The organism is Pseudomonas sp. MF6394, assembly GCF_002018845.1.
GTDB lineage: Bacteria > Pseudomonadota > Gammaproteobacteria > Pseudomonadales > Pseudomonadaceae > Aquipseudomonas > Aquipseudomonas lactis.
In genome coordinates, this window is record NZ_MVOJ01000039.1 from 1 (window position 1) to 57,671 (window position 57,671).

The 57,671-nt window shown below is 54.9% G+C and carries 47 protein-coding genes and 2 pseudogenes (1 of these 49 running past the window's edge); 24 read left to right on the forward strand and 25 right to left on the reverse strand.

All coding sequences use genetic code 11. The features are described from left to right. Window positions 1-167 precede the first annotated feature (167 nt). From MF6394_RS28570 to phnC, 5 genes are read right to left on the reverse strand one after another with little or no spacing between them, the layout of a single operon-like run. Window positions 168-1,037 carry a LysR family transcriptional regulator gene (locus tag MF6394_RS28570; RefSeq protein WP_010466239.1) on the reverse strand — a complete coding sequence of 290 codons (870 nt, stop codon included), beginning with the start codon at window positions 1,035-1,037 and terminating at the stop codon, window positions 168-170. Further along, complete coding sequence (gene ptxD, locus MF6394_RS28575) at window positions 1,031-2,041, reverse strand: phosphonate dehydrogenase PtxD (RefSeq protein ID WP_003118429.1); 1,011 nt, start codon at window positions 2,039-2,041, stop codon at window positions 1,031-1,033. The genes MF6394_RS28570 and ptxD overlap by 7 nt, the downstream gene beginning before the upstream one ends. A gap of 8 nt (window positions 2,042-2,049) precedes the next feature. Next, entirely contained in the window at window positions 2,050-2,877 is an 828-nt protein-coding gene (gene phnE, locus MF6394_RS28580) for a phosphonate ABC transporter, permease protein PhnE (protein WP_010466252.1), read from the reverse strand. Between the two features lie 8 nt (window positions 2,878-2,885). Continuing rightward, the gene (phnD, locus tag MF6394_RS28585) at window positions 2,886-3,749 is read right to left on the reverse strand and encodes a phosphate/phosphite/phosphonate ABC transporter substrate-binding protein (protein WP_010466255.1); all 864 of its coding nucleotides are present in this window, start codon (window positions 3,747-3,749) and stop codon (window positions 2,886-2,888) included. Then, window positions 3,746-4,573 carry a phosphonate ABC transporter ATP-binding protein gene (gene phnC, locus MF6394_RS28590; protein WP_003118432.1) on the reverse strand — a complete coding sequence of 276 codons (828 nt, stop codon included), beginning with the start codon at window positions 4,571-4,573 and terminating at the stop codon, window positions 3,746-3,748. The genes phnD and phnC overlap by 4 nt, the downstream gene beginning before the upstream one ends. A gap of 461 nt (window positions 4,574-5,034) precedes the next feature. Here phnC and MF6394_RS28595 point away from each other — a divergent pair. The 3 genes and pseudogenes from MF6394_RS28595 to MF6394_RS28610 form a co-directional block, all read left to right on the forward strand. Beyond that, a pseudogene (locus MF6394_RS28595) lies at window positions 5,035-5,547 on the forward strand (IS5-like element ISPre1 family transposase); the annotation flags it as partial. Between the two features lie 519 nt (window positions 5,548-6,066). Further along, window positions 6,067-7,335: a group II intron reverse transcriptase/maturase gene (ltrA, locus tag MF6394_RS28605; protein ID WP_010466266.1), complete on the forward strand. Its 1,269-nt coding sequence runs from the start codon at window positions 6,067-6,069 to the stop codon at window positions 7,333-7,335. A gap of 59 nt (window positions 7,336-7,394) precedes the next feature. Further along, window positions 7,395-7,865 (forward strand): annotated as a pseudogene (locus MF6394_RS28610) (IS5 family transposase); the annotation flags it as partial. Between the two features lie 130 nt (window positions 7,866-7,995). On the opposite strand, the gene MF6394_RS28615 reads toward MF6394_RS28610, so the two are convergent. From MF6394_RS28615 to MF6394_RS28635, 5 genes are read right to left on the reverse strand one after another with little or no spacing between them, the layout of a single operon-like run. After that, entirely contained in the window at window positions 7,996-9,060 is a 1,065-nt protein-coding gene (locus MF6394_RS28615) for an N-acetylmuramoyl-L-alanine amidase (RefSeq protein WP_041161326.1), read from the reverse strand. A 39-nt stretch (window positions 9,061-9,099) separates the two neighbouring features. Then, the gene (locus tag MF6394_RS28620; RefSeq protein WP_024078238.1) at window positions 9,100-9,843 is read right to left on the reverse strand and encodes a TraX family protein; all 744 of its coding nucleotides are present in this window, start codon (window positions 9,841-9,843) and stop codon (window positions 9,100-9,102) included. Next, window positions 9,840-10,277 carry a YqaA family protein gene (locus tag MF6394_RS28625; protein WP_024078237.1) on the reverse strand — a complete coding sequence of 146 codons (438 nt, stop codon included), beginning with the start codon at window positions 10,275-10,277 and terminating at the stop codon, window positions 9,840-9,842. Before MF6394_RS28625 ends, MF6394_RS28620 begins: the two co-directional genes overlap by 4 nt. Then, complete coding sequence (locus MF6394_RS28630) at window positions 10,278-11,426, reverse strand: nickel/cobalt efflux protein RcnA (protein ID WP_024078236.1); 1,149 nt, start codon at window positions 11,424-11,426, stop codon at window positions 10,278-10,280. Window positions 11,427-11,433: 7 nt separating this feature from the next. After that, window positions 11,434-11,727, reverse strand: coding sequence for a metal-sensing transcriptional repressor (locus MF6394_RS28635; RefSeq protein ID WP_024078235.1), 294 nt, complete (start codon window positions 11,725-11,727; stop codon window positions 11,434-11,436). A 513-nt stretch (window positions 11,728-12,240) separates the two neighbouring features. Here MF6394_RS28635 and MF6394_RS28645 point away from each other — a divergent pair. From MF6394_RS28645 to MF6394_RS28660, 4 genes are all read left to right on the forward strand, one after another. Next, window positions 12,241-12,978: a HupE/UreJ family protein gene (locus MF6394_RS28645; RefSeq protein ID WP_024078233.1), complete on the forward strand. Its 738-nt coding sequence runs from the start codon at window positions 12,241-12,243 to the stop codon at window positions 12,976-12,978. A 12-nt stretch (window positions 12,979-12,990) separates the two neighbouring features. Further along, the gene (locus MF6394_RS28650) at window positions 12,991-13,644 is read left to right on the forward strand and encodes a hypothetical protein (protein WP_024078232.1); all 654 of its coding nucleotides are present in this window, start codon (window positions 12,991-12,993) and stop codon (window positions 13,642-13,644) included. Window positions 13,645-14,778: 1,134 nt separating this feature from the next. Then, window positions 14,779-15,144 carry a histone-like nucleoid-structuring protein, MvaT/MvaU family gene (locus tag MF6394_RS28655; RefSeq protein WP_024078231.1) on the forward strand — a complete coding sequence of 122 codons (366 nt, stop codon included), beginning with the start codon at window positions 14,779-14,781 and terminating at the stop codon, window positions 15,142-15,144. 64 nt (window positions 15,145-15,208) lie between these two features. Further along, complete coding sequence (locus MF6394_RS28660; RefSeq protein WP_161952183.1) at window positions 15,209-16,690, forward strand: DUF2971 domain-containing protein; 1,482 nt, start codon at window positions 15,209-15,211, stop codon at window positions 16,688-16,690. A gap of 311 nt (window positions 16,691-17,001) precedes the next feature. On the opposite strand, the gene MF6394_RS28665 is transcribed toward MF6394_RS28660, so the two are convergent. From MF6394_RS28665 to MF6394_RS28680, 4 genes are all read right to left on the reverse strand, one after another. Continuing rightward, entirely contained in the window at window positions 17,002-19,338 is a 2,337-nt protein-coding gene (locus MF6394_RS28665; RefSeq protein WP_078468037.1) for a heavy metal translocating P-type ATPase, read from the reverse strand. A gap of 2 nt (window positions 19,339-19,340) precedes the next feature. After that, on the reverse strand, window positions 19,341-19,592 hold the full coding sequence (locus MF6394_RS28670; protein ID WP_019821297.1) for a DUF2933 domain-containing protein: 252 nt from the start codon (window positions 19,590-19,592) through the stop codon (window positions 19,341-19,343). A 93-nt stretch (window positions 19,593-19,685) separates the two neighbouring features. After that, window positions 19,686-20,222 carry a cupredoxin domain-containing protein gene (locus MF6394_RS28675; RefSeq protein WP_024078228.1) on the reverse strand — a complete coding sequence of 179 codons (537 nt, stop codon included), beginning with the start codon at window positions 20,220-20,222 and terminating at the stop codon, window positions 19,686-19,688. 164 nt (window positions 20,223-20,386) lie between these two features. Then, window positions 20,387-20,740 carry a co-regulatory protein PtrA N-terminal domain-containing protein gene (locus tag MF6394_RS28680; protein WP_024078227.1) on the reverse strand — a complete coding sequence of 118 codons (354 nt, stop codon included), beginning with the start codon at window positions 20,738-20,740 and terminating at the stop codon, window positions 20,387-20,389. A 205-nt stretch (window positions 20,741-20,945) separates the two neighbouring features. Between MF6394_RS28680 and MF6394_RS28685 the strand changes: the two genes are divergently transcribed. From MF6394_RS28685 to MF6394_RS28740, 12 genes are all read left to right on the forward strand, one after another. Beyond that, window positions 20,946-21,635: a heavy metal response regulator transcription factor gene (locus MF6394_RS28685; RefSeq protein ID WP_024078225.1), complete on the forward strand. Its 690-nt coding sequence runs from the start codon at window positions 20,946-20,948 to the stop codon at window positions 21,633-21,635. Beyond that, window positions 21,632-23,020 carry a heavy metal sensor histidine kinase gene (locus MF6394_RS28690; RefSeq protein WP_024078224.1) on the forward strand — a complete coding sequence of 463 codons (1,389 nt, stop codon included), beginning with the start codon at window positions 21,632-21,634 and terminating at the stop codon, window positions 23,018-23,020. The genes MF6394_RS28685 and MF6394_RS28690 overlap by 4 nt, the downstream gene beginning before the upstream one ends. Window positions 23,021-23,388: 368 nt before the next feature. Further along, the gene (gene copC / locus MF6394_RS28695) at window positions 23,389-23,772 is read left to right on the forward strand and encodes a copper homeostasis periplasmic binding protein CopC (protein ID WP_019821291.1); all 384 of its coding nucleotides are present in this window, start codon (window positions 23,389-23,391) and stop codon (window positions 23,770-23,772) included. A 3-nt stretch (window positions 23,773-23,775) separates the two neighbouring features. After that, window positions 23,776-24,714 carry a copper homeostasis membrane protein CopD gene (gene copD / locus MF6394_RS28700; protein ID WP_019821289.1) on the forward strand — a complete coding sequence of 313 codons (939 nt, stop codon included), beginning with the start codon at window positions 23,776-23,778 and terminating at the stop codon, window positions 24,712-24,714. A 74-nt stretch (window positions 24,715-24,788) separates the two neighbouring features. Then, complete coding sequence (locus MF6394_RS34800) at window positions 24,789-25,130, forward strand: hypothetical protein (RefSeq protein ID WP_019821287.1); 342 nt, start codon at window positions 24,789-24,791, stop codon at window positions 25,128-25,130. Window positions 25,131-25,229: 99 nt separating this feature from the next. After that, on the forward strand, window positions 25,230-26,486 hold the full coding sequence (locus MF6394_RS28710; RefSeq protein WP_019821285.1) for a TolC family protein: 1,257 nt from the start codon (window positions 25,230-25,232) through the stop codon (window positions 26,484-26,486). Beyond that, entirely contained in the window at window positions 26,483-27,967 is a 1,485-nt protein-coding gene (locus tag MF6394_RS28715) for an efflux RND transporter periplasmic adaptor subunit (protein ID WP_019821283.1), read from the forward strand. Before MF6394_RS28710 ends, MF6394_RS28715 begins: the two co-directional genes overlap by 4 nt. Beyond that, on the forward strand, window positions 27,964-31,107 hold the full coding sequence (locus MF6394_RS28720) for an efflux RND transporter permease subunit (RefSeq protein ID WP_019821281.1): 3,144 nt from the start codon (window positions 27,964-27,966) through the stop codon (window positions 31,105-31,107). The genes MF6394_RS28715 and MF6394_RS28720 overlap by 4 nt, the downstream gene beginning before the upstream one ends. A 355-nt stretch (window positions 31,108-31,462) precedes the next feature. Continuing rightward, the gene (locus MF6394_RS28725) at window positions 31,463-32,629 is read left to right on the forward strand and encodes an SAVED domain-containing protein (protein WP_019821280.1); all 1,167 of its coding nucleotides are present in this window, start codon (window positions 31,463-31,465) and stop codon (window positions 32,627-32,629) included. Beyond that, a complete protein-coding gene (locus MF6394_RS28730; RefSeq protein WP_019821279.1) occupies window positions 32,629-33,879 on the forward strand; it encodes a nucleotidyltransferase domain-containing protein in 1,251 nt (416 codons plus the stop codon). The genes MF6394_RS28725 and MF6394_RS28730 overlap by 1 nt, the downstream gene beginning before the upstream one ends. Then, window positions 33,863-35,647: a HesA/MoeB/ThiF family protein gene (locus MF6394_RS28735; RefSeq protein ID WP_031319187.1), complete on the forward strand. Its 1,785-nt coding sequence runs from the start codon at window positions 33,863-33,865 to the stop codon at window positions 35,645-35,647. The genes MF6394_RS28730 and MF6394_RS28735 overlap by 17 nt, the downstream gene beginning before the upstream one ends. Further along, a complete protein-coding gene (locus MF6394_RS28740; RefSeq protein ID WP_017341627.1) occupies window positions 35,644-36,126 on the forward strand; it encodes a Mov34/MPN/PAD-1 family protein in 483 nt (160 codons plus the stop codon). Before MF6394_RS28735 ends, MF6394_RS28740 begins: the two co-directional genes overlap by 4 nt. 28 nt (window positions 36,127-36,154) lie before the next feature. Here the strand turns inward: MF6394_RS28740 and MF6394_RS28745 are convergent, their stop codons facing one another. Beyond that, window positions 36,155-36,703 carry a 3'-5' exonuclease gene (locus MF6394_RS28745; RefSeq protein WP_078468038.1) on the reverse strand — a complete coding sequence of 183 codons (549 nt, stop codon included), beginning with the start codon at window positions 36,701-36,703 and terminating at the stop codon, window positions 36,155-36,157. Between the two features lie 227 nt (window positions 36,704-36,930). Between MF6394_RS28745 and MF6394_RS28750 the strand changes: the two genes are divergently transcribed. The 3 genes from MF6394_RS28750 to MF6394_RS28760 all read left to right on the forward strand — a co-directional run bounded on the left by MF6394_RS28750 (window position 36,931) and on the right by MF6394_RS28760 (window position 39,625). Then, window positions 36,931-37,569 carry an antitoxin Xre/MbcA/ParS toxin-binding domain-containing protein gene (locus MF6394_RS28750; protein ID WP_228758830.1) on the forward strand — a complete coding sequence of 213 codons (639 nt, stop codon included), beginning with the start codon at window positions 36,931-36,933 and terminating at the stop codon, window positions 37,567-37,569. 362 nt (window positions 37,570-37,931) lie between these two features. Continuing rightward, window positions 37,932-38,324 (forward strand): DUF6957 family protein, encoded by a 393-nt coding sequence (locus MF6394_RS34010; protein ID WP_074059250.1) that lies wholly within the window; start codon window positions 37,932-37,934, stop codon window positions 38,322-38,324. 1,028 nt (window positions 38,325-39,352) lie between these two features. Continuing rightward, window positions 39,353-39,625, forward strand: coding sequence for a hypothetical protein (locus MF6394_RS28760; RefSeq protein ID WP_153046043.1), 273 nt, complete (start codon window positions 39,353-39,355; stop codon window positions 39,623-39,625). 113 nt (window positions 39,626-39,738) lie between these two features. On the opposite strand, the gene MF6394_RS28765 is transcribed toward MF6394_RS28760, so the two are convergent. Further along, entirely contained in the window at window positions 39,739-40,746 is a 1,008-nt protein-coding gene (locus MF6394_RS28765; RefSeq protein WP_078468041.1) for a Y-family DNA polymerase, read from the reverse strand. Window positions 40,747-41,097: 351 nt separating this feature from the next. On the opposite strand from MF6394_RS28765, the gene MF6394_RS28770 reads away from it, so the two are divergent. Next, window positions 41,098-41,688: a hypothetical protein gene (locus MF6394_RS28770; RefSeq protein WP_096143128.1), complete on the forward strand. Its 591-nt coding sequence runs from the start codon at window positions 41,098-41,100 to the stop codon at window positions 41,686-41,688. A gap of 231 nt (window positions 41,689-41,919) precedes the next feature. On the opposite strand, the gene MF6394_RS28775 is transcribed toward MF6394_RS28770, so the two are convergent. Next, the gene (locus tag MF6394_RS28775; protein ID WP_060765374.1) at window positions 41,920-43,851 is read right to left on the reverse strand and encodes a UvrD-helicase domain-containing protein; all 1,932 of its coding nucleotides are present in this window, start codon (window positions 43,849-43,851) and stop codon (window positions 41,920-41,922) included. After that, complete coding sequence (locus MF6394_RS28780) at window positions 43,848-46,250, reverse strand: AAA family ATPase (RefSeq protein ID WP_060765375.1); 2,403 nt, start codon at window positions 46,248-46,250, stop codon at window positions 43,848-43,850. The genes MF6394_RS28775 and MF6394_RS28780 overlap by 4 nt, the downstream gene beginning before the upstream one ends. A gap of 260 nt (window positions 46,251-46,510) precedes the next feature. On the opposite strand from MF6394_RS28780, the gene MF6394_RS28785 reads away from it, so the two are divergent. Beyond that, window positions 46,511-46,819 (forward strand): hypothetical protein, encoded by a 309-nt coding sequence (locus tag MF6394_RS28785; protein ID WP_060765376.1) that lies wholly within the window; start codon window positions 46,511-46,513, stop codon window positions 46,817-46,819. 503 nt (window positions 46,820-47,322) lie between these two features. On the opposite strand, the gene MF6394_RS28790 is transcribed toward MF6394_RS28785, so the two are convergent. The 7 genes from MF6394_RS28790 to MF6394_RS28820 all read right to left on the reverse strand — a co-directional run. After that, window positions 47,323-49,437 carry a family 16 glycosylhydrolase gene (locus tag MF6394_RS28790; protein ID WP_060765377.1) on the reverse strand — a complete coding sequence of 705 codons (2,115 nt, stop codon included), beginning with the start codon at window positions 49,435-49,437 and terminating at the stop codon, window positions 47,323-47,325. 24 nt (window positions 49,438-49,461) lie between these two features. Beyond that, window positions 49,462-50,295 carry a glycosyltransferase family 32 protein gene (locus MF6394_RS28795; protein WP_060765378.1) on the reverse strand — a complete coding sequence of 278 codons (834 nt, stop codon included), beginning with the start codon at window positions 50,293-50,295 and terminating at the stop codon, window positions 49,462-49,464. Between the two features lie 102 nt (window positions 50,296-50,397). Beyond that, window positions 50,398-51,957 carry a carbamoyltransferase C-terminal domain-containing protein gene (locus tag MF6394_RS28800; RefSeq protein ID WP_196492182.1) on the reverse strand — a complete coding sequence of 520 codons (1,560 nt, stop codon included), beginning with the start codon at window positions 51,955-51,957 and terminating at the stop codon, window positions 50,398-50,400. Window positions 51,958-52,217: 260 nt separating this feature from the next. Beyond that, window positions 52,218-52,664, reverse strand: a complete 447-nt coding sequence (locus MF6394_RS28805; RefSeq protein WP_060765380.1) for a hypothetical protein — start codon at window positions 52,662-52,664, stop codon at window positions 52,218-52,220. Continuing rightward, window positions 52,654-54,675 (reverse strand): hypothetical protein, encoded by a 2,022-nt coding sequence (locus MF6394_RS34815; RefSeq protein WP_230957525.1) that lies wholly within the window; start codon window positions 54,673-54,675, stop codon window positions 52,654-52,656. The genes MF6394_RS28805 and MF6394_RS34815 overlap by 11 nt, the downstream gene beginning before the upstream one ends. Then, on the reverse strand, window positions 54,672-56,408 hold the full coding sequence (locus tag MF6394_RS28815; protein ID WP_060766619.1) for a hypothetical protein: 1,737 nt from the start codon (window positions 56,406-56,408) through the stop codon (window positions 54,672-54,674). The genes MF6394_RS34815 and MF6394_RS28815 overlap by 4 nt, the downstream gene beginning before the upstream one ends. Next, window positions 56,401-57,671: the 3' portion of a site-specific integrase gene (locus tag MF6394_RS28820; protein WP_060766620.1), read on the reverse strand. The gene runs 43 nt beyond the window's last position; 1,271 of the gene's 1,314 nt are visible here — the last part of the coding sequence; its start codon lies beyond the right edge, outside the window; its stop codon occupies window positions 56,401-56,403. Before MF6394_RS28820 ends, MF6394_RS28815 begins: the two co-directional genes overlap by 8 nt.

Below are 57,671 nucleotides of genomic sequence, written 5' to 3' on the forward strand. Positions count from 1 at the left end.
CTTGCGGGTTTGCTTGCGCTTGCCAGCGTACTCGGCGTCGGCGAAGGTCATCTGCTTCATCGGGAAACTCGGTGGGTGGGGTCGCGGTATTTTGCCAAATCAGAAAGTCTTTTTCAGAGTTTCCCTAGGCTGACAAGCCAAGCGCTGGATCGCAACCATCCATCACCTTATCCAGCTAGATCTGCCTCCTCCAATAAGTGCCGCACAAATCCCGGCGGGTGCAGATTTCCGGGAGGTTTGCGCCAGATCAGTTGGAGACGCTTTTCAAGCCCCGGGATGGGAAGAGCTACCAGCGCGCCACTGCGAACTTCGTCTTGTACTGCGGAAGCCATCACCAACGACACGCCGAGTCCCGCCCTCACTGCTTGTTTGACTGCCTCGGTGCTGCCTAGCTGCATACCGCTGCGAGGCACGCCCAGTTCGCCAAAGTATTCGGTCAGAAGCCGTCCGGTACCGCTACCCGGTTCACCTCCCAGCATCGGCAGGTCCACCAGACGATCACGTTCTATGCACCCTGCTTCAGCCAGCGCATGGTCGGGGCTGACGATAAGCACCAGCGGCTCGACCCGCCAGAGGCGGTGTTCGAAGTCGGGGTGAGGTAGCCACCATTCCATGATCGCGGCGTCGAGCTGGCCCGCCAGTAGCTGGTCGGCCACATCCGGGTTGGCGGCGATGCGCAGATCCACCTCGCCCCTCTCATTTGCGGTCGTCAGATAGTTGCGCACGAATGGCTGGAGAAGGTAGGTGCCGATGTTGGAGCTGGCCCCGACGCGCTCACGATTGCCATGCAGGGCTTCTAGCGCCCGGGCGTGCATGTCGAGCAAGGCGGTCGCATGCGGCATGAAGGCCAGCGCCCGTGTGGTAGGCTGGCAGCCGCTACGACTGCGCTGCACCAGCGTTACGCCGACCTGCTCTTCAAGCTTCTGCAAGTGCTGCGACACCGTCGGCTGGGCCAGCCCCAACGCCCTCGCCGCGCTCTGAAAACTGCCTGTTTGAACGATCGCTACCAGGCTCTTCAGCCAGACCGGATTCAACATGCGGCAGGCTCGGCCTTGGGCAGACGGTTCGCAGCGTTGATTGGGCGCGCACCTGCCAATACCTGGATGATGTTCTGCGCTGCACAACGTTCAATCTCCAGGCGCACCGCGCGCACTGCCGACCCTATGTGCGGAGTGAACAGCGTATTCGGATGCGCGAGCAGCGCAGGATCGATCAGCCGCGGCCGGTCCGCGCGAGCCCAGTCTTCCATTTCGAATACATCCGCCGCATACCCGCCGAGCTGGCCTCGCTCAAGCGCCGCGAGCACGGCGGCTTCATCCACTACCGAACCACGACAGGGGTTTACAAGCAGAGCGCCCGGCCGTACGAGGGCAAGCAGCTCGGCGTTGACCAGATGCTGGGTATCGGCATTCAAGGGAAGCGCCAGCAGGATGAAGTCCGAGCTGGCGAAGAGTTCGCTGCACGCCACCTGGCGCAGGCCGAGCCGTTGCTCGGTTTGTGTATCCAGAGCCTTCGCCTCGTGGTACTGCAGGGTCGCGCCCCATCCCTGCAAGCGATCAGCCATGGCCAGTCCGATGGCGCCCATGCCAAGGATGCCGACCGTAGCGTTATCCAGCCCCGTGCCGTAGAACTGTGGTTGCCAGCCCTGGAACTCGCCAGAGCGGACGAACGCATCTGCTGCCCGCAGATGCCGCCCCAGCCCCACCGCCAGTCCGATCGCCAGCTCGGCAGTCGGGACCGTCAACAGATCAGGCACGAAGGTCAGCCAGACCCCGCGGGCAGTACAGGCGTCCACATCGAAATTGTCGAAGCCCTTGAGCGCGCAGCCGACTACACGCAGCTCAGGGCAGGCTTGAAGAAAGTCTGCATCGACCCGATCGGGCATGAACGCCATCATCGCCTGAGCATCGCGGCAGCGGCGCAGAATTTCCTCGCGCGTCAGCGTGCTGTCGGTCTGGTTGGTCATCAGCTCGCAATGTGGCGCCAGCAGTTGCAGGATCTCATCGTGTACTCGGTGAGTTATAACGAGTTTCGGCAGCATGGTTTGTCCTATTTGAAACGTTTGCGCAGCACGCCACTGAAGGCGTCTACTAGCGTGACCATGGCCAGGATGACCAGCAGGATTGCTGCAACCTCCTGGTACTGCATGATGCGCAGCGAGCCCATGAGTTCGAAGCCGATACCGCCGGCGCCAACCATGCCCATCACGGTGGAGGCGCGAAAGTTGTATTCCCAGCGGTAGATCGCCACGTCGGCGAACTGCGGCGTCACCTGTGGCAAAACCGCGTGCAGCAGCACTTGCATCGGCGTAGCCCCCGCCGCCCGAGCGGCTTCCACCGGCGCTTCGTCGACGTGCTCGATGGCCTCGGCGAAGAACTTGCCGACCATGCCGACCGAATGCAGACCCAGGGCAAGCACGCCCGGCAAGGCGCCGAACCCTACGGCTGCAACGAAGATGATGCCCATGATCAGCTCCGGCACCGACCGCAGGGCATTGAGCAGCACCCGGGCAACACCGAACACAAGGGGGTGCGGCGCCGTATTGCGCGCTGCAACGAAGGCCACCACCAGCGAGAACACCACTGCGATGGCCGTACCGGCGATGCTCATCGCCAAGGTGTCGATCAAGGGGCGAATCCAGCTTCGATAGCCCGAAAAGTCTGGCGGCATGGCCTCGCCTGCCAGGGTCGCGATGGAGGGCAGCCCGTTCAGCAGCGTGGTGGCATCGAGCAGCCCCACGTACCAGCAGGCCAACAGCACCACTCCGAATACAATCGCCACCTGCCCCAGCTGGCGCCACCAACCGAGGCCGAAGCCTCGAAGGATGTGCTCGCGTTGCTCTGCAGGCAGCGCCTGCACGTCGTAATGAGTAGACATATCGGTGCTCACATCGTGGCGAAGTCGAGGCCGAGCAGCGATCCCATGTTGCGGATCACATCGTAGTCGGCGTCGGTGATTGGCGCGAAGGCCTCGGCCTTGAAGTTGCGCAGCACTTCGGGATCGTCGATACCGACGAATACATCCCGCACCTTGGTTTTCAGCTCGGGGCTCAGGTTCGAGCGCATCGCCCAGGGGTACTGGGGGTATTCGCCGCTGTAACCAAGTACTTTCACCTTGCTCGGATCGATTAGGCCACGTTCGGCTACGTGATTGAAAATTACCTCCGACAGCCCACCCGCATCGGCGTTGCCGTTCGCCACGTTGACGGCAACGGCGTCATGCGTGCCCACAAAATGTTGTTCGTAGTCCTGCCCACCCGTCAAATCGGCCGTCTCAAGAAGCACGGTTTTGGGAATCAAATGGCTGGACGTCGATGCCCGGTCACCATAGGCCATCTTCTTGCCCTTAAGGTCGGCATACTCATTCACGCCTGACGCCACATTGGCGATAATCACCGAGCGATAGGTCGGCTTGCCGTCGATGACCATGGCAGCGAAGGGCTCGATGTCGCTTTTGCTTTTGGCCATGACGTAGGACAGCGGACCGAAATACGCCAGGTCGATACGGCCAAAGCGCATCGCCTCAATCATCGAGGAATAGTCGGTGGTTACGATCAGCTGCACCTTCTTGTCCAGATGCTCTTCCAGATAATCCTTCAGCGGCTGGTTACGCTTGATCAGCTCGGAGGCGTTTTCGTCCGGCAGCAGGGCAACCTTTAGCACATCCGGATCGGCATCGGCCGCTAGGGCGGACAAACTTGAAACAGCGGACAGCAAGCAAGTCAATAAGAGCGCGGATAAGCGTTTCATCGGGACATCTCCAGTGAAGGTTCGAGCATGACAGGTGGTTCAGCCGGAGCATTCGCTGGCTGAGTCGTAGAGCGGCCTGCATAGATGCGCTCAAGCTGCGCATCGGTGAGTTCCGAGGGCGCGGCATCGAAAACGATCTGAGAATCGGCCAGCCCGACGACGCGATCGGCGAAGCGGCGGGCATATTCGAGTTGATGCAGCGAAACGATGGCGGTGATGCCGTCTTCCTTGCAGATGTCGCGCAGCAATCCGAGAACACGGACCGAAGTGGCCGGGTCGAGACTGGCTACCGGCTCATCGGCCAGAATGATCGCCGGCTGTTGCGCTAGCGCACGCGCGATGCCTACCCGCTGCTGCTGGCCACCGGACAGTTTGTCCACCCGGCTTAGCGCCTTGTCTGCCAGACCGACCCGAGCGAGGCAACTGAGCGCAATCTCCTGATCGGCACGCGGCAGAGGAAACAGCGAGCGGAGCGTGTTGTGAAAGGCCAGCCGACCGGTAAGCACATTAGCCAGTGCGCTTTGACGTTCGATTAGCTGGTGGTGCTGAAAGATCATGGCGGTACGCCGACGATGCTGACGCAAGGCCGAGCCGCTGCCGAGTTCACCGAGTTCGCTGGTGACACTGCCGCCAGTGGGCGTGACGAGTCGATTGAGACTACGGAGCAAGGTCGACTTGCCTGCGCCCGAGAGACCAAGCAGCACGGTGAACTCACCACGCCGAAATGCAATCGAGGTATCGCGTAGGGCTGTCACGCCGCCTGGATAGACGACGCTCAACCGGTCGACCCGCAGCACGGCGTCCTGTATCGGATGGGGCGTCATTTGATCACCTTTCGCAATATTGCTGGCCGCACAATTGCGGTTCGCGATGCAAAGGGTAGAAATTCCTTGTTACCGCACTGCTTCTAAAGGATGACATTTCGATGAATACTTCGAATCTGCCGTAGCGGGGCGGCAAGCGAAGCCGTGGAAGAACGGGCGCAACGTAGCGTCTTTCTTCACGCGGGATACAGGAGGCTTTGATTGATACTGCTGCGGATTCGCTACAGTAACGTTGGGCCAGAACGTAATGCCATCCAAGCAAGAGAGCGCACACTAGCGGACTATAGGAGACATTCTATTCTTGCCCGTCGATTGACCTAGGCCGTTATGTGGCTGGTCGAAACCTTCAGGTGCCGCCCAACTAGACGTCTGTTGTCGCGCCCAGCTTAATGCTAGGGAAACTCTGAAGAAGACTTCCAGATTTTGGCAAAATACCCGGATTCCACCCACCGAGTTTCCCGATGAAGCAGATGACCTTCGCCGACGCCGAGTACGCCGGTAAGCGCAAACAAACCCGCAAAGAGTTGTTCCTGATCGAGATGGATCGGGTGGTGCCGTGGAAGGGTTTGATTGCCTTGATCGAGCCGCATTATCCCAAGGGTGAAGGCGGTCGTCCGGCCTATCCGCTGATGGCGATGCTGCGCGTGCACCTGATGCAAAACTGGTTCGGTTACAGCGATCCAGCGATGGAAGAGGCGCTGTACGAGACCACCATCCTGCGCCAGTTCGCGGGGCTGAGCTTGGAGCGTATCCCCGATGAAACCACCATCCTCAACTTCCGTCGTTTGCTGGAGAAGCACGAACTAGCCGCCGGCATCTTGGCTGTCATCAATGGCTATCTGGGCGACCGAGGGCTGTCGCTGCGCCAAGGCACGATCGTCGATGCCACGCTGATCAATGCGCCGAGTTCGACCAAGAACAAGGACGGTAAGCGCGACCCGGAAATGCATCAGACCAAGAAGGGTAACCAGTACTGTGTGTCACGAACACAGGTCAGATGACCTGTGCTGCTGTGCCGAAGATGGAAGTAGGCCTTCCGAAGTCGGCTTGCAGGAGCGGACTTCAAACCACCCGGTGCTGCTGCATCCAAAAGGTGTGGTGGTGAGCGACCGAGGAAAAGTCATCCCTGAGGATGGCAGGTGAGTATGGAGAAGATGAGCGAAAGCAAACCGTCCGATGACGCATCGTTATGCCCAAGGTGCTGCCGAAACTGAGGTGGAGTACTGGCTTCAGGACAAGTCGGGGCGTTACCTGCTTACGGACCCGATGGCAGCCGGTGTATAGGCGGCATGATCTTCATACAGGCTTTGGTACGGAACGTGAGAACCTTGTTCCAGATGCGAAGGAAAATGACAAATGGCCAACACCATGAGGAAGAATACCGATGCTGGAACGAGGGGCGGAGCCTCCCGTAGTAGCGATGAAGCCTCTGTAATGGAGGTGGAGCGAAGGGGCGGCGTTATCCGGCCGACGAGCGTTGCCAACCTCCGGGGATGAGTGGCGTGAGCTCGGCGAAACCTTATGACATAGCGAAACGCACGGTATGGGACGCCTACCAGCAGGTCAGGGCCAACCGCGGTGCTGCCGGCATCGACGATGAAACCATCGCCGATTTCGAGCGGGATCTGTCTAAGAATCTCTACAAGCTGTGGAATCGGATGTCGTCGGGGTCGTACTTCCCGCCTCCGGTCAAGCAAGTAGAAATTCCCAAGGCATCGGGAGGCACGCGCAAGCTGGGAGTGCCCACGGTTGGTGATCGTGTCGCGCAAACCGTGGTCAAGCTTCTCATCGAGCCGGAGCTGGACTCGATCTTCCACTCGGACTCCTATGGGTACCGGCCGGGACGATCAGCGAAGCAGGCGGTGGCGATCACGCGTGAGCGCTGCTGGCGATACGACTGGGTGGTGGAGTTTGATATCAAGGCAGCCTTCGATCAGATCAATCATGGGTTGCTGATGAAGGCGGTGCGCCTGCACATCAAGGAGGACTGGATACTTCTGTACATCGAGCGGTGGCTGGTTGCGCCGTTCGAAACGGATCACGGTATGCGCGTCCGACGCGAACGCGGCACCCCGCAAGGTGGAGTGATCAGTCCCCTCCTGATGAATCTGTTCATGCACTATGCCTTCGACACCTGGATGCAACGTACCAGCCCCAACTGCCCGTTTGCCCGCTACGCCGATGATGCGGTGGTGCACTGCCGCAGTCGAAAGCAAGCGGAGTACGTGATGCGCTCCATTGCTTCACGGCTGGCTGCCTGTGGCTTGACGATGCACCCCGAGAAATCGAAGGTCGTGTACTGCAAGGACAGTAACCGTCGCGCAGGTTATCCGCATGTGAGCTTTACCTTCCTCGGCTTCACCTTTAGGCCGAGGAAGGCGCTCAGCAAACAAGACCAGCTCTTCACGAGCTTCCTTCCGGGAGCGAGTGCGGATGCCTTAAAGCGGATGCGGCAAGCGGTACGCAGGTGGCGACTCAATCGCCAAACCCACGTGACGCTGGTCGACGTGGCTCGGCTCTACAATCCAGTGATACAGGGGTGGTCGCAATACTATGGCTCGTTCTATCGGACAGCCATGCTTGGCATCTTCCAGCACATTGACCGCGCGCTTGAACGCTGGGCCCGACGAAAATACAAGGCTCTTCATAGGCGCAAGCGGCGCATTAGCCAATGGCTGGACAAGATGCGGACTGTGGTACCCCGGCTGTTTCATCACTGGCGAGTGACCGGGCAGCAAGGTTGGATAACGGGAGCCGTATGACGCGAGAGTGTCACGTACGGTTCTGCGAGCGGCTGCGGGGGCAGTTCCCGCGGCCGACTCACCACTTCGGCATGAAGGCGCACATCGGTGTCGATGATGAGTCGGGCTTGGTGCACAGCGTGGTGGGCACGGCGGCCAACGTGGCCGATGTCACCCAGGTCGATAAGCTGCTGCACGGCGATGAGAACATGGTCGGTGCCGACGCGGGTTACACCGGCGTCGAGAAACGCCCTGAACATGAAGGCCGGGGGGTCATCTGGCAGATCGCCGCCCGCCGTAGTACTTACAAGAAGCTTGATAAGCGCAGTGCTTTGTACAAAGCCAAGCGCAAGATTGAGAAGGCCAAGGCTCAGGTACGAGCCAAGGTCGAGCATCCGTTCCGGGTGATCAAGCGCCAGTTCGGTTATGTGAAGGTGCGCTTCCGTGGTCTGGCGAAGAACACGGCGCAACTGATGACGCTGTTCGCGCTGTCGAACCTGTGGATGGCGCGCCGACATTTACTGGCGAATGCAGGAGAGGTGCGCCTGTAATGTGGAAAATGGCTGCCGCGAGGTGCTCGCGGCGGCTAAAAACACAGAAATAAGCGGGTGATCTGAGCGTTTTTGATCGATTTGCCGCTTTTAAAATCGGCAGGGGCTGAAGTCAGCCAGAAATACACAACTACTTCAGACCATCCTTAGAGATGAATCCAGTTTCAACCAGGATTGACGGTACGTCTGGCGACTTAAGTACGGCAAAGCCCGCCTGCTCCACACGCTTCTGGTGCAAAGTGGTGATGCCCGCCAAACTTCTCAGTACGGAGTGGCCCAGTTCCAGGCTCGTTGCGACTGTAGCGCTCATCGACATGTCGAGAATCACTCCTGCCAGCATGGGGTCCTTATCTTTGAGTGCGAGGCTTTTGGTCGTACCGAGTAACTCGGCGCCGTTCTCCTTCTGCGCGAGCCAGCGCGCAGTAGTGGACGTGGCTCCACCTTCCGATAGCGCATAGATCGACGCTCCGGAGGCCGTGCGCCGAGGCGCGGCGTCCGCGTGTATGGAAATGAAGATATCGGCATTGTGTTGGCGAGCAATCTCCACCCGCTTGCGTAACGGTACGTAAACATCGCTGTCGCGTACGAGTCGCACGGTAAACCCCTTTTCCCGCTCGATCCGTTTGGCCAACTGCCGAGCAATTGACAGCACCACATCTTTTTCCCGCTCGCCATTGGCCCCGACTGCTCCAGGGTCTTTACCGCCATGCCCTGGGTCTACCACGACGATGATGTCGCGCTTTGGATGAGCCGAATCATTAAGCACAACCTGCGGTGCAGCCGGCTGTATTGCCGGGGATGCCGAGTTGGAAATATCCAGCACTAAGCGATGCCCCTGTGCCTGTTCAGGTGCCAGCATGAAGGTATTCAACTGCACGGGACCTATCAGGTCCAGGACAATCCGCGTTCCTGTACCTTGAGGCCCTGAACGTATAGCGCGGATTGGCATGTTACCCAGTTGCAGTTTGCTCAAATCAAAGGCAAGGCTGGTTCCCATCAGATCGAGAATCAACCGATCCGGCGCCGTCAGGGAGAAGGTCTTGTACTGTGCTGGACCACTTAGGTCTAGCACCAGCCGAAGCTTGTCGTCGGTGTTCCATAGCCGAACATTTAGGACTTGTGCGGCTTGTAAGCCCAAAGGTAAAGCAAAGGCAAAACCGGCCAAAAATAGATTGAGTAATGAACGTCTGTGCATCTCGTTTACCGTTTTTGGGGAGAGTCCTTTCTCTGCCATTCAGATTAAGAACCGTAGAGCTTGCAGAGCGGCAAGGTGTCCCGGATAAAACCAGTAGCCCCATTGCCGCACCGGCCAGACGTTGAAGGTGAACTTCTGATGCAGCAGCCAGAGTCCGATCAGCGGAGCGGCAAATGCAGTGCTCAAGGCCAGCAATGAGTGAATTTCAAGATCCATAGCCCTGGTCACGATGCTACTGCGGGTGTTGCTCAACAGGCATAGAACTGCTGGCAGCAACCAAAGAGCACCGGGCCTCTTGATCGCTAACAAGACAGCCGCAGGAACGAGCGCGCCGTATAGCCCGTACATCAACGGGTCATCCAGCACGTAGGCAATCGCGGCAGCCATCAAGGCCATAGCGCTGCTCAACAAGGTGCGATGTTGCCATCCCCAGGCAATCACCAGCCCCAATGCCAGGGTAACCAACACGTTGAATGATCCCGAGGTGCTGATATAGCGATAAGGCACTTCTGAAATGGCGGCGAACACCAGCATCAAGGCGAGGTAGCGTCCATTCGCGGCAGTCAGTAATTCGCCCGGTTTGGAGCGCGCCACGTTGGCAGCAATGGCGACACAGAACAGCGGAAAGGAAAGCCGCCCCAGAATGAACAGATTGCTCATCTCCGGCCACACCAACCGCAAGTGATCGATGACCATGGTCAGCATCGCCAGCCACTTGATCAGATCCAGGCTACTGCTTCGGCTCTTGAGTGAGGAATGCTGGGTTGTATGAGCAGTCGTCATGTCCACCCCAGTGTGACGGCGGTCAGCAAGAGATAACGCACGCCCTTGGCCATGGTGACGATCAGCAGGAAACTCCAGAATGGCTCGCGCATGACTCCGGCGACGACCGTCAGCGGATCGCCAATGATGGGCACCCAGCTCAGCAGCAACGACCAGCGCCCGTAGCGCAGGTAAGACTGCTGGGCCTTTTCGAGCTTGCTCTCGCTCACCGGGAACCATCGCTTGTAGCGAAATCGCTCGATAGAGCGACCCAGAATCCAGTTCAGCGCAGAGCCAAGAACGTTGCCGAAGGTGGCGACCGCCAATAGCGCAGAAGCAACGTATTGGTTGGAGAGCAACATCCCGACCAACACAGCTTCAGACTGCATGGGCAATAACGTGGCGGCACCGAATGCCGCCAGAAATAGACCAAAATAGCTGGCGAGTTCGAACACTTAAACGACGCCTTGGGCGCTCAAGCCGATCCAACCATGGAAGCCTACGTACAGACCAACACCGATTATCAACACGCTGGACAGGTACGGTGCACGACGAGCCACGGTGCCCAGCCACGGCCAGCGGTTGGAAGCCTGTTTAGCACCAATAGCCGCAGCAGCTCCCACCGCCACCAAGGTGATCGCCAAGCCGATGCTGAAGCACAGGACGAGTATGCCTCCCAGCGCGACTTCTTTAACCTGAAGACACAGCAACAGAACGGTGATGGCAGCCGGACAAGGAATCAAACCACCCGTCAAACCGAACATGACGATCTGGCCCGTGGTCACCTCACGATTCGTGAAGCGCTTACGGATATCGTTGGCATGTGCGCGTTCATGCGCATCCTGATAGCCATCAATTGACAACTCCAGACCTTCCAGTTCGGAATGCGCGTGCCCGTGATCATGCTCCTGGAACGCCAGATCGTAATCATGGGAGTGGCCCGCATGCCCAAGACTCAAGCGCGCACTGAACTCATGAGGCTCCGGGATATCGACTGCCGACTCCAGAAAGCCTTCGCGCTCGACGAAAGAGAACGATTGAGTGCTGCCGTCCGGACGAGTCGTCATTAGGCGAACATCCGATGTAGCCCAAGCGTGTCCGGTCAATGTTTTCAGGCGCCAATGCGGTGGCATACCTACTTCAAAAATCGACAGTTCGATGCGCCCGTGGCCGGTATCGATTCGATGGGTTTCATCATGATGGCCATGGTCATGCTCACCGTGGTGGTGGTCATCACCTTGCTCGAACTTGAACATCTGCTCACCGCGCCAGGTACGCCACAGCATCCAAAGAGCAACTACGATGATCAGTGCAGAGGACGCAAGCTGGAAGTACGGCTCAGTGGTTTGAGCGTCCAGACCTTTGCCCAGGTACATGCCGCCGATGGCGACCAACCACACCACGGCGGTGTGCGACAGCGTCGCGGCCAGACCCAACAAAACGGCCTGTTTAACCGAACCACGAATGGCCACGATGAAAGCGGCCATCATGGTTTTTGAATGGCCCGGTTCCAGGCCATGCAAGGCACCGAGCAAGATAGCGCTCGGGAAATACAGCCAGGCGTGTGTACCGCCCTGTTGCAGCAGTTCAGCAAAGTTGGGCATGTCAGACCTAGAGGTACTTGGTGATTTGTTTGAAGGCTTCCAACGGTGCGCGCTCGCCATTGTTCAAGGCTGAGACTGTGTCCTCCAGACAGTGATCAATGTGATCCTGGATGAGCGTGCGCTTCGCTTGACATACGGCTTTTTCGACCGCATGCAGCTGCTGAGCGATGTCCACGCACTGACGCCCCTCTTCAATCATGGTGATGATGCCGCGTAAATGGCCGTCCGCCCGTTTGAGACGCTTGATGATCGCCTCGTGACTTTGGTGAGTGTGGGGATGGCTGTGTTCGTTTTCACTCATGACTTGAGCCTCGGGCCTTAATGAATTACGCTGGCATCCTATCCCCCCTTAGGGGATGCGGTCAAACGCATCAAAGCCCTGAAAAACGAGTTGAAGCCCGATCACGATGTTCAGCAGAACACTGACAACAACGGTGGTATTCGCGCTTGTCCTCGCCATGTTTGTGGCCTGGGCCGGGCATACCTATACGTTGTCAGTGACGTCGAAACAGCCTGCTTGGGAGGTTGCGCAAGACGCCCATCACTCTCATGAAGAGCTGACTGAGATGTCGTGTGCGAGCTGCTCGGATCACTATCACTCCCCGCTGACCCCTGACCATCAGCACGAAACACCGCAGCTCACTTCACTGTTGATTTTGGCCGAACAACCCAAGCTATCGGTGCGGGTTGATGCCCCGCAATATGCAGTTCCCCCTCCGCCGATATTCTTGATCAAGCGTCCACCCCGTCCTTCGTTCGCATCCTGACCATGGCCGCGCAGCGGCCTTTGATCCCTCCAACGTAGGATTTATCCATGCATTCGCACTCGATGAGCGGCGTGGGCGCATTCACTGCGCCATCGCACCGCCCGCTACTGCTGTTGTTTTTACTTGTCGCTGCACTTTTCCTCGGGATGCCCGAGGCGATGGCTCACGCCGTCGCGGAAGGTGACAAGGGCTTTATCCAGGAAAGTTCCGGCGTCATGTTGCTGCCCTTCATCTACATGGGCGCCAAGCACATGATGACGGGCTACGATCACCTGCTGTTTCTGTTCGGGGTGATCTTCTTCCTTTACCGCCTGAAGGATGTGGGGCTCTACGTCACACTGTTCGCGGTAGGCCACTCGGTGACGTTGCTGCTGGGCGTGCTGACCGAGATCAGCATCAGCTCGTACATCATCGACGCCATCATCGGTTTTTCGGTGGTGTACAAGGCACTCGATAACTTGGGCGCGTTCCAGCGCTGGTTCGGTTTCCAACCCAATACCAAAGTGGCCACGCTGATTTTCGGCCTGCTCCATGGTTTCGGCCTGGCCACCAAAATCCAGGAGTACGAGATCTCGCCCGACGGGCTGATCCCCAACTTGCTTGCGTTCAACGTCGGCGTCGAGATCGGCCAGTTGCTGGCCCTTAGTGCGATTCTCATTCTGATGGGGTATTGGCGGCGCACCGCCAGTTTCTGGCGCCACGCCTATACCGCCAACGTCGCCATGATGAGTGCCGGTTTCCTGCTGATGGGTTACCAGATCACCGGCCTGTTTATCTCCGCCTAAGGAATTCTGACCATGTTCAATACTCCGCTTCCAACTGTTAATGAATTGCCCAGCACTCGCAAACTGGTTCGTTCGACTGTCATTGCACTGCTGACTGCTATTGGCCTGCTGATGACCGTTGTCATGCCTTCGGAATACGCCGTTGATCCTACGGGTGTGGGCCGCGCACTGGGTCTGACCCAAATGGGCGAATTGAAGATCATCCTTGCCCAAGAGGCGTTGGCGGATACAGCGCCGCCGCAAGCATTAGCTCCTAGTTCAGCTCCAGCTCCAGCTCCGCAGATTGCGCAAATCCAACCTGCTGCAATACCTGTGGCCCAATCAGCGTCGGCACCGACCCCAGCCATGAAGACGAATCAAATGACCGTCACGCTCAAACCAGGTGAAGGGACAGAGATCAAACTGGAAGTGCTGAAGAACAAGACTGTGAGTTATGAATGGACAGCGGCTGGTGGGCTTGTGAACTACGACACCCATGGCGAGCCCTACAACGGTGAAAAGGGTTACTTCCACAGCTACAACAAGGGCAAGCAGGTCAAAAGTAATAAAGGCGAATTCACCGCCATTTTTGACGGCACCCATGGTTGGTTTTGGCGTAATCGCAGCAATAACGACGTGACCATTTCGTTGAAGACGAGTGGTGATTACCTGAACGTCAAACAGTAATCCGACACAGAGACGGCTGTCCTACTGCCGAAAACGCGGACTTCAGCCTGACCACAGACCATTTATTTCATCCACTTTTGAAGAGTATTCCCATGAAATCCCCAACCACTCTGATTCGTTCTGTGCTGCTGTTCTGCTTCCTGGGCTTGATGACGGCATGCGGCGGTGGTGAGAAAGGCACAACCTCCGAGAGCGCTGAGCACGGACATTCGCACGAGTAACACTCTAAAAAAACAAGGCCGCGATTGCGGCCTCGTTTTTCTGCATGACGAAAAGTTCTAGCCTATATCCCGCAAACAAATGACTGCTTTGGGTCGTCCTCTGCCGGTCATGGCCACGAAGCCTGCAGGTCAAATCCGAAGCAAATTACTGGTCAAATCGAATGCAAATGGCTGGGCAAGTCTGTGCAATTACCTAACGGATAGGCTCTCGACAGAACTGGTATAGCATCCCTTGATTCTTCTATGCCATCATCGATGCTTGTAAAATCGGAGGCTAAGGACATGGCAAACGATTTACCACCAGATTACATAGAGTTCGCGAAACAGCTGGGGTTCTCGTCACCAGAGCAGTGGGACGTGACCAGGGGAAATCTGAAAGATGGCTGGAAACGAATTCATCGTCGCATTGTGACAGGGCGGTCTCTTCGGGGGACGATTCTGGACTTTGTAGCTAGAATGAATTCGTCTGACGATCACTTTAGGCGCAAGTCCGGTGAGGTCGGGGTAACTAGGGTAACTCCAGTATCCGCGCAGGTTCAGCTTTTTGAGGATCTATACCCACAATTTGCGCCTTATGTTCCCCCTCAGACGTCGGTAGGATCTGAACACCGGATCAAAAAACCGAAAGCTCCCAAAGTCCGAAAGCCGAAAGTTAAGACGCCAATGTTTGTACAAATTGGATTTGGCTTAGTAAAGCACCTTCCGGCCACGGAAAATCGAGAGGGACAGCGTGATTCTCGACGAACACACTACACCAATCGAAAAAGCCTCAAAGAGCATAATTTACGTGCCAGGTTGGTCGCTAAGCGGATCACATGGGGATAGCGATTAATCCTGATATTTCTAAGATCTCAGTTGTTGCGCTAGATTTGTCAATTCGTATACTGCTCAATCATTTTATAAAGGTCATCTCATGTCCCGTCTTGCTGAGTTCCGTCAACTCGAAAAACACTTGGCCGAACAACTCGCTGCCCTTGAAGCCATGAAAGGCGACGAAGGCCTGAAAAAAGAAGTTGAATTCGAAACTAAGCTGCGGGCTTTGCTTGCCGAGTACGGTTATAGCCTCCGCAACGTCATCGCTCTCCTCGATCCCCAGGCAGCAAGCCGTGCTTCTACTACCGCTGCCCCGAAAAGTGTCCGCAAAGCACGTGACGTCAAGATCTACCAAAACCCAAATTCGGGCGAGTTGATCGAGACCAAGGGCGGGAACCATCGCCAGCTCAAGGAATGGAAAACTGAATTCGGCGCGGACATTGTTGAGTCCTGGCGCACTCAGTAAGATCGGTTTGAGTACAAATGAGGGCCCGGTGGGGCCCTTTTTCGTAGCCACATGCGGGGTAATCATGGATCGACATCTCTACAGGTTCAGGACAGCGGATCGTCTGCTCGGAAAAGACGCCACCGAGACCAAGGAGGCTGTGCCCGGTGAGCTTGAGAAGCTTGAGATTTACTTCGCACCGCCTGAGCAATTGAACGATCCTCTAGAGGGGTACAAGGAAATCTACTGGGCGGGTGATGAAATCGTCTGGGCGAATTTCTTTAGGCATTACCTATTGATACTAGCGCTTCGAAGCTGGGAGATTGATGACGCGGTAATGAGCGGCGTGCCACTTCCTAATGAGCTCCCAATTGGCCAGTATCCTGCTAATCTCCGGGGTGTGTACCTCTTTGCTTTCCAGGAAATGGATTACCTGCTCCAAAGTAGTGAGATATTTCAGGGGTACATCAAGGCACTCTCTAAAGCCGAGAGAAAACACTACAAGCCACAGTTGTTGCTCTACCTCAGTTCTCTGCATACGCGCTTCTTAACAATCGTACTTTCAGTAAGTTACAAGTACGAGTTAACCGGTGCACATCATCCTGAGAATCCTGGAGACCCACTAGGGGACAGTGACTTTCATCTGAAGATAATATCAAATATCGAAGCAGATGATGGCCAGCATCGTGATTTTGAGTCATACAGGCAGATTGCTGTCACAACCTCGGCGTTCTCCATCAAGGCTGCGCACGTATGGATCAATGATCATTACGGTGTGTATGACCTAATAACGGCATTTGCTCCTCGATATCTAGATCAAATCGACCAGCTAATGCACCCGAAATGGTATGTAGCCTGCTTTATGAAGGAGTGTAATAACTCCGCCATCTGGGGTAGCTACGGAGACAATCACAAAGGCATCTGCCTGAAATATAGGGTCTCAGGTGAAGACCAAGCACTATCTCTTGAAATGAATAAGCCGATAGGTCTTGGTCATAGCGGCATCATTTATGGCTTCCAGAATATGCAGTTCAAGGAAGTTTTCTACGATCGAGAACACTCGGAAATAGATTTCTTCAGATCATTAGGCAACGTCCCAAACGAGGCATTAGGTGGCTTCTGGTACAACGATGGCCAAGGAAATCTGAGTACCACTAGCGAGTGGTACAAAACTGATTCCAGTGATCTGCGAGAGAGGCACTGGAATAACCTTGATTTCGCTTTGACCTCAAAGCTTCCTCAGTGGGAGTCCGAAAAAGAGTACCGCTTGGTTCTTAATTCCGGCATGGACATCACAGATAAAAAGCATCGAGTTTTGAAGTATCGGTTTTCAAGCTTGGAGGGCGTCATTTTTGGGATCAAGACGCCGTTGGAGTACAAACTCAAAGCTATTAGGATTATCAAGGCCCACTGTGAACGTGAAGGCCGTGAAGAGTTTCAGTTCTACCAGGCCTATTACGATCCGGAAACGAAAAGTATCCAACATGGCTTATTACCTGTTTCAATACACGATGCTGATATAAATGGTGGCTCTACTGAGCCTGGCGATTCATCAGCTGAAAGCTAGCTCGCAGATTCTCCACTTCTTCCGCAAGTTGGAATCAGGCATCGGGGCCGGCCACTGCCGAGTATTTATCGACGGTTGTAATCGGCGCCTATCGCTGTGCGGTCATAAGAGTAGAGGGTGCACGCTCTAACCATTGGAACAGCGATCTTCCCGCCAACGATCGTAATGTCTCCTTTGCGTCGTTATGAGCCTCTCAGCTTTGATGTCTGGGTGGTCCAATCCTCTGCAATCGGTGGTCAGTCAAATGCAAATGACTGGTCAGGTCGTATGCAAACGCATGGTCAATTGCGCTGCAATTTCGCAATTGAAGCTCAGTCAATTCGGGTATTCCTCAGTCTCAATGCATTGAAAACTACAGATGCAGAACTGACGCTCATGGCTATGGCAGCGATCATTGGCGACAGGAGGTGTCCCGTCAGTGGATAGAGCAAGCCTGCGGCAAGGGGAATACCCATCGAGTTGTAAAGAAAGGCGAAACCCAAGTTTTGCCGCATGTTTTTTACTGTTGCGACCGAAAGTGCCCTTGCTCGTAAAATCCCCATCAGGTCGCCTTTTACCAGCGTGAGTTGCGCACTATTCATCGCAACGTCAGTCCCTGTCCCCATGGCAATGCCCACATCTGCTCGCGCCAGGGCCGGTGCATCGTTGATACCGTCACCAGCCATGGCGACCTTCCGGCCGTATTGCTGGAGGTCTGCGACCAGACGCTCTTTGTCCTGAGGTTTCACTTCACCGTGGACTTCTTCAATCCCCATCTCCCTGGCGACAGCCCGAGCGGTGGTGAGCCCGTCGCCAGTAGCCATGATGATTTTGATGTCATCAGCCTTGAGCTTGGTGACTGCTTCTTTGGAGGTCGGCTTAATTGGATCTGATACTGCCAGTAACCCTGCCAATACCCCGTCGATTGCGAGGTAGATGATACTGATGCCGTCAAGACGCAACAACTCTGCACGCACTTGTAGGGGCTTGGTGTTCACGCCTGCGGCTTCCATCAACGCGGTGTTCCCCAGCTGGATCTTCTTGCCATCGACGATGCCACTGACCCCGATACCTGAACCAGACTCAAAGGATTCTGGCTTGGTGAGCTTAATGTTCTCGGTTCGGGCGTGATCGACGATTGCATGAGCCAAGGGATGTTCGCTGCCCTGATCAAGGCTGGCAGCCAGCTGAAGAACATCGTGGGGATTGAAACTTGGTGTGGCCTCCACGCTGTGAAACACTGGCCGACCCTCTGTCAGGGTGCCTGTCTTATCGACAATCAGCGTGTCGATCTTGCAAAGGTTTTCGATGGCACTGGCATCCCTGAACAGCACACCCATGCTGGCTGCTTTACCTGTCGAAACCATGATCGACATGGGCGTAGCAAGACCCAACGCACAGGGACAAGCGATGATCAGACCAAACACCCAACTGGGCTCAGGGCCAAAAAGCCCCCAGCCGACAAATGTCAGTATCGCAATCGCGATAACACCCATCACAAAGTAGCCAGCAATAGAGTCGGCCATTCGTTGCATTGGTGCTTTGGAGCGCTGAGCCCGAGCGACCATCTGTACGATTTGTGACAGCATGGTCTCGGCGCCGACCTTCTGCGCCTCCATTACCAAGCTGCCATGTGTATTCAGCGTGGCACCGATCAGGCTATCTCCAGCTCTCTTCATTACCGGCACTGGCTCGCCAGTGAGCATGGACTCATCCACCGCACTTTCACCTTCCAGTACTGAGCCATCAACTGGCACCTTTTCACCAGGCCTGACCCGCAGATGGTCTCCAAGGTGGACATGTGTGTGAGGAATGTCTTCTTCCTGTCCATCGGCATTGATCCGGCGTGCGGTCTTGGGCGATAGACCGAGAAGGGACTTAATGGCGGCGGAGGTTTGCGATCGGGCTTTGAGCTCAAGAATCTGCCCAAGCAAGGTGAGCGAGATGATGACCGCGGCGGCTTCGAAGTAGACGCCGATACGTCCATCTTGCATGAAGGTGGCGGGAAAGCTTTGGGGTAAGAGCGTTGCCATGACGCTGTAAAGGTAGGCTGCGGCGGTACCCAAACCAATCAGAGTCCACATGTTTGGACTGCGATTTCTAATAGAGGCTATGCCCCTTACAAAAAAGGGCCAACCTGCCCATAAGGTCACCGGTGTCGCCAGAGCTAGCTCGATCCAGTTTTGGATCGAGCCATGGAGGAGTTGTAACGAGTGTCCCGCCATGGCGAGCACTGTCACTATCACGGTTAATGGCAGCGACCACCAAAAGCGGCGGGCGAAATCCCGGAGTTCAGGATTTTCTTCTTCATCGAGCGTGGGCATGACCGGCTCTAATGTCATGCCACATTTAGGGCAGTTGCCGGGTCCGGGCTGGCGTATTTCCGGGTGCATCGGACAGGTAAACTCAGTGCCTGTTTGTACCGCAGACTCTGAAGAGGTGACGCGGGATTCGGCGCTCGAAACATTACCGCTGTAGCGTTCAGGATCAGCTCGAAACTTCTCCTGGCATTTCAGGCTACAAAATTGATATGTCTGTCCCTGATAAGACTCACCAAACTTACTTGATGAAGTGACTGCCATTCCGCACACCGGGTCACGTAGATCATCGTCATTGAGCGGAGCAGCATGGGCGTGACTGTGGTCGTGGTGGCTCGATATGGTAGGCATGGCTATTCCCCTTTTTCGTCCTTGTGGGTTGCTGCCTGATCGCCATGGCTATGTCCGCCATGTCCATGTCCAAAAAAGTGCATCAATGGACAGATCAACAGAATCAGATAAGGCCAAAATGGATAAACGTGGCTGAAATGCTCCCGCAAAACGTAAAAGGCACCAATCGCAATGAGCATGATTAGTACAACGCCTGTTTTGCGCCTCCAAAATGGTGCGGTGGTGTTTCCATCCGGATGCTGATGGTTATTCATGATCTAAACCCCACTGTGTGAGCATTGCTGTGATCTCTGCGACAGAGCGTAGCCAACTCTTGCGTCGAAGCGGTGTTAGCAGCCAGCTCTGGCTTATTTCAGGTCAAACTGACCGACCATCCCTGACTGATAATGCCCCGGCACGTTGCAGCCAAACTGAAGCCCAGTGCTGTTGTTGAAGGTCCAGATCAGCTCTTTGGTTGCGCCAGGCTCAATCAGGACGCTGTTCGGGTCGTTGTGCTCCATTCCGACCATCTTCATTCCACCCATGCTGTGGCCCATACCGCTCATCGTTTTCCCGGTACCTGTGGGGTTAAGCGTTCCGTTCTGGAACATGCTTGCCATTTCTTTTTGGTGTGCTGCGTGAGCAGCAGCTTTGCCGATGTTGAACTCGTGCAGCAGCGAACCCTCATTGCGAAGGACAAATCGAATAGTTTCACCAGGCTTTACGTCGATGCTTTCAGGTTTGAAGAAAATATCGCCCATCTCGACCTCCACCGTACGGGTAACCTCAGAGGCGACTCCAGGCTGGCCGATGTCCTCTTTCCCATGCCCTGCGCTGGCCATAGCCGTAGCACCGAAGAGTAGAGTGATTGCTGCGATGACAGGGGTAACGAGCTTAGCTTTCATGGTGACCTCGAGAGTAAGTGGGAAACACTGGCTATGCTAATGATGCGGAGCTGCCAGTTAACTGACCTGAACACTACATTTCTGTCAGTTTTCGAAATAAATACGGCGTCCAGATGACGCCGCATTTAACAGGACTGTTCAAAAAGCTCTTTTCAGGGAGTTGCTTACTGATGGTTCTCTGACAGCATCAGCTTGTGCTCGCGTTGCATTTGACTCAAAACGTCGTCGACAATTTTGTCGTGCTTTTCCATCCAGGCCAGGTGCTGCTGGGGTGACATTGAGGCGTCTGGATGATCTTTATGGAGTTGGCTCATGATGTCGCCGAGCATTTTCATATGCTCGGCCATGTGGACATGACGCTGTCCTTCAGGGGCTTTTTCAGCTTGGATCAGTACGGCTTCAGCCCTGTCGCGCAGGCCTTCCATACGCTCTATCACCCGGTCTCCGCCACTTTCAGCCCATACAGAAGCTGAGACGAGTATCGAGCTCACAAAAAACAGCATTTTCAGGCGATTCATGGGGCAACTCCTTATGGAATTGTTTTCCGGCTCCCTAACGTTTCATGCTGAAGAGTCGGTCGAGCACCAGGAAGTACTCATGCTTGAACCCTAGACAGCGCTCGCTGACATCTACCTGAAGCCAATATTACTTTTCTGTCAGTTGCTGGTTGGCTGGCGTGTTTCGTTGCAGACTGCGCTTCATCATTATCCGAGAGCCACCCTCATGAGACTTCTGGTTGCTGAAGACGAACCCAAAATAGGTATCTATTTGCAGCAAGGACTCACGGAGGCGGGGTTCAATGTGGATCGCTTTACCAATGGCAAGGTGGCGCTACAGCACGCTTTGAGCGAGGCCTATGACCTGCTGATTCTAGACGTCATGATGCCTGGGCTGGATGGCTGGGAAGTACTTCAGAAGGTTCGTGCATCCGGAAAAGATGTTCCCGTGCTCTTCCTCACGGCGCGAGATCGCGTTGAAGATCGAGTGAAAGGACTTGAACTCGGTGCAGATGATTACCTGATCAAACCCTTCGCATTTTCTGAACTGTTGGCTCGCGTCAGAACGTTGCTGCGTCGGGGTAACGGCGCTCCCTCGCAAACCTATATGAAACTGGCTGATCTGGAGGTGGACCTGCTCAAGCGTCGGGCCATTCGTGGAGGTAAACGCATAGACCTTACGGCCAAAGAGTTTGCGTTGCTTGAGCTGTTGCTACGACGTCGAGGGGAGGTGCTGCCAAAGTCACTTATCGCCTCCCAGGTTTGGGATATGAACTTCGACAGCGATACCAACGTTATCGAGGTTGCAGTGAGAAGGTTGAGGGCCAAGATAGATGACGACTTTGAGGTCAAGTTGATTCATACCTCTAGGGGGATGGGTTACATGCTCGACGCGCCTGATTCGGAGTCGGAATGAACCGAATGTCCCTGACGACCCGTATGAGTCTGATGTTCATGCTCGCGGTAACGGCCGTGCTTACGGTCGCCGGACTCAGTTTCAATAACCTCAGTCGGCATCACTTTAAGATGCTGGATCAGCAGGCATTGAACGAAAAGCTCCACTCGACCCAGAGAATTTTGTCCGGGTTGAACAGCATCGATCAACTCAGCGAATTTAAGCCTGAGCTGGAGGCGCTGCTGGGGGCTCACCGTGATTTGACTGCCCTAATAATCGATGGTGACGGCAAGCTGCTGTTTGCTGATCCCGGTCCGGTAGATATTCCGAAGGAGTTCCGCACAACCACAAACAACAACGTCTGGGAGTGGCGGGAGCAAGGGCAGATGTTCCGTGGAGTGACGGCACAAGCCGTTGTGACGGGGCAAGACAAGCCGTTGACAGTCATTTTGATCTTTGACGTTACTCAGCATATGTCCTTTTTCGAGACGCTTGAACGATGGTTTTGGATAGGGTTGGTGATCAGCGCATTGGTCAGTGCTGCACTCGGCTGGATGGTAGCAAGCAGTGGCATGCGGCCCATTCGCCAGGTCACGCGGGTCGCTGCCTCAATGTCAGCAAAATCACTCAAAGAGCGCATCCCCTTAGCACCCGTTCCCAAAGAGCTTCAGCAAATGGTGCTGTCGTTTAACGCAATGTTGTCCAGGCTCGACGATGCATTTGTCCGGTTATCGAACTTTTCCGCAGACATTGCCCACGAACTACGGACCCCCGTGAGCAACTTGATGACCCACACCGAAGTGGTGCTTTCAAGAAAAAGGAATATTGAGGACTACGAAGACAACCTGTACTCAAATCTTGATGACTTGAAGCGTATGAGTCGGATGATTGATGACATGCTTTTTCTGGCGAAATCTGACAACGGTCTGATCACACACGAGAACAAACCAATAGACCTCGTGGAAGTAGTGGAAAAATTGCTTGAGTACTACCGCCTTTTGGCTGATGAGCGAGGGATTCAACTCAAGGTTTCAGGAAGGGGCAGCGTCCGAGGCGATGTCCTTATGCTCCACAGAGCCATTTCTAACCTGCTCTCTAACGCGCTTCGCTACACCTCTGAAGGGAAGACGATCAGTGTCGAAATCCTCCAGAAGGAGATGTCGGTATTGGTCGTCGTGGAGAACCACGGAGAACCCATTGCCCCCGAACATCTTGAAAAGCTTTTCGATCGTTTTTATCGCGTGGACCCAGCGCGGCGAGAAGGGAGTCCAAGCAACGCAGGGCTAGGTCTGTCGATTACCCGATCAATTATTGAGGCGCATGATGGCAAAATCTGGTGTACGTCATGTGACGGGAAAACGGCCTTTCATCTAGAGTTTCCTAGTGTTGACTTGGAGGTCAGCTGAACAACGGCGTATTTGTGATCAACGGCGATCTCTCAGCCTGCGCCCAGCGTCCACTTTCGTTATTTTTGAATGAGTGAAAACCCTAGTATCTGGGGCACGCGGTCTCGTCTTTAAGTCTCGCTACGCCCGCCAATTCGAGGCCAAACACCGCGTCAAGCTGACTGAAATGTAATCGAACAGTTTGCGTTCGTGTGGCATCGTGTTCTTGCACTGTGACGTTGGGGCCTAGTGAGTTTCTCGTGTTCAACCTGACCTAGAACACGGAGGCTACTAGCTAATCATCAGTGGTTTTAACAAGAATCGAAAAGTAAAAATTAGATATTCCAAACAAACCTCGAATCAACAGCTCTTGCTGTGAGGAGTCTTGCATGTCATTCCTTAAAACTACGACCGTAGCTGTTGCACTTACCGCTGGTTTGCTTCTGAGTGCAGTTGCTCAAGCACATCCAAAGCTCCTTTCTTCCACTCCGGCAGAAGGCTCGAATGCGGCGGCCCCTTCGAAAATTGAACTGCACTTTTCTGAGAATCTCACCACTCAGTTTTCCGGTGCAAAACTAATCATGACCGATATGCCTGGCATGCCGAACTCCCCAATGGGTGTTAAGGCCGCCGTCGCTGGTGGCGGTGATCCGAAAACGATGGTGATTACACCGGCAGCACCTTTGACCACCGGTACCTACAAAGTCGAATGGCGTGCTGTCTCCTCGGACACTCACCCGATCACCGGCAACTTCTCATTTAAAGTGAAATGATTTATGAGCGACTCAATAAATATTGTGGTTCGCTTTGCTCTTTATTTCGACCTGATGCTGTTATTCGGATTGGCAATTTTCGGCTTGTACAGCCTCAGGGGAAAGGAAAGAGTATCGGGCACGGTCTTGAATTTTGAGTCGCTTCTTTACGGTACTTCCGTTGCAGGTGTAGCTCTGTCCCTTGCCGCGATGTTGTTGCTTGCGAAAGCAATGAGCGGTGTGTCGGAGCTTATGGAGCTACATCGTCATATTTTTGAAATGGTCCTTATGGGGACTGACGTCGGGTTGACCTGGATGGTCCGAATAGCTGCCTTGGTGATGGCAATTATTGGCGTCGCGTTGAACAAGCGATTTCCAACACCCAGTCTCTGGATCGTCACTGTATGCGGAGCGATTGCGTTGGCGACGTTGGCATGGACAGGGCACGGCGCCATGGATGAGGGCAGTCGACGCTACTGGCATTTCATCACCGACATTTTCCACCTATTAGCCGCAGGTGGCTGGTTGGGCGCTCTATTGGCATTCGCTCTACTGCTGCGGTTGAAATCGCTAAAGGGCGAACAAGAAGCTCAAATTCTTGCACGGGTACTGACTGGTTTTGAGTCGGCCGGCGGAGTGATTGTTGCGATCATAAGCGTTACGGGCGTAGTAAATTACCTGTTTATCGTTGGCCCACACCTCGATGAAGTGATGCTCAGTACTTATGGCCAGCTGCTGTTTTTGAAAATATTGCTCTTTGCTGGGATGATCGTTTTAGCCACGCTGAACCGCTTTCACCTAAGTCCGGTATTGGAGCGGTCAGTTCGAAATGGAGAATACTCTGCCGCAGTCAATGCCTTGCGCCGCAGCATGACACTCGAGTTTTTAATGGCAGTCGTCATAATTTGTCTTGTCGCATGGTTAGGCACTTTAAGTCCGGAAATGGAAATGAGCGCGGAATAGAGGTTGGTGACAGCCGACTAAGGAGTCTAGAAGGTGAATTGTAAGGGCCATTTCCACCGGCTACACTCCAGCCCATGAAACGCTACCTACGGTTTTGCCTGATTTTCCTGATTAGCCTGGCGCTCCCCCTCAGCGGGATGGCGGGTGTTCAGGCGCCGACTGAGCCCTGCCCCATGAAAACCATGGGCATGGCGATGATGGACGGCATGGGTCAAGACTGCTGCCATGACATGAAAAGTCCCACCGAGCACGGCAAACCCTGTAAGCCAGGCCAGGAGTGCAAGACTGGTGGCATGCTGCAAGTCTCCATCATCAAGCCTCCTATCACCTTATCCAGCCCCCTCGTACTGTCCTTCTCCCTAGATTCCCATCCAGTACAAACCCCGTCAGGGGTATGGCGACCGCCCCGCACTTGATTCCTGTACCACACTCAGCCTCATTCCGCGTTAGCGGGATGGCATATCTGCGTGCATGTCTGATGAAGCGCGCAGTGGATCATCACAGGAATCGTGAACATGAACTCCAAGTGCTATTGCACAGGGTGGTCCCTCGTGGCCGGCCTGGCGGCAAGCGTACTGGCATTGCCGAGTCTCGCTGCCGCATTGACACTCGATGAAGCTTTGCAGCTGGCTGAAAACAATGCGCCGTCGCTGACTGCACAAGACGCGAAAATTCAGGCTGCCAGTAGTGCGGCCATCCCCGCTGGTGAACTACCCGATCCCAAGTTGCTGCTAGGCGTACAGAACTACCCCATTGGCGGTCCGGATCGCTGGAGCATCGATCAGGACTTCATGACTATGCAAATGGTCGGAGTCAGTCAGGAGATGCCCAACAGTGCCAAGCGCAAAGCCCGCATCGAGGTCGCTGATGCAGCCATTAACCGCGCCGCAGCTGAGCGCCGGGTCGAACGTCTAAAGGTTCGTCAGGCCACGGCGCTGGCCTGGATCAACAGCTTCTCCGTTGAGCGTAAAGACGCGCTGTTCCAGGATTTCTACAAAGAAAACCGTCTGCTGGCCGATACCGTCCGTGCACAAATTGCCGGCGGCCGCGCTCAACCTGCTGATGCAGTAACGCCCAAACAGGAAGCGGCACAACTGGAAGAGCAGCAGGACGATCTGATTCGCCAGAGAGCGCAGGCCCGAGCGGCTCTGAAGCGCTGGATTGGCCCGGCCGCCAACGACAAACCTGTGGGCAGCTTGCCTGAATGGCCTGTCGAAGCCTCTGGCTACTCTCATAAGCTGCAACATCACCCAGAATTGGCAGCGTTTGAGCCTATGACCCGCGAAGCGCAAGCCAAGGTCCGTGAAGCCGAGGCGGAAAAACAGTCGGATTGGAGCTGGGAAGTCGACTATCAGCATCGTGGTCGACAGTTCGGCGACATGGTCAGCGTGCAACTTTCCTGGGATCTACCACTGTTTCCTGATTCTCGGCAAAACCCCAAGATTGCGGCCAAACACGCTGAACTCAACCAGCTTGAGGCTGAGCGCGAAGCGCTGTCACGCGAGCATACCCAGCAACTGGAGGACGAGCTGGCCGACTATGAACGCCTGAATCGTGCCGTGCATCGAACCCAGGACAGCCTATTGCCCTTGGCCAAGGAAAAGGTCGAGCTCAGCATGGCCAGCTATCGGTCCGGCAAAGGCGATTTGAGCTCCGTTGTCGCCGCCCGCCGCGAGCTCATCGAAGCCCGTCTCAAGCAGATTGATGTGGAAGAGCAGCGAGCGCTGACCAGCGCGCGCCTGTATTTCGCCTACGGGGAGTCCAGCCAATGAACCTTAGAAAGTGGAACGGGGCATTGCTGGTAGGCCTCTCGCTGGTATTGGGTGTTGCCGGTGGTTACTGGTTCGCTCAGCAGGGCATGAGCGAAGTACCTGGTGCAGCCCCAGAGCAGAGCCTCCCCTCTCTGGACGAACGCAAAGTACTGTATTGGTACGACCCTATGTCCCCGCAGCAAAAGTTCGATAAGCCGGGTAAGTCGCCCTTCATGGACATGCAGTTGGTCCCTCAGTACGCCGACATCAAAGGGGACAGCGCATCCGTTCGCATTGATCCAAGCCTGACTCAGAATCTCGGTGTGCGACTGGCTACCGTCAGTCGAGGTGTGTTTGCTTCGAGTCTGGAGGTTGTCGGTGTGTTGGCTTTCAACGAGCGGGACGTCGCCGTCATTCAAGCCCGTACGGCGGGTTTCGTCGAGCGCGTGTATGCCCATGCTCCTGGCGACGTGATCAAAGCCAATGCCGCCATGGCGGATATCCTTGTACCTGAGTGGGCTGCGGCTCAGGAGGAGTTTCTCGCACTCAAGCGCAGTGGCGATGCGGGCTTGCTGGCAGCGGCTCGCCAGCGCTTGCGGCTCACCGGGATGCCGGCGGCATCAATTGCTCAAGTAGAGCGCAGTGGCAAAGTCCAACCAAACCTGACCCTCACCAGCCCTATTAGTGGTGTGCTGCAAGAGCTCAATGTGCGCGAGGGTATGACGGTGGCCGCCGGCGAGACACTGGCACGCGTTAATGGTTTGAGTAGCGTCTGGCTGGCCCTGGCCGTTCCGGAGACTGAATCTGGATCGATCCTCATGGGGCAAGCGGCAGAGGCGCGTTTGCCCGCGTTCCCTGGGGTTGTGCTCAAGGGCGTCGTCAGCGCGATTCTTCCGGAAACCAATCCGGATAGCCGCACCCTTCGCGTCCGCGTCGAGTTACCTAACCCAGAAGGCCGTCTCAGGCCGGGTATGACCGCACGAGTGAGCCTCAATCGTTCAACGGAGCAAAGTGTGTTGTGGGTGCCGAGCGAGGCCGTCATTCGCACCGGTCGACGTGCCCTGGTGATGCTCGCTGAAGACGCTGGCCGCTATCGTCCTGTTGAAGTGTTGATCGGGCAGGAAAACGATGGCAAGACGGCGATCTTGAAAGGTCTGGAAGAGGGCCAGAAGGTGGTTACCTCTGGCCAGTTCCTGCTCGACTCGGAGGCCAGTCTCAAGGGTATCGTTGCAAACTCAGAGGAACAGTCACCACCCAGCGCAGCAGCCTCCAGTTTTCATGAGGCGGATGGGCAGATCGTTGAGATCAACGACAAAGAAGTCACACTCGCCCATGGCCCCTTCAAAACGCTGGGCATGCCTGGCATGACGATGACGTTCCCGCTCGCCAATCCGGCGCTGATGCAGGGCCTCAAAACGGGCGACAAGGTCCGGATTGCAGTGAGTCAAACCGACGATGGCTTGCGTGTTGAGCGTCTAGGGAAATCAGGGGGCCAGCTATGATTGCTGCCCTGATTCGTTGGTCAGTGGCCAACCGATTCCTGGTGCTACTGGCGACACTGTTCGTCACGGCTTGGGGCATTTGGTCGGTGCAGAGCACGCCCATCGATGCGCTGCCGGATCTCTCCGATGTTCAGGTGATCATCCGCACCCCGTATCCGGGACAGGCACCGCAGATCGTCGAGAACCAGGTGACCTATCCGTTGGCCACCACCATGCTTTCGGTGCCTGGCGCCAAGACCGTGCGCGGCTACTCCTTCTTTGGTGACAGCTTTGTCTATGTGCTGTTCGAAGACGGTACTGACTTGTATTGGGCCCGCTCGCGGGTGTTGGAGTACCTGAGCCAAATACAAAGTCGCTTGCCGGCCAGCGCCAAACCGGCGTTGGGGCCGGATGCGACAGGAGTGGGCTGGATTTTCCAGTACGCGCTGGTAGATCGCAATGGCGGACACGATCTGGCGCAACTTCGTGCACTTCAGGACTGGTTCCTCAAGTTCGAACTCAAGACTCTGCCCAACGTTGCCGAGGTGGCCACCGTGGGTGGCATGGTCAAGCAGTACCAGGTGCAGCTTGATCCGCTCAAACTGGCCAGCTTCGGTATCACGCAGGCCGAGGTGGCCGACGCGATCGGCAAGGCCAATCAGGAAACCGGTGGTGCCGTCCTGGAGATGGCAGAGACCGAGTTCATTGTGCGGGCTTCCGGCTACTTGAAAACGCTCAATGATTTTCGGGCGATCCCACTCAAGCTGGGATCGGGCGGTGTGCCGGTGACCCTTGGCGATGTCGCCACCATTCAGTTGGGACCGGAAATGCGGCGTGGCATTACTGAACTCGACGGTGAAGGCGAGACCGTCGGTGGCGTGGTGATTTTGCGCAGCGGCAAGAATGCTCGGGAGACCATTGCGGCGGTCAAAGCCAAACTCGACGAACTGAAAAGCAGCTTGCCGGCGGGGGTGGAAATCGTCACCACCTACGACCGCAGCAAACTAATCGACCGCGCGGTGGAAAATCTCAGCCACAAACTGCTCGAAGAGTTCATCGTCGTCGCGTTGGTGTGTGGCATCTTCCTCTGGCACCTGCGTTCATCTCTGGTGGCAATCATCTCCCTGCCGGTGGGGGTGCTGATCGCCTTCATCGTGATGCGCTATCAAGGGATCAACGCCAACATCATGTCCCTAGGCGGAATTGCCATCGCCATCGGTGCCATGGTCGACGCTGCCGTGGTGATGATTGAAAACGCGCACAAGAAGGTTGAGGCCTGGCACGTGGCCAATCCGGGGGAGGAACTGAAGGGTGAACGTCATTGGCACGTGATGACCGAAGCGGCGGCTGAAGTTGGACCAGCACTGTTCTTCTGTTTGTTGATCATTACCCTATCGTTCATTCCGGTGTTCACCCTGCAAGCGCAAGAGGGGCGGCTATTCGGCCCGCTGGCTTTCACCAAGACCTACGCCATGGCCGCAGCGGCGGGATTGTCAGTGACCTTGGTGCCGGTGTTGATGGGCTACTGGATTCGGGGACGAATTCCCAGTGAACAACAGAACCCGTTGAACCGGTGGCTGATCCGGATCTACCAGCCGGCTCTGGATGCAGTCTTACGACGACCGAAGATCACGCTGCTGGTCGCGTTGCTGGTTTTTATCAGCGCACTATGGCCAATGTCGCGCTTGGGTGGCGAGTTTCTTCCGCCTTTGGACGAGGGCGACCTGCTCTATATGCCTTCGGCTCTGCCGGGATTGTCGGCGCAGAAAGCGGCGCAACTGCTGCAACAGACCGACCGCCTGATCAAGACCGTGCCGGAGGTCGAACATGTCTTTGGTAAAGCCGGTCGTGCTGAAACTGCCACCGACCCGGCGCCGTTGGAGATGTTCGAAACCACCATCCAGTTCAAGCCACAGGAGCAATGGCGCCCAGGTATGACTCAGGAAAAACTGGTGGAAGAGCTGGATCGAGTGGTGCGAGTTCCTGGGCTGACCAATATCTGGATACCACCGATACGCAACCGAATCGACATGCTGGCCACGGGGATCAAGAGTCCTATTGGGGTGAAAGTTGCCGGCACCAACCTGACCGAGATTGATGCCGCTACCCAGGCGGTCGAGCGGGTGGCCAAGGATGTGCCCGGCGTCAGTTCTGCGCTGGCCGAGCGACTGACGGGTGGTCGCTATATCGATGTGGATATCGACCGCAAAGCCGCCGCCCGCTACGGGCTGAATATCGACGATGTGCAGTCCATCGTGGCCGGCGCTATCGGCGGTGAAAATGTCGGCGAGACCATTGAAGGGCTCGCACGCTTCCCGATCAACGTGCGTTATCCACGGGAGTGGCGTGACTCGCTCGGTGCCTTGGAGCAATTGCCGATCTACACCCCGCTAGGGAGCCAGATCACCCTCGGCACGGTGGCGAAGGTCAAGGTCAGCGACGGCCCGCCGATGCTCAAGAGCGAGAATGCACGGCCCTCTGGTTGGGTATACATCGACGTGCGTGGCCGGGACATTGCCTCGGTAGTCGCCGATCTACGCCGGGTCGTCAGCGAGCAGGTCAAGTTGCAGCCCGGCATGAGCCTGAGTTACTCAGGACAGTTCGAATTTCTCGAAAGGGCCAACGCACGACTCAAACTGGTGGTGCCTGCCACGCTGTTGATCATCTTCGTGCTGCTTTACCTGACATTTGCACGCTTTGACGAGGCCCTGCTGATTATGGCCACTTTGCCATTCGCACTGTCTGGCGGGGCATGGTTTCTCTATCTGTTGGGATTCAACCTGTCGGTTGCCACCGGGGTCGGCTTCATCGCCCTGGCCGGCGTTTCTGCCGAATTTGGCGTGATCATGCTGCTCTACCTGAAAAATGCCTGGGCCGAGCGTGAAGACGTCGGCGACCGCACTGAGCGCGGTCTGGTTGCGGCGATTCGTGAAGGCGCTGTGCAGCGCGTTCGACCCAAGGCCATGACCGTTGCGGTGGTTATCGCTGGTTTGTTACCAATACTTTTGGGAAGCGGTACCGGCAGCGAGGTGATGAGCCGCATTGCCGCCCCGATGATTGGAGGTATGGTTACGGCGCCCTTGCTATCGCTGTTTGTGATCCCGGCGGCCTATCACCTCATGCGTCGTCGACACTTGTCCGTTGAGCCTGGCAAGCACTGACGCGTAAAAATGCATACAAAAGGGGCTGCGCTTGCAGCCTCGTTTGAGCTGCACAGCCCGTTCTCATCAGTCCTACGCGCGGTATGTATCGAAATTAGCAAGTTTATGTCTTTTGCATAAACTCGCTAATTTCGATACATACGCTGTGGTCAGTGCCATTACCCACCAGCACTTGCCAGAAAAACGAACGCTGCGAACACTCCGTTTCGATGAGCCACAAACAGCATCCTGCTTATAGCCGACTCAGCATTCGTCACCCTTAGATCTCTCTTGAAATCGAGGCAAATGACCCTAATATGATCTTATCTTGCCATCATCGTTTTCAATCATGGATGTTTCTCGGGGGTAGGTCGGAATGGCAGAACAAGAAGACGCTAAGCCCGCAAGCGGGCGCTTCAACACAAATGATGAGACGAAGCGGATCGTATGGACACAGACCGCTGGTCATTGTGAACTGTGCGGCACGGATCTGACGTTCGATTATCGTGCCGGCAAGCCAATGAAATGGGGCGAAGTGGCGCATATCCTGCCCGCCAGTCCCAAAGGCCCTCGGGGACGCGCGGATCATGATGCTGAGGCGCACACAAACGATACCGCTAATCTGATGCTCCTGTGCCCAGGTTGTCATGACAAAATTGATCGTGACGCAGATGGGTATCCTGAAAATGATTTGAGTGGTTTACACCAAGCGTACCTGGAACGCATCCGACTCGCCGCAACGACCCCCGATGGTGGCAGAGCTATTCCTCTCATCGTCCAGAGTCAGCATTTTCAGACGATCAACGATATCCCCGTTCGCGATCTGTTGACTGCGATGTCCGCCGAGGGATTAACCGCCTTCGATCAAGGCATCAAAATCGCCTTCGCTGCACCCGGACCACGTGGCAGGGACACTACCTATTGGCAGAACGTCAAAGACAGCGTCCAGTATGAGCTGGAGCAGCAACTCAAGCGTCGCGGCGGCACTTATGGCGATTCGCCCGCGCTAGCAGTAGTCGGCTTGGCCGACATTCCGGCCTTGATGATGTTGGGCCAGAGTATCGGCGACCGTTCCAAACGCTTGATCTTCTCTTTTCACCGCGAGCATCTTTTGCGCTGGCCCGATCAGTCTGCTGAGCCGCCTAGTTTTCTGTTTACGCCTCCACCCAACGGCGATGGCCCACTGGCGTTGGTGCTCTCCATTTCTGCGCAAGTTCCAGTTCGCGACGTGACCGACGCTCTACCCGGTGCACGTATTGCAGAGCTGTCGATCCCAGAACCAAGCTACGCGATGGTACAGAACCGTCGGGTGATTCATGCCTTTCGCGACGCACTTCAAATACGACTGAGCCAGCTTGAGGCTCTGACTCCTGACCCTATCCACGTCTTCGCCGCCATTCCTGCGGCATTAGCCATCGAGTTTGGCGCGTTGCTCACAACACAGCATCAACATACATACCTGATCTTCGATCGGGACAAAGAAAACCAAGATCGGTTTACGCAAACACTGCAATTGGGTCCAGTGGCCCAGGAGGCTATGTAATGCTTTTGAGCAACGAACAGACCAAGCGCAGCAGTTGGGAATATTTTCTGCTTCGCGCCGCGCGGGAAATCTCGCTGTCGGAAGCGCAGTACGAAAAAATCAATGACCGCTACTCCCAACTGGAAAAAATCCTCTCGGCTTCCGACAACCCGCTGCTCGCTGAGGCCCATATTTTCGTTCAAGGCTCGATGCGGCTGAAGACGACCATCAAGCCAATCCCCGGCGCGCCTGCGGATCTGGACACCATTGATGCGGACGCGATTATTTGGCTTCCTCACGCTCAGGGCGCTGGTGCAAAGGAAGTTCTAGAAGCGATTGAGCAGCGTTTTAGGGAAGGCTCCCGCGTTCAAGAAGAAGTTAAGCAATTACGTCGTGGCATCCGGATCGTTTATGCCGACGAAAATCCAGGTTTCCACATCGATGTCACGCCTGCCCGCGCGATCAACGGAAATGGCGAAGCAAACGGCGAAGGTAAGCTGGAGGTTCCGGATCGGGTCACAGGGTGGAAAGCAAGCAGCCCTATCCCTTACTCGAATTGGTTGCAGGTTGCTTCTGCCCAAGAAATCTCTCTGGAAAGCTTGGTAGTTGCCAAAAGCCAGCGGATGCTTGATGCCGCGACACAAGATCCTTTACCGCATTATCAGGATTACATCGATCAAGATCCCCTGCGTGCGACCATTAAGCTGCTCAAGCGGCATCGCGATGAATGGGCCATCAAGACAAGGAGCGCTGATACTCGCCCAATATCTGCGGTCATCACCACCCTGGCCACGCACGCATACCTGGATGTCGTAAAGGAGTCGCAGTCGAAGCCTCTGGCTCCGCTCGATGCAATTTTGGAAATCGTTCGCAGGATGCCGCAGCACATCGCGCAGAGAGGTAGCGACTGCTATGTCTACAATCCTGCCGATAACGGCGAAAACTTTGCAGAGAAGTGGAATCGACCGGGCGAGGGGCAAGGCTATCGCCAAGCATTTGCCAAATGGCATGCGGACGCCAGTGCATCTGTTTCATTGGGTTTGGAAAGTTTTGAATCCAACGATTCCTTTGCCGAGGCAGTGAAAAAGAATTTCGGTATTGCACCGGCATTCATTACGGCAGTGAACAATGAGATCCCTGCGAACTGGACGATGCCCGGCCGACCGGATGGCACTACTCGAAACTCTGCTTCGATGGGTTCGCTCTTCGGAGGGGCCAGCGGTGGCGGAACCTCTCAGTCGAGCGTAAAGCCAGTTGGACGCCTTGGCTGATCCTATTAAGACGCCATTGCAGCGCGGAATCGCCGCACTGCGAAACACCCTAGGTCAGGATGCTGCCGATGCATTGCTCCAGCCCGCACCCACGCGGGCTGACGAAGCGGCGTGCTTTCACTTCCCCTTGCCCACCGATTACACGGGGCAGGAGCGCCGACTGCGTATAGGTTTCCCCTCCAACTTTCCCCGTGGACTCTTGCGGCTGAACGTCGAACCCTCTCCATGGCTGGTTTGGCCGCATGCCACCAAGTCGGGGCTTTGCCTTCATGGCTTTCAGGAGCGCCCCATTATGGGCTCCCCGGAGGTCGTGGTAGAGGACAGCCTTGCTCGCTTGGCCCAGATCGTTTCGTTGTCCAAGATGGGATCAAACCAGGCAACGCGCGATATCGAATTTCAGAATGAGATCACTACCTACTGGTCTTTTCAGCACGGTCAGTCATTCCAGAACCTCTTACTGTTGGATCGCCCTCAGGCCGCCTCGCAGTTGTTTGCTCTCAGCGATCCGCGCCGGGTTATGCCATCCGGTCAGGAAACGGTTTGGTTAGCATCGAACGTAGCTGCACTCAAAGGGCATTACCGACGGGTTGTCGGGCGCTCCGCTGTCATTCGCGCGGCCGAAACTCCCGGTTTTTACGTCAAGCTTCAGACTTATCCGGATATCCGCACCCCGGATCCGGAAGATTTATTGCTGTGGCTCACGCCACACCTTCAACCAGACGATGCCGAGCAATTGCTGGCATGGTTTGAGCTGCATGGAACGTTGGCGAGTCGATGGATTGTTCTGGAGCTTCCAGGAGGGGCAGATGCTCCAACATATTGCCTCAATGTGCGCTCGCTCGGCGTACAGCAGGAGCGGGGGGCAAAGTTTGGCTTGCGTACAGCGCGCCGTCGGCCAGCTATCGCAAATGCACATCCTCCGGCGCTCGTCCGAGCAACTGCCCTGGACGTGCTTGATCGAGCGTCCATTCTGTCCCGCGATATAAGCGGTACTGCACAGCACCTTGAAAATGCTCGAGTCGTTTGTGTTGGCGTTGGCTCGTTAGGCAGTGCGGTGGCAATACAATTGGCACGATCCGGTGTCGGCCACCTTACCCTCATCGATCCTGACACTTTGGTGTCAGCCAATCTGGGGAGGCACGTTCTGGGAGCGGATAGCCTAGGTAGACTGAAAGCCTCCGCGTTGAGGGACAAGATTCTGTTAGATCTTCCGACGACAGAATGCACCGCTTATGCGACTTTTGCCGAAGTGGTGATGAGCAGCAAACCAGAAGTGTTTGATAACGCAGATCTGGTGGTGATCACGACAGCAGACTGGCAGTCGGAGGTCACTGTATGGCGAGCCAAATCAAGCGGCGCTCCTTGGGGGCTTTTACAAGCCTGGAGCGAACCGTATACCCAGGTAGGCCATGCGCTATTCGCACCAGCCGGCACCTTTGATGGCCGTCAGTTGTTCACGGACGTCGGCGATTTTCTGCATAGATTTACAGAGTGGCCGGGAGGCGGTGTTGTTCCACTGCCCGCGTGTGGCGAGAGCTTTATCCCAGGCGGCTCGCTGGGAATGACCAATATCGCCTCTATGGTGTCGCACACGGCCTTACGCGCATTGACCGGCAACATCGCCACTGCATCTTGGGTCAGCAGTATCTACAGGCCTGAAGATGTTCTGAGCCTAGGAGGCCAATACCATGGTCCCAAACTGCCAGAGGGAGCGCAGCAAATCTTACTCGAGCGCGGATGGCCGGAAGATAAGGACGAAACGGTATGACGGATATCGCATGGCGCTGGCGATGGCCGGAGGTGAATTCCGAGCTATTGGTGTCCCAAGCTGTCGCGGACATCTTGGATAGTCATCGGCAGGGCCTTTTTGGCGTGGAGCGAGGGGGACAGTTATTTGTCAACCCGGTTGATCCGAAAGGGTTGCTGCTGGCCTTGGCCACGTTGCCTCATCGCGCCGATCGGTCAGGCTGGTCTTGGCTAGAGTTGGATGCGGAGCGGTGCCGTCAGGAAATCCAGGCTGCCAACGAACAAGGGTTACGTCTGGTGGGCTATTGGCATACGCATCCCCAATCCGTTCCGGTGATCTCTCCGGCAGACATCGGAAGTTTCTCCAAATTTGCTGCACGTTACACGCAGGATCTGCCGCACCCAATAGCCGTTATTGTCGGCAAGTCCGAAAAACCAGAAGGTATCAAGGCGTGGTCGTTCAGGGACGGCAGATATGTTGAGGCAACCTGTATCAGATGAGCTTCGAGTCAGTGCGGTGGAAGGTAGGTCAGCGTTTACCTTTACCCGCTAGCATTAGTGCGAAGAGCTCTGCCTGAAAGCGGGCATCATCCAATGCGTTATGGTTCGGTTCGCTGAGTGGCTCCAGCGCAGCGGTCATTTTGGATGATTTTGTTTCCTGCCAGCTGCAACCTACAGCGCCCATAAAGTAGGCCTTCATGTCGATAGCGGTAAAACCAAAGGGGTTGGTTTCCAGGTATTTGTGGAAGTAGTAATTGACGAATGACCAGTCAAACGGTGCATTGAGTCCTACGAAAATGACCTTTTGCCCCGGTTGGCAGGACGATTTCAGCCATTGATCAAATGTCAGCATCGCCTGTTGCGGAGCGAGGCCCTCGCGCTCCAGCTTCTCCAGACTCAGCCCCGATACTGCCAGTGCTTCCGGGTCGTGTTTTGGACTGTCAGGTCGTAGTTCAAGATAGATGGACGTTACAGGTTGGGCTACAAGACAGGCTCCAATGGAAAGCAGACTGTATTCGCCTGGTATAGGCCCAGAAGTCTCGACGTCGACGGAAACATAAAGCTCATCAGGGTGCATGTCATATCCTTTCGTGTAGTTACCTGATCACGCTCAGGCTCTTAGCCATGTGAAGGTGGAAAGGCAGGTATAGCCATTGCCCCATTTTTTGCTGTTTCACTCGCTATCCGGCGTTCGAGCAGCGGCAGTGCCTGTCTACCAGCGGATTGCGCGTTCCTTTGGTCAGCTCTGGGCCCAAGCATAATGATGTGTGTCATTCTCTGATGGCGGATGAGGGCCGGACGATCATGAGTGAAACTGAGCGCTGGATAGTAAAATGCCAGAAAACTGAGGACGGTACTGGCGACATCATCATTGATCTGCCTCAAGAGTTGCTTGACCAAATGAGGTTAGGTGTTGGGGACGACCTGGAGCTAACGGTAGTGAATGGCACATTAGTCCTGACGCCCGTGTGCAACGCAACATCAGTGCGGCCCATGTTTGCTGGCGTCCTGCGTCAGGATGTCTATCATGCTTACCGCATGCGTCTGGAGACGCTTCTTCATATCTCTGTCAATGCTTCGGATCTGGACATTCACGACATGATAGTAGCTGGCTTCTCGGTCAGCCTGATCAAAATGCTTTGTGATGATGGAACCCTCAGCGACGAAGAACGCGACAGAATCATTCAACCCAAAACGCTCAAAACAAAACTGTCAGCCAATCAGCTTTTAACGTTGCATGAGAGCGATCGCCTGTTCCGGTTTGCACATATTACCGCCATGGCCGAGGTGATCTTCGGTGACAAAGGGAAGGCCAAACAATGGCTTTCCAAACCCAAAGCCCGTTTTTTGGGAGAAAGCCCATCGGCGATGGTCACTACAACCTTTGGCACACATCTAGTCGAAGAAATGCTGATTCAAGTGTCTGAGGGCATGTCATTTTGATTCAGCCGCAGCCAAACGGCTTCTACCGCTCCTTGAGTAACATGGATTTCATGCGCCTATACCGGCGTCGCCTTGCCGAATACGACATGCACGGGCATCCATGAAGCACTAGGTTTCACCCACATCGGCACCTACCGCTAGGTAGGGTTCACGCACGGCAATGGCATAGCTGGGTACTGGCGAAAACCCACTTTATCCGGTGACAGCTAGATAGAAATCATCCCGTTCAGTGGGATGAGGGGAGAAGACGGACCAGCTGTGAAATGGCCCAGTCTTCGGCATCGGAACCTCGTGTGTCGATGGGAGCTAAGCTGATTGATGCTTCTCGTTCGAATCGTTTTTTTGATCGGCCGGAGGTACAGATGAATCTGGCAGATTTTGTCTCAGTGCTTTCTGCGGGTGAGAAAATAGATGGGTGCCAACTCACCACCTCAGATGCTGTGGCCCTCGCCAGTCTGCATTTTCCTTCCCATGCCTATTGTCTTGTTGCTGATTGGGCAATATTGGATCTCGACATTCCAACACGTCAGCGAAAAGCCATTACGGATAGACAGCTAATTCCTGCTCTCGTTTACGCTTTGACCGTTATCCAAGACAGTAAAGGCCGCTTCCCGCCTGGTGATTGGGTCCGAACAACGCTGGGTGTTTCCTTCACCCATGACTGCTTATTTCGAACAAAAAACACAGTTTATGTGCTGATGGGGACTGGTCGAAGGTTGCACACGGATTTAGACATCGCACTGAGCCTGTGCTGAAAAAAGACTATTTCCGCACAGGTGAGTGACCGGTCGCGCTCACATAATATTTCGGCCTGAATGAACGCTCTCGCTGTTGTGTCAATCTATGTTGTTACCAATCGAGCCCCGTATTTGAAGTGCGACCCGTCTGTGTCAGTCTATGTTGCTGTCGTGTGGATCCCGGATCATCCTACAGGCCCCGATTTACGAGAGGGGCTGTGTCAAACTATGTTGTTGGTAACCAAGATGGCTACGCATCGATTAGACGATAAACACGACGCGACGGTTCGCCCCATCGAAAAAATCTCATCGACGCATTACCGGTGCGAAGTGAAGGTGGGGCTGACAGACGGGTCGCTAACGGATTCGCGTTTCTTTGGCGAAGGCTCGACGGCAAGGCAGGCCGAAAGTGATGCACTTAGAAAGGCCAGCACCGCTATTAGCGCGGGACAAATTGAGTACCGACCTGCGCCTGTTCCGGACGACCATTGCCCAAGCTGCGGAGACTTGTTAACTGATGGGAAGGCACTTTTCTCCCTCCGGCAGCTAAGACCTAACGCAATGTGGGAGGGGAAAGAAAAAGCACCCGAATTGAGGGCTTGTCTGAAATGTCCCTCATGCGGCTATAGCGAGACTAAGGCTCCTATGTCATAGGAATTGATGATGGCGAGTGAACAGAAGCAGAGCGACAAAATGCGGGTTGTTTTTGGCTTGTTCTTGGGCGGTAGCGGAATAGTTTTTCTGAGCTGGTTGGCTTACCTCAGTCACAAGTCGGGCAATAAAGGAAAAGTATGAACAGACTGTTTGAAATACTTAAGGCAGCAGCCAATCACCCTCGCCGCCCAGCCACCCGCAAGGGTCTAATGTGGATGCTTGGTACGCAGGCAATAGTAGTTCTTGCTGCCACCATTGTAGTGACCATTTGGCCCGACAAATCGTTTGCCGTAGGGCCACCGTTGTTCCTGTGCTTTGGGTGGTCGCTTGTCCTGTTTTTAGAGGCCTACGAAGGCCGTCTTGGACGTACGGAATAGCTTAGGGAAATGATCATGATTGAACAGACTCAAGCCTCGCGGAAAGCCTATAACTGGGCGCGTTTCTTTAGGGTATCAGGCACTGCCAGACCTTTGAATACCCTTGGATCTGATCTGGGCACGCTCCTATTCGGCGTACTTGCCGTAGCACAAATTTTAGGCGCTTTGACGGATGAACAAACTGCAAGTGCTTGGCAAATCGCTGGGCTCAGCTTGTCGATCATTTTGACACTCATTTGCTCCTACAAAGCCCATTCGGCGAACGGATCGGACACCATTCAGAGTTAAAGGAAACGCCTTTCACCCATAAGTAAAATAGTTATGAACGCGTTTCCGATTAAGCCTTGCAGGATTTTCTGTATCTTGAACCTGAATGACCTATAGCGGTTTACAACCAGGCCTCAGATAGCGGCGAATTTCATAAGTTGGTAAAAGGAGGTTGTGTAGCTGGGGCTGAGCAGCTCACGCCTCATTTCCCAATCGGGTGATAATGGCATGCGCCCTGAATGAACGGCATTCTTCCCGAAGCGTCTGTTTACCTGATCCAGTACGCGCATCAGCGAATCGGACTTAATCGACTGTGAAGGAGTAAACAGATCCTCTGTATATTCCCCCCGCTTGCGCAAGTCCATTAGCAATATCTCTGCCTTGCTGTATTTGAATCCGTCACGCCAAATGGTGTTTATAGCTTCGTTTGCTAAACGAGTGAGCAACAGCACATCATCAGTGGGGTAGGGTGGGGTGATAGTCACCGCGTTTGAATACTTAGGCCCCTCACCGAAAGGGGAGGTGCGAATACCAATTCGTATGACGCCAGTCAGCGAGCGTTGTTTTCTCAGTTTTTGACTTGCTCGATGCATATAAGCAGCAATCGCTTCCTGCATGCCAGGCTTAGTGGTCACCCTGGTACCAAACATCCTGCTGGTGCAGATAGCTTGCCTATCAGGTTCGGTCTCTTGGAGCTCAATGCATGCCTCGCCACTAAGCTCACGCACCGTCCGCTCGAGTACCACGCCGTACCGCTGGCGAACGGTTTTAGGGTCTAGGTTTGCAAGCTGCCATGCCGTGGTCACATTCTGGGCGCTGAGATGCTCCGTTAGCCTACGGCCCACGCCCCAAACCTCATTGCATGGCATCCGCTGTAGAAGCCATTTCACCGCATGTTCTGAGCGTAGATCTACCACGCCGCCAGTTTGCTTTTTATACACTTTGCTAGCGTGCTGTGCTGCTTTTGCAAGTGTCTTGGTGTGACCAATCCCAATACCCACAGGCATGCCAACCCATAGCTTTATTCTTGATTGTATCTCTCGCGCGAAATCACCAACAGGCTCCTGTATGCCAGTTAGATCTGCAAATAGTTCATCAATGTAAAGGAAAGATTGTGAACTATGGACATAGCCACAGAGCAGTCATGGTCTGCTGTTGACTCTGATCTCTGATGTCCATACTTCACCTCCATTTTCCCGCGAAAAATCTAGGGGGTGCCCATACGTCATTGCATTGATCCAACCCTCTATTAGCTGCATCGCGTTTGACCTTTTTTCAGCTGACGTCCCTAAGCACTTGCGCATATGCGTAATCGCATGGACTTGACCGGTTGTTTGCATTTACTTGACCAGCACACTGGTTAGCCTTGACCGGCAGAAATCGGCCATGGCAGCCCCACAAATGTATTGTCAACAGCCTTGCAGAAGCGCGAAGGAGCCCCCATTTATCGTGCGAGCCATTCCAGGCCGATCAGGTTTATACATAAGGACATCATGGATCACTTTTCCCCGAAGACTGTAGACCCAACAATAGCGCTGGAATGTGTGTTTCGCTGCGTACTGGAACACATCTATGGAACCGGCTGGGGTGGGGCCTGCCATTCAAGCTCCGCGATGCTAAGCATCCTGCTCAAAGAGCATGGGATTGATTCGGAAATCATGATTGGTGAAGTCTTCTGTGATGGCTACCGGTTTGATCATTCCTGGGTAGTGGTCCAGGGGCAAATTTTCGATGCAGCTGTTGCGCTTCCTCAGGCTGGGGGAATTAAGCTTGGTGGCCCAGTCTTCGCTGGCTTCGACATCGAGACCCATGAGCCTACCAGGCTGCAATATGGCATAGGGTTACCGGGTGGATTGGGGCCAGTGGAGGAGCTAATTGCCTCTCAGACCATCGGCGAATACTTCGCCTATTCAGACGAAGTGGCTCGGGATGATGCTGATTTCAATGATCAACCTGTGCCGCCAGCGCTATGGAATCGTGTTGCGGTGGTCGGACTAGCATGCGGCGTTTTAAAGTCAGCAGCAGAGCTTTTAGAAACTCATTCACACATTGAGCGCACTGTCGTTTCGCTCCAGTTGCTTTGATCCTAGAAAATGGAGTGTAGGGTTATTTTTCCTAGCCTTAATGTCTGCTCCAAACCGATTGCTGTAATCCGTGACGGGCAGCTTTGGGTCGTTTTCTGACTCTCACGACGGGCAGAAAACGGCCAATTGCTGTCGATCACACCCGCAGAGTTACCACCCGGCAGCTACCACTTGCCACGGCGGGAGCCTACCGCTCGGCTCTTGCTTCAAGTAGGTCAGGCAATCATTTGTCTATGGCCATCCAGCTAGAACTTCCTGTGTAAAGACTGCGCTTCGCGGCAAGATCCCGCTCGCCACGACATTTTCCAAGGTGGTCGTCGGATCGGCGACAAAGAACGTTAGTACCAGCCCCCGCTGGGCGCGAGTGCAGCAGACGTAAAGCAGTCGCAGCGTTCGGCTCCAAGTGTTTTCATCACCGCCTAGTGCTCGTGCACGATCTGCAGCACGGGCCTCAGCGCTCGCGAAGACACGTTCGTAGTTGTACGTTCGGTAGTCGCTTTCTTCCTCGTCCATCACCACCATGACGCGTTCGAACTGCGCTCCCTTCACACCGTGCTGTGTAGCATAGGGAGACCCTTCTGAGACATAGCGCTCATAGGGCCAAAGCTCTTGTGCAGAGCACTTGAAGAACTTGGCCATTGCCGCATCTGAGGATAGTCCTTCGGCCGGAACTGCATCAGCAGCCTCGGGCTCCTGGGCAGCGTCTGCAACATCCCTGACAAATCCGAGAACACGCGCATAGCGATCGTCGAACTCGAAAAGACCCGTGTCACAGAGATGGAGTGCTATGTCACCAATGGTGGTCCCTGCCTCGTCCAGCATGGCGACAAGTCTAGACATAGCAGCGTGCAGTTCTCGCAATACAGCCGCGGCACGTCGGCCGGTAAGAGCCCCTGGCGCCAGACGCGGGCTGAACTTCCGGAGCAGGTTCATCGCCGCGAACTCGTTGCCGGCCTTCACGGCGGCAACGATCGGTAGCGCAAAACTTAGGAACGGTCGAACGGGCCAGCCGGTGCCATCCTGCATCCCCTGCTTCATGCCCTCCGATGTCTTATCGTTCAGCGCCGAGTAGATGCCACCGAAGCCGAGCCGGTTTGCGGCCATGCGGTGCACGATGACAAGAATCTTGAGCGCGATGTCTGGGGTCGTCCAACCCTCGTCGTTGTTCGTCGCCGCACTCCACGCCCGGACTCTCGCCAGGGCCTCAATTCGGTTCAGCGTGTTCGGCAGGATGAACATCCGGGCCGAGCCCTCCACCGGCTTGAGTTCTCCATCAACCCTTTCGTGCAGCCCGCGGACTTGCTCCATGCCGTCGCCCTGCGCACGCACGGCGTTGGCAACGTCAAGGATCTGCTTGGCACAGCGAAAATTCTCTGGTTTCGTGATGGCCCGCCAATGGTCCTCAAGCGGGATGTCCCCCGCCCCTCTCATGAAAATCGCTTGCATCGGGTCGCCAAAAAAACCGAGACAGAACTTGCGCCGCATCTGGGCTTCCACTTCCTTGAAGGACTTCACTACGCTCAGGAACGTGTCCTGACTCTCGTCAATGAACACAAACGGGAAGTTCAGCGCTACGACCCGTCGGAACAGCGGGCGATTTTGCAGCAGGAAATCGGCGAGCTGAAGGATGTCCTCGTGGCCGAGGACGCCCTTCGCGTAGTCACTGCCCACGCCGTAGTTGAAAGTCTTGACGCCAGCAATAGCCTCCAGGCTTCGGGCATAACGCTCTTGGTCAGCCTTGTTCCTGTCGCGTGTAGTCTGCCGGACACGCGAGCTGTAGTTCTTGAATTCTTCTTCCAGTTCGGTGATCCGCCTGCGGATGTCGTTCTGTAGCCAAACCTTAATGTCCGCCTGAAACGTCTTGGTAATAGACCAGTAGAAGCTGTGGATGGTCGAGACATGAACCAGCGGGTCGTCGTTGACATCCGCCAAGATTTCTTTGGCGGCGAGGTCCGTATATGTGATGCAGGCGACCTTCTGCTTCTTCGCCCGCATGCTGGCGCCGTGCTCTGAGATCACCCAGTCCAGCGCCTTGATAAGGGAGGTGGTCTTGCCGGAACCTGCGCCGGCGCGGACCACGAACGGCTGCGGGGGGGTCTCGGTAATACACGCGTGGATCTCGCGGTCGGCGCCGGTGTCTGGGCTATCAATTCGTCTGCTCATGTCGTCTGCCCCGCGCCTGCAATAACGGCGACAACACCGGCTGCAGTCGGCTCAATTGTCGCGACCTCGTTGGCAATAGCCGCGTCCGCCTCAATCTCGTGGGCCACTTTGGTTTCGAGCCAGGCTAAGCCCTCGGCGATGTACGTGGGGACTTTCCAGCAGTTGAGCGGCCCGCTTGCGAGGACCTCCAGCGCAAAGCGAGTCTTGTCGAAGTTCTTGCCGATCACCCTTTCGTGCAACTTCTCAGCCAGTTCTTCAGGGCTGTTTGGTGCGCGCTTCAGCTTGAGTCCGACCGCCCGGTTAGCCTCAGCCTGACACCAGTCGGAGTTCTCAAGACCGAAGGCCTCCTCAAGCGTGCGGCCGCAGAGCTGCGAGGTCGTGGCGCCCACCGTCACCAAAACCTTGGTTTGATAGGCCACCCGAACCTCAGCGCTGGTCCCCTCGGCAAGCGACAGCGTTTTTTGCTCCGCCGTGACTTCCCAGAGTTCGGCAACCAACCGCTTCTTAGGGATCCAACTGATAAGGGTTTGGTTGGACGTGAACGCACCCTCCACGTGAGCATGGCAGGTGCTGCCACGCTTCTTGGACTTCTTCTTTCCGCCCGGTGCTGCTTCGTCGTCGTCTTCGAGCTCGAAGGGCTTCAGGTCGTCTTCCTCGTTATCTCCGTCGACGGCACCGGCTCCTGTGTCTTGCTCGGCGGCATTCTCGGCATCCGTCTTGACCGCTACGCTGTCCAGATCCGTGATGACCAGCGTAGTAAGTCCAACGAAGGCAATCAATTCCTGGAACCGATGCGCGAACGCGCCACCGACTTCAAGGATGGTTAGGGCGGAGGAACGCAGGCGCTTGGCCGCCGTCTCGATCATGGCTGGCAAGAGCAGGCGCTCGACATTGCCCTCCACCAGGATGACAGCATCGGAAAAGAAGAGATCGCAGTGTGTCAGTTTCAGATACCGCTGCAAGAATTCGCGCGCTGGAGCGTCGGCCGCGCCCGTCTTGAAGAGCGAAAGATTCCTTACCTCGGTGTTATGGTCCAACTGGTCGCTAACACGGCGAAAGTACCTGATGGGAGAGAATCCGCGCTCATAGAGAATGTGCGGGGAGTGCGTGGTGACAACGAGCTGCGTGTGGAAAAACGTTGCGTGATCGTTGGCATCCTCAAGGAGGCGCAAAACATTCCTGATGAAGACCTGCTGGATCTGAGCGTGCAGATGCGCCTCAGGCTCCTCGATGAAGACCAGATGCAGTGGCGCTCGCTTGTCTTCCTCGGCTTTCCACTGCTCGTGCAGGTCGAGGAGTTCAACCACCATATAGACTAAGTTCTTGAACCCCAGGCCATTGTAGCTGTCGGGCAGTTGCGCGGTGATCGCACCAGGAACCACGTAGTGAACCTTGGAATCCTGCCCCAGGACGGTGGTCGGATCCAAGGCCGCCCGAATCACGATCTCGGGGTTGTTGACGCCTGGATAGCCGAGTTTGGCGAGGCGCTTGAGAGTGTCGCTGAAGACTTCCTTCAGGTGGAAGTTCAGTTCTTTCTCCGAGGTATCGAGCGCTTTGAGCGCTGCATGGTCGTCGCCACGTTTCTCCAGATTGCGGTGATAGAAACGGCTCAGACGCCGCGACAAGCTCTCGGCGCGGTCGGAGCTGCCAGCATCCGGGTCATCGAGGTGCCGCTGCGCGCGCAGGAAGTCCACCCTCACCAGAGACTTGAGAATCGCCGCGCCACCCGGTTCCTTGCCTAGGGGCAGCGGCGCATAATCAACTTCCTTTGGCTGATAGCCGACAAATGCGCGCTCATCGAGCACGTAGTAGCGGAACGTATATTCTTTGCTCAGTTCCTTTGTGAGGTACTTCGTCAGACTTTCCGGCCAGGGCTTGTACTCGCCGGGATCCGCTACCACCGCCGCCGCATTTTCCGCACCTGCCTCCGCGCCTACACTGCGTCTGGCCACCAGTGCGTTCGCAGCGTTGTTGGCCTTTTCATGCAGTTCGTGGAACTTCCGGACGAGTGCATGGGCGTCCTGAGGCTCGAACGCCACCCGGATCCCGACGCACTTACCGTCCCACTCCGTGCTCGGAAGAAGCGACATTGCAGTGGCGAGGTCGTCTTCACCGACCCGGAACCAGAGATCCAAAAGAATGGACGGCAACTGCTTGGGCGCGTCCTCATCGCCTGGAGGCGTCCTGCCGATGGCGTCGATCTCGGCCCACAACGCCGCGCTGAAGTCGAAGAGTTCGAACTTCTTCGCTTCGCCACGGAGCATCGAGTACAGGCCTTGTACGGCAGACGTCTTGCCGCTGTTGTTGGCGCCAACGAAGATGGAAATCTCATCGTCAAGCTCAATGACGACGTCGCGCAGTCGGCGATAGTTCTGCAGCCGATATGCCTGTAGCTTCATGATCACCTCTTCCTAAGTGTGGCCGGGACAACTTGGTGCTGAGCACACAGGCCGGCTGCTTTCCTTTGAGCGTTCGTGAATCTAACAGCATCTATGTTCGGATGCCGAGAGGAAACTTATATAGCGCACGCCATGCTAAACCTCCAGTCAGCACATCAACGTCGAAATAACGACGACCTTACCCATACATACATCACTTCACGTATCGTAGCAGCGGCGATTTTGAGGCCATGCCAATCAAGAAGAAGTAGGAGACAATGATGAAAAGCAACGAGTTACCAACAGAAATATCTTGCGAGGTCGACCTTACGCTGACCTATGGTATTGCCCCTGGTCTCGGCCGTCAGGCGAAGTACTCGGCCCAGCCGATTTTGATCTGTCGAGAACTAGCCAAAAAAACGAGCGTCCAGGTGGCTAACTTAGGTGTGGATTTGCTGAAATCGCCTGCTATCAGTCATGCGCAAATTATTCTACCAGACGGAACATTGCTGTCTGGAGCTGTAACCAAAATCAGCCCCTGCGGCACCTACTTTGAGATGATTGAGGATAAGGGTGTGAATCGCCCCTAGTTTCGTAGACGCCATCACGCTTCAAGGAAGGGTTGCTAACTTTGCGTAACTGTCCGCTTTTGGCCGATTGTGTTGAAAAAGTCGGTTTGTCCAAAGCGCTCGGATACAGATAGATAAAACACCTGTTTTGCGTGCTGCTACGTGAAATCCGAGTCGTGAACCTTCTGCCAAAAACACAGATTTCAATCTCGGGTGCGAACTTTTCTACAGTGGAAACCGAAGCCGACTTTTTCAACACAATCGGCCAACTTCTGCCGGTGAAAGACTCCTAGCGTGCTGGTCAAGTCCAACGCATCCGCCTGGTCAGGTCGAATGCAATTGACTGGTCAGTGGCATTGCAAACGGGTGGTCAAGTGGAATGCAATTACGCACGCATACACAGCAACTCCTAGGTCAGAATCCATCCTTGGGTATGGGGGGCTTGGGTGGACCTGGTGCGACTAATTCCAGCTAGAGGGTTTTAACCTCACTTTGCACACGCCACCGTGTAACTACGATTTGAGTCACGCCCACACCGAGACATTTTTGAAACGCGCTATCGCTGGCAAGAGATGGGGATCGAGTCGTCCTGCGAGCTCTTCGGACCGAGGAGCCCAGAGGTTTGCGTGGAGTCGCATTGGAAGATGTGGAATTGGAGTGGGGTCCCAGCCTACACGCTCATGCACGACATGGCCGTCCACTGACCATGTGATACGGTCCGGTCGCCAGTCAACCGTGTAGACATGGAAGTCCGAAGTAGCATCGAAGCCGAGGTCGATACGGCAAGGCGAACCCCTATAGCCGAAGTTCATTGTTGCGTCATCGTCACCTGGGTTGAAGTAGACGTTTACCAGCATGCTTCGAGGATCATCTCCTGCCAGTTCTACATCAATCTCTTGCCTCGGTGCATCTCGGTGAAGGAAAAAACCAGTGATGAGGCCAGATCCGCTGGCGGCTTTTATCTCAGCCTCAAAGCGACCGTATCCGAACAGTCGTTTTGACGCGAAGGCTCCCGAACGGTACTGCCTGGTTCCATTGGCAACCTTGCTGACGATGAGATGGGCACCGTCCTTATCATGAACGAGAGCATCCTGCGAAAACGAGACCAAATTCCCCGGAAAAGTCTCGATGAGCGCGGAAAAAGACGAGGTCGCTGTAGTCATTTCGGAGAAAACGAGCAGCTCCTCTACAGGTGTTATGGGGCGATTCGAGGGTACTTTCGGCTGCCACCCATATTTTGCCGAGAGGACCCAAGGTGACTCATCTAGCAAAGAAATCTGCTGGGGATGCGACGGGGCAATCCGGTGCGCGCCGTCCTCTCTACCGACTCGAAACATCCTCAGGCTCCGTGGTGTTCCAACCGGGAAAGACTGCACGGGCTCGGTGAGTCTGAGAAGACTGCAGATCGGTTCCCACAATCCACTCTCTGACTCGTCATACGACAGAATCGCGGTGCGCGAAGGCGGTAGAGCCCCCTGCCGTGTCTCGCACCGAAACACTGCCTTCGCTTCCATAAGAAATCTTACGTCAGTCCTTGCGGTCATGGCTTCCATGGCCTCCGGCGTTAGTGGAGCGTCAACGAGAGCGTCGAACATCTCGAAAAGCTCCAACAAGTCTTGCGGTCGAATTGCGTCTTCATCACCATCGAACACCCGCACTCGCAACCCCAACATCGACAAAGCCATTGCGAGCGGTTCATGCTCACCGCGGGTGGTCCAGGCCAACACCGACAACGCCCCCGCCCGTTCGGGTGCCATAGGGCCCGAGCCTGCATCAACAATCCCCGCTCGCGCTAGGTAAGGAAGCACGGAATAGGAATTGTCCGAGCCGCTGTCCTGTCGCTGTAATATCACAGGCGAGGAGAGGGCGAGTGCACCGAGCTCACCAAAGCGATAGTTTAACCACATGTCCACAGGGCCAATAACGGGCATTGCCCGTAGCAGCGCTGCCGCACCCTCACGCGACAAGATGTAGCCGGAGAGAAACCAAAGTCCCCGCACCGGTCGGAAAAGAGCATCGCAGAGGTCAACACGTTCTGCTGTTCCCCCGGCATCTTCATAGGACAGATACAACAAACGCGGACCTCCTTCTGCCCAACAGTGTTGAATGGCGGCACGCCAGCCACAGGAGATTGCTGCCGCTGCACCTGTTGTGAACCAAACGTCGTCCTCGAGCACCAGCACATAATTGTCTGCCCCGCATGCGATGGTCTTCCAAACCTCCACGTGCGACCTCGCTACAGCAATTTCCTGCCGCGTCATTTTTATCGGCTCGTTGATGGGAAAGCACTCCTCAAGCCTTGCATCCGGCTGGACGTATAGTTGGTCACCAATGCGGTATGTCGAGTCGACATCGGCAGTTGCGGCGACGGCGCGGCCGTCGCGAGCATCCACTGCCGCGAATCGTCGAGCTATAGAGGCAAGGGAAACATCGTCGGCCGTGCGGAACCGCCTGAGTTCTCGGACTACACGCCGCCATCTCCGCGGTTGCCGGTCAAGGTTGATGATTAAAATCGAGTTGATCAGTCCTTCGCCCGTACCAAAAGCCGAGATTTTCCCACCCGGAAAAATGCTAGCAATGGCACGTAGCAACCGAAATGCTATCCCACGCAATATGCCCGAGGCGTCCCTAAGATTCATCGAAACTTCCTACTCCAGATAGCCTCAATGGGAGTCCATGTTGCGCCAGTTGCGGGCGTCGTTACGGTAGGAAAGGTCCCAACGTGTTTGCGCAATTGACTCCCAGTCATTTAACAATTCGAAGTCGAGAGGTGCCCCCCTAATAATCAGATCACGTGCGTGCGCGGCTAAAGAAGCGGTGATATTTCCGGGACCAGTCGTCTCTTGGATCTCTGGGAAACGAGCTTTGCCTAAAAGCTTCTCGGTCGAGCGAGACAGCGCTCGCTTCAGTACGGGGTGATGGGCTGGCGCAGCTATTGGATCGTTGTTGACATAAAAGATGCGTTCGTCTGTCGGCAGATCACTTCGCCAGATCTCTGACGCTGGCACCATGCTGCTAGATGGGATGTCGTAGCAAAGCGGCTGGACCTTAAGCGCGCTGTCATGGAAAAGGTCTCTCCAGTTGTCTCCAAGCAGTACGTCATCTGCATCGACATAAAGTCCACCTTCTGCAACCAAGACGCACATCCGCAAATAGTCGCAGCGCATTGCCGGATGGCGACATCGGGCGAATGCCTCTTGCTCCGACTTTCCATACCACTCAGTAATGTACTCGGCAGCGGATACGTCGTTAAACATCCGGAATGCAAAACCCTCCGCGCTTAGCCTCTTCCAACTGTTAATACAGGCTTGAACGTCTTCCGGCACATCATGCGGATCGTGCCAGTACTGTACGAGTGTCTTCGGAATACTCGAAGCCAGGTTCGATCCGGTAACATTCGAAGTTGCCGAGCGGTTCAGCTGATGCAGCGTGAGGTTTCGGATAAAGGCGGATCGCAGACGATCGTCCTCCTCGAATCCCAGTGGGTATGAATCCATAATGTTCGCTTACTCAGTAAGGGGCATACATCGGATTGGAGCGTCCGACTGATGCCCCTTCCGGCGTGACGCGTGGCGCAACTACCGCTAGTCTTCGCCCAGTTAGCGGGTCGTCAAAACTGAAGAGTCCGCGACCGCCTTGTATGCTTGATATCGCTGGGAAACCTTTAGCAGATATGCCCGCCCTTCAACCACGAACCCGTCCAATCCGTGCTCAACGCAGTAGGCATCGAGATCAGCAATGTTGTTGATGAAGCCTTTCCCGTTGAAATTTAGGGACGTGTTACACAACACTCCGTACCCAGTGCGATTTTTAAACGCAACAAGCAAGTCATAAAGTCTTTTGTTGGTTTTAGAGGTGACGGTCTGGATACGGGCCGTCCCGTTCACATGCGTGACGGCTGCTAGAGCTTTCGTCGTTGCACGATGAGTGAAAAGCATGTGCGGACTTTCGTGTGTGCATCCGAACCATCTCTCAGCATCATCCTGGAGGCATACAGGTGCAATCGGACGGAACTGTTCGCGCTGCTTGATCTCGTTCAGTCGGATTCGAGTGCTATCTCGGAACGGGGCAGCCAAGATGGACCTGTTGCCAAGTGCGCGTGGGCCGATCTCGTATCGGCCGCTTACCCATCCGAGGATGAGGTCGCTCGCCAGCATATCGGCGATTGCAGCGGAATCGACATTTCGGATGTCATATCTATCAGCATTGAATGCGCCGAGCGTACCAAACGCCAACCCAGCATAGACATCCCATTCGATCTTAGGATTACCAGTAAAGCGGAACTGCGCATCGACGGCCGTGCCTATGGCGGAGCCAGAATCGTTGGCGACCGGAGGCACGAATATCTCCGAAAAAAGATCAGTCTCCTTCCATTTCGTGTTCCAGTCGCAATTCAACCCGCATCCACCGGAAATAACTAGTGGAAGCTTCTTTTTCAAATGTTTTTTCGCGAACCGATAGAAGATATCGAATATCGCATCGCTATAAATTCCTGCAAAGTTTCTAAACTCATGGTCTTCCAGGCCGACATTGAAGTGAGGCGCGCTTTCAATGCCCTCGTAAGAGTCGAGTGCTTGGTACGGGCCACTTAATAGAAAATTAAGCAACTTCTTCTCTTCAACGGAAGGCGTGCTCCGATTCGAATATGATGCCAGCGCCATGAGTTTCCCCGCATCTGAGTTCCGGGGATACGCTCCATTTTTTGGAAAGGTCGGATCGGCTAGGCCATAGAGCAGACCGTATCGATTACCCGGCTGACCTAGAACGTCGGCAACCAGTGTGATGTTCAGTTCTGAATCAATCTCGTAAAAAGCACCGATGCCGCCCTCCCACACTAAGGCATAGCAAGGAGTTCCTTTTGGGAAAGCAGACATGCCAAAGGCGCAAAGTAAGTGTGCGCGCTCGTGTGAGGATGAAAAGTACTTCACATCTCGTTTTAGGAAACGTCTTTGGCTTACGATGACATCGTTATCGGATACACCACGATATCCGACATTCGTTTTGGAGCCATATAGATACTCATCATGATCACGAGGCCACCACCCCCCGGCACAAATGACATCAGGGATGTCTTCTAGCTCACCGATCGCATCCAAAACATCCGGAATAGCAAGTGATGAATACCGATAGTTCGAATTTTTTTCCGCTTCGATAGACATTATCAAATGTCCATCTTGAAGCAGTACAATGGCGCCATCATGGCCCGGGTTATACGAGAGAATTTTCACGCGGTGGCAATCCCGTCATCCATAAACACCTACTTGCATGATGGCGCTCCCTCTCTGTTGAGGTGAGCGCTCCATGCACCCTTTATGCAGCAGCGTAGGACCGTACCACAATTTTAGTTATGCCAACTCTCCTAACATCGCGATGTGGTCACTAGTCAAGCTTGAGGTACACCCCCCTAAGCGCTGTTATCTCAAAGCTTTCTCGACCCGCGCGGATCCAACGAAATTATATTTGACGCAGGCAACTGCCGCTCAAGCTCAGCGATACGGTCATACAGCTCAACGATTTTTGCATCTGCTTCGCTCAATAAGCTTGCGAGTTGATCGCGCTGCCGGACAACTTGCTCAATCCGATCACGCAGGGCGCGGCTTTTCTGCCGAGCGAGAAGATTTACCTTGTTCAACGAAGGAGGTCGCTCCTCCGCATGTTGTTCCACGTAGGTCTTTATCTCTGCGATGAGACTCGGGAAACGTGATTTCTTAAGCGCCGACGGGTCGCTCCCGGCCTCTTTGGCCACGTTGTTCTGAGTGACCGGTGTCCCCTTAGGTAGAAGCTGTGGCCTATTGAGTTTCAGGCGCTCAAAAGCATCACGATATTGATCCGCCGCGCTGCGGCGAGCAGGGAGTTTAACGTCCATCTGCGCTCCTTACGACACGACGAAAGCTTTCTACGCTTCGCTGTTGAGCCATTAACGATTCCATTAGCGGACTCCCATCCTGAGCAGTAGCAAGCCGTTCTTTGAGTACATGTTCAAGATCATCCAACGTACCCAATCTTTCTGAGTCATACAGCACATCAGGGCAAGGTTTTGCATCCACTGAATCACCGCCGCCGCAATGGGCAATGTTGTCAATTCCGCCGTACGGACAAGGCTCTCGACTCGCACAAACGCCAAGAATGATCGGGCGACAGGCGACTGCGCCTTTCTTTGCCAAACCAATCATCTTCTTCGCATCCTCTGGCGAAATCAGCCGAACAATCTCAGCCTTTCGTTTGTCTCCATGGGGACTGATAAAACGCTCACTCGTAAGCTGCTGTAACTCTCTCCCAAGCGTCTCGTACATTGTGCGAACGTACAGAGTGTGAGCCTTTTCCTCTAGACGCATCCGCGAGTGATTTTGTCCGTAGTAAAGGCTCATCGCTCGTGTGACGTGCTTGAGCTGGTACTGAAGCGAAGCATCACTTACGAGCCCGGAAGCTTGCATGTTCACTGCCCCAGTTCTACGCAGCTGATGCCAAGCCAACGGCCACACAGCGCCCGCTTGATACTCCTCCGGCAATGAAGGGGTAGCTAGCCGGGCTAATTTCAAATCCTCAGTCGTGATACGCAAACGTTCTAAGTCGAAGAGCTTCCCGTACCGCCCCAAAAAGTCGGAATATGACTGGATGCTCGGCCTCAGTGAGTGATTACCTTTATTGCGCAACGAACTCCAGGGCTCGTAAGAAAAATCGGTCAAGTAACGCCCGGCGAGAACTCTCTCGGCTTCGTGAGGTGCGTGTAGTGAGCGAAACAGAGAAATAACCTCCATCGCCTTCACGGCGACCGCCACAGATGGGGATGTGACCCAAATGGCGTCCCTATCAGAGAGCGTTTTTGTCGTCTGCCCACGTAACAAAAAAATGTCACCGAAGCTCTTGTCGTGCTCGATGTCAAGGCACCCGGCTCGAAGATTCCATGCTTCCTCGACCCGCATGAGACTGAAGTTAAGGATGTAAGCCAATCCCACGCCGTTGACCAGTTTCAGATAGCTAGTCAGCGCTCTTACTTGCAAGTCACCACTGCGCCCTACCCAACGTTCAAGTAGCTCAAAGATGCCGAAGCGTTTCGCGGTATCCGCAAACGCGCCGAGAAAACGAAGCCCCGTTTTAGTGCCTGACAACTGCATGTTATAGCCGCAAAAAGGCGGGGCATTTACGCACGCCGTTCTCTCCGAAACCCTCTGGTTATGTTCGTAAGCCGCGAAGCAGAACCGGTAACAAGCTTCAACCTGTTCTCGATGGGATAGGAAGTTATCAAGGCACTCTCGCAGCCTAGTCACTTGATAGCGCCAAATGCGTGGAGGAATGTAAGGTGTTTGAGTTGTATGGTGAGTTGGAAAAAGCGCAGCCAGGCGGGTTAGAGAGCCTGGATCCAGCAGCGTAAACCCTACGGAATCTCTGGACGCGTAAAGCTCATGCATTAACGAAAGAAACTCGGTTTTTCTTGAGCTAGAAAGAAAGGCAGGTATCCGTTGGCATACGCTTGGAAAATGGCTTAGTTCGCTGGCAAGGATTCCTGCCTCTTCGCAAAGAACAAACAGCCGTCGCATCTGATCGAAACGCGTTTTAAGAGATCTGTAGCCACGAGCGCCGTACGGCCCGTATAGCCACCAGCCTGTGATGACTCGAAGCAAATTTGCGTTCGTTGAGCTGATTGGCGCCGCTGATTTTTTAGCTGGTCCATCACCAAAATTCAGGGTCACTGCCTTCTTGGCCCATGGATCAAGCCTCCAAATTGGATCGCCCCAGCGGCTTACGACGTTACCCAGCGCATCAATTACGACTGGCCAATCAGGCGGCGGAGGCCAGCTCTCTGGACGGTAATTCGATGCCCCAGGAACGGCGAGAGGCGACTCGATAGAAAGCCCTAATGTCGAGAGCATATTCATAGGGAAAGCCCCGCTGTAACTTCCGCAAGTCGAATAAATCCGTCCCAAGCTGGGTGATAGTCCTCCTCAGCTATGCGAGCCAGTGCCTCTTCAACCCATAGCCGACGCACCTCGCTACTTTCATGAAAGAACCGTAGCTTCGCACTCAGACGCTCGACCGCAAGCATCGCTGGATGATCAGCCTCTTCAGATCTGTCCGTGCACGCCGGACGATACCTAACTAGCTCCAAGCTCTTGAGCATTCGCAAACTACTTAGAGACCAGACGTGATCCTCGCTTTCAATATCCCGATGATTGACGCAGAAAAGGCAACCCGCTGCATTAATACAATCGGGATCAGGAGCATTAGTTGGAGCATCCACGACCGATTCTGGAACCGGCGCCACACAAGTACCTGGAGCAGGCGAGCAAACGACGGGATCTGTTTGCCGGTGAAATCGACTGATTTCAATCATAGCAATTTGCGGATTGGGCTCGGCGTAAACACGAATCAAAGTTTCAGCGGTGTGCTGTGCGATTTCTGCCACAAGTTCGGGGCGTTGCGACTCACGTAACAGCCAGTTGATACGCGCACCCCGGAGCTTACGAGGCCGAACGAATTGAATACCGGAATATGTGCAGAGGCGCGTGATAGCTGTGAACTGGGGAGCTTCTAGAACGAGACGTCCCCCAAGACGGACGAGAGGGAAAAGAAGTCCCTCTAGATCGTCTGGAAACCACGTGTTTCGCCACTCGATGTAGCGTTCGAACCACTGCTTGTAGCTTGAGAACACTTCAAACAGCACTTCACCCTGGCGGCGCTTTTTGTAAGACCTGACTTGGTAACCGTCAAGATGACTCGTGTAATGGTATTGGTCGATTCGAAGCTGATGCGCCTGTGACAAATTCATGCCAGTTTGTGCTATGAACATAAGCAGTTCGGCTTCAATTCGTAGGTTCACTGCCGGGTATCGAGTCTCGATTGAAACGTCAGAGTTCCGAAGTTCGCGGTTTCGTAGGATGTCCGCAATCTGGAATTTGGTTCGAGGTCGAATCCCTCGTGACGCATCCTTCTCTGTATCGCGCAGGCGGCACCAGATAGGTAGCGTGGAACCCGACCGCAATTCTACTTGGATGGGAAGTGGCCCCGTCACGACTTCATAGGTAAGGGCCATACAGAGGTCGGCAATGAATTGACCGAATAAAAAGCTATCTTCTAAGCTTTGCTTACCAGTACTCCCATTACCTGCCCTTCCGTTGCCTCTTGGTTTGCGAATTCGGGTGCTGTAGAGAAGCGTCGAGCTTCGACCCAGAACTCGGTCGAGCATTGTCGCGGTTAAACTTGCCGTGTCGTATAACGATCCGGCGGTTAGATATTCTTCCACGCGGTGACGCTGTAGAAGATGCTCAGCCCACCCCAGGTATGCTTCCGCGACCGAATCAACACTCAACGGACGCCCGCGTTGATCCACCCACTGAAAAAACTTCCTCAACGCACCGATCTTGTTATTCGCCGAAAAGCGGCTTCCTCCGCCGGCAAGATCATCGGTCAAACAATCATGGAGCCCTTTCACAAGTTCTACCCGCTCCAGCAAGGGATCACCCAAAGCACCTGATGTGATTTCACTGCGTACAGTCTTCACTTTTGCCTTAGCACCACCGTTGTATAAAAGTGGTGCCATATCCCAGGGCGTCTGATTTTTCGCGTACTCAAGCATTGGAAACGTCAGGTCTGAAAACGTCAGATTATTCATCGCTTGCTCCCTGCATTGAAGAAATCCCTGTAAACGCAGTCATGAAGCTGTTCGCAATGGCCTGCTTAGCAGGTGCGGCTTGCACAAATTTGATGTATTTGAAGGTGGTAGCCTCCGAATTTCGACCGTGAAGCAATGCATTGCTGACAGTAGCAATCACTATCGCCACATCAGTGCAATTTGCTAAAGCGAGCCTAGCTAACTCAGTTCCAAAGGTGCATCGGGATTGGTGGAAGCGAAACTTCCTGAGCGTTTTGATGCCCGACGCGATGCCTAATTTTCTAAGCGATGACATCTCAACGTTTATGGCCGAAGATTGATCACTGTTGCGACGTCCAAAAGGGTTTCCGAAACGTGTCAAGAACACCAAGTCTTGATGCTCGCCAGCAGCAAGTGCCTCGCGAGTCAACCTGCGAAGACCCTTGGCGTACTCCAAGACTTCTGAACACAAAGCTTCGGGAATCCATACCTGGCCAGTTACTCCAAATTTGGTATGCACGGGCGGGGACGCACCTGGCCCTACGGATAGCAGAAGCAGACCTTTAGCAGACGGATCATGTAGGGCACGCTCCAACGTATCGATACGAAGGTCACAGATCGTTCCCAGTCGCATACCCGTGAAGAAACCTAAAGCCAACATCAGGTAAAGCTCGGGTGAGGCGCTCTGTTTTGCGAAATCAAGAATGGTGTCTCGATCAACCGCAGAGACTGGAAATAGCCCACCTTCCAAAGTGACCCCAATGCGTTTTCGGTTTGGAATACCAAGATCGGTGGTGGTGCCAGCTAGCGTCCGCTCGAAGCCGACCTGGTCAAAGTATTTGATGAAATAGCGCTTGTCTTTCCACAGCGGCAATAACGGGCTTAGAAGGCCACGCCTCCTAACCCACCTGTAGAAACTGATGCAATTACGCATGTATTCGGAGGCCGTAGCGGGACTGATATGACCAGCATCGCGAGCCTTGATAAGCGCCCCACGGTACTGAACAAGACATCGATCAGCCTTTCGAGACGGAAACTCAAACCACTGAAGCCCGCGACTCTCCAAAAACTTCGCGTAGTTCAACAGCCCATTCAGGTTGCTAGAAACGGTCTTAAGGAGTGCCTCACCATTGGTGACTCTCTCCATAGCCCAGAGATTGGCTTCTCTCCAAGGCAAGCCGTCTTCCCAGAATATTTGTGGTAGACCTTCGATCACTACACGGGAGCTATTCAGCGAGTAGGTAATCAGGCGGTCTTTGACAGAAAGGTCATGCGGACTGAAGT

Excerpts from the sequence above, each read along its gene's own strand:
- MF6394_RS28770 (WP_096143128.1), top strand. The coding sequence starts at position 41,098 with ATGGATCACTTTTCCCCGAAGACTGTAGACCCAACAATAGCGCTGGAA.
- ltrA (WP_010466266.1), top strand. The coding sequence starts at position 6,067 with ATGAGTGGCGTGAGCTCGGCGAAACCTTATGACATAGCGAAACGCACG.
- MF6394_RS28805 (WP_060765380.1), bottom strand. The coding sequence starts at position 52,664 with ATGGACGTTAAACTCCCTGCTCGCCGCAGCGCGGCGGATCAATATCGT.
- MF6394_RS28775 (WP_060765374.1), bottom strand. The coding sequence starts at position 43,851 with ATGAGCAGACGAATTGATAGCCCAGACACCGGCGCCGACCGCGAGATC.
- MF6394_RS28790 (WP_060765377.1), bottom strand. The coding sequence starts at position 49,437 with ATGAATCTTAGGGACGCCTCGGGCATATTGCGTGGGATAGCATTTCGG.
- MF6394_RS28630 (WP_024078236.1), bottom strand. The coding sequence starts at position 11,426 with ATGCCCAACTTTGCTGAACTGCTGCAACAGGGCGGTACACACGCCTGG.
- MF6394_RS28680 (WP_024078227.1), bottom strand. The coding sequence starts at position 20,740 with ATGAATCGCCTGAAAATGCTGTTTTTTGTGAGCTCGATACTCGTCTCA.
- MF6394_RS28720 (WP_019821281.1), top strand. The coding sequence starts at position 27,964 with ATGATTGCTGCCCTGATTCGTTGGTCAGTGGCCAACCGATTCCTGGTG.
- MF6394_RS28760 (WP_153046043.1), top strand. The coding sequence starts at position 39,353 with ATGATTGAACAGACTCAAGCCTCGCGGAAAGCCTATAACTGGGCGCGT.
- copD (WP_019821289.1), top strand. The coding sequence starts at position 23,776 with ATGAGCGACTCAATAAATATTGTGGTTCGCTTTGCTCTTTATTTCGAC.
- MF6394_RS28665 (WP_078468037.1), bottom strand. The coding sequence starts at position 19,338 with ATGCCTACCATATCGAGCCACCACGACCACAGTCACGCCCATGCTGCT.
- MF6394_RS28650 (WP_024078232.1), top strand. The coding sequence starts at position 12,991 with ATGTTCAATACTCCGCTTCCAACTGTTAATGAATTGCCCAGCACTCGC.
- MF6394_RS28730 (WP_019821279.1), top strand. The coding sequence starts at position 32,629 with ATGCTTTTGAGCAACGAACAGACCAAGCGCAGCAGTTGGGAATATTTT.
- MF6394_RS28750 (WP_228758830.1), top strand. The coding sequence starts at position 36,931 with ATGAGTGAAACTGAGCGCTGGATAGTAAAATGCCAGAAAACTGAGGAC.
- MF6394_RS28670 (WP_019821297.1), bottom strand. The coding sequence starts at position 19,592 with ATGAATAACCATCAGCATCCGGATGGAAACACCACCGCACCATTTTGG.
- MF6394_RS28715 (WP_019821283.1), top strand. The coding sequence starts at position 26,483 with ATGAACCTTAGAAAGTGGAACGGGGCATTGCTGGTAGGCCTCTCGCTG.
- MF6394_RS28685 (WP_024078225.1), top strand. The coding sequence starts at position 20,946 with ATGAGACTTCTGGTTGCTGAAGACGAACCCAAAATAGGTATCTATTTG.
- MF6394_RS34815 (WP_230957525.1), bottom strand. The coding sequence starts at position 54,675 with ATGAATATGCTCTCGACATTAGGGCTTTCTATCGAGTCGCCTCTCGCC.
- phnC (WP_003118432.1), bottom strand. The coding sequence starts at position 4,573 with ATGACGCCCCATCCGATACAGGACGCCGTGCTGCGGGTCGACCGGTTG.
- MF6394_RS28725 (WP_019821280.1), top strand. The coding sequence starts at position 31,463 with ATGGCAGAACAAGAAGACGCTAAGCCCGCAAGCGGGCGCTTCAACACA.
- MF6394_RS28690 (WP_024078224.1), top strand. The coding sequence starts at position 21,632 with ATGAACCGAATGTCCCTGACGACCCGTATGAGTCTGATGTTCATGCTC.
- MF6394_RS28795 (WP_060765378.1), bottom strand. The coding sequence starts at position 50,295 with ATGGATTCATACCCACTGGGATTCGAGGAGGACGATCGTCTGCGATCC.
- MF6394_RS28655 (WP_024078231.1), top strand. The coding sequence starts at position 14,779 with ATGTCCCGTCTTGCTGAGTTCCGTCAACTCGAAAAACACTTGGCCGAA.
- MF6394_RS28740 (WP_017341627.1), top strand. The coding sequence starts at position 35,644 with ATGACGGATATCGCATGGCGCTGGCGATGGCCGGAGGTGAATTCCGAG.
- MF6394_RS28660 (WP_161952183.1), top strand. The coding sequence starts at position 15,209 with ATGGATCGACATCTCTACAGGTTCAGGACAGCGGATCGTCTGCTCGGA.
- copC (WP_019821291.1), top strand. The coding sequence starts at position 23,389 with ATGTCATTCCTTAAAACTACGACCGTAGCTGTTGCACTTACCGCTGGT.
- MF6394_RS34010 (WP_074059250.1), top strand. The coding sequence starts at position 37,932 with ATGAATCTGGCAGATTTTGTCTCAGTGCTTTCTGCGGGTGAGAAAATA.
- MF6394_RS28785 (WP_060765376.1), top strand. The coding sequence starts at position 46,511 with ATGAAAAGCAACGAGTTACCAACAGAAATATCTTGCGAGGTCGACCTT.
- MF6394_RS28780 (WP_060765375.1), bottom strand. The coding sequence starts at position 46,250 with ATGAAGCTACAGGCATATCGGCTGCAGAACTATCGCCGACTGCGCGAC.
- MF6394_RS28800 (WP_196492182.1), bottom strand. The coding sequence starts at position 51,957 with ATGTCTATCGAAGCGGAAAAAAATTCGAACTATCGGTATTCATCACTT.
- MF6394_RS28615 (WP_041161326.1), bottom strand. The coding sequence starts at position 9,060 with ATGCACAGACGTTCATTACTCAATCTATTTTTGGCCGGTTTTGCCTTT.
- MF6394_RS28620 (WP_024078238.1), bottom strand. The coding sequence starts at position 9,843 with ATGACGACTGCTCATACAACCCAGCATTCCTCACTCAAGAGCCGAAGC.
- phnE (WP_010466252.1), bottom strand. The coding sequence starts at position 2,877 with ATGTCTACTCATTACGACGTGCAGGCGCTGCCTGCAGAGCAACGCGAG.
- ptxD (WP_003118429.1), bottom strand. The coding sequence starts at position 2,041 with ATGCTGCCGAAACTCGTTATAACTCACCGAGTACACGATGAGATCCTG.
- MF6394_RS28710 (WP_019821285.1), top strand. The coding sequence starts at position 25,230 with ATGAACTCCAAGTGCTATTGCACAGGGTGGTCCCTCGTGGCCGGCCTG.
- MF6394_RS28645 (WP_024078233.1), top strand. The coding sequence starts at position 12,241 with ATGCATTCGCACTCGATGAGCGGCGTGGGCGCATTCACTGCGCCATCG.
- phnD (WP_010466255.1), bottom strand. The coding sequence starts at position 3,749 with ATGAAACGCTTATCCGCGCTCTTATTGACTTGCTTGCTGTCCGCTGTT.
- MF6394_RS34800 (WP_019821287.1), top strand. The coding sequence starts at position 24,789 with ATGAAACGCTACCTACGGTTTTGCCTGATTTTCCTGATTAGCCTGGCG.
- MF6394_RS28675 (WP_024078228.1), bottom strand. The coding sequence starts at position 20,222 with ATGAAAGCTAAGCTCGTTACCCCTGTCATCGCAGCAATCACTCTACTC.
- MF6394_RS28745 (WP_078468038.1), bottom strand. The coding sequence starts at position 36,703 with ATGCACCCTGATGAGCTTTATGTTTCCGTCGACGTCGAGACTTCTGGG.
- MF6394_RS28815 (WP_060766619.1), bottom strand. The coding sequence starts at position 56,408 with ATGAATAATCTGACGTTTTCAGACCTGACGTTTCCAATGCTTGAGTAC.
- MF6394_RS28635 (WP_024078235.1), bottom strand. The coding sequence starts at position 11,727 with ATGAGTGAAAACGAACACAGCCATCCCCACACTCACCAAAGTCACGAG.
- MF6394_RS28570 (WP_010466239.1), bottom strand. The coding sequence starts at position 1,037 with ATGTTGAATCCGGTCTGGCTGAAGAGCCTGGTAGCGATCGTTCAAACA.